The organism is Billgrantia sulfidoxydans (assembly GCF_017868775.1).
GTDB lineage: Bacteria > Pseudomonadota > Gammaproteobacteria > Pseudomonadales > Halomonadaceae > Halomonas > Halomonas sulfidoxydans.
Genome location: NZ_CP053381.1, coordinates 2,533,337 through 2,591,007 on the forward strand (window position 1 = coordinate 2,533,337; position 57,671 = coordinate 2,591,007).

Sequence of the window (57,671 nt, forward strand, 5' to 3'; positions counted from 1 at the left end):
TGCTTAAGATGAAGTATGGGCCAAGGCTTACAGCGCGATATTGGACCGTAGTACAGTGTGAGAGAAAAAGTTGAGGCCGATCAAGAGTTAGTGTGAGTGGTTATCAATAAAAAATGCCCGGCCTAGGCCGGGCGTCTATAGTCCTTGCGGTAAATCAGTCGATATTGAGGCTCGACTTCAGCGCCTCGAGATCCCCACTGAAGTTCTCCAGCACGATGACCTGGTCGGCCAGCGCATTGTCGAAGTTCCCCTCATCGGTTCCGAAGTTGCCTTCCGTGCTGATGTAGAGCTTGGTGGTGCCGCTCCCATCGGCTTCGAAGCGCAGGTGCTCGAGCCCATTGCCGTCGCTGAGCAATTCGCTCAGATCCAGGCTGTCACCCTGGGCCAACGAGAAGTCCTCGACAGTATCGACCGCGGCGCTGCCCTCTTCGCCCTGGTCACCGAGTTTCCAGGCGAAGGTATCTGCGCCAAGGCCGCCGAGAAGGGTGTCGTCACCAGCACCGCCGATCAGAGCGTCATCGCCCGCACCGCCGATCAGGACGTCATCCCCCGCACCGCCGATCAGGACGTCATCCCCCGAGCCTCCGTCGAGGAAATCATTGCCGCCATCGGCTCGCTGAGTATCTACCAGCTCCTCCCAGCGTGACTTCACATAGGCGATTATCTCAGCGTCGCTCGGGGCCTCACCTGGAGTGCCCTCCGCCCAGCGCAAGTATTCGACCAGCCCCGCATAGCCCAGTCCATCGTGGCTGCCATCGGAGAAGATCTCGCCAGTGTCGAGGTTCGTCCACTCGAGGTGGTCGGAATTGATGGCATCGCCGAAGATGATGTCATCACCGTCACCGCCGGTGAGCACGTCGTCTCCCAGCTCGGCCAACTCATCGCTGCTAGAGCCACCCTTGAGTGCGGCGTCGAGGTCCTCTGCTGTATTGACGATATCCACATAACCGAAGGGAGCCGTGACTGTCGTCGCTCCGTTGCTTGCTGTCAGGTACCCTTCACCAGCCACTTCGGAATTGTCAAAAAACTTCAAGATATGCTCGCTTACACCACTGCCGATACCAGTGGCATGCACGGCTGAGACCGCCGAGAGTTCTTCGAAAGCCTCCACCGAAGCATTGAAAGTATTTATATCAGTTGCATCACCTGGCCCACGCAAATTTCCGTCAGCGTCATAGTACTTTGTCGGATCTCCGTCGGTCAGAAAGTAGGTCAGGTTCTTGAAGCCATCACTAACTGATGCATCGTTTCCATGCTGGGCATTGAACCAGGCAACAGCCTGCTCGAACGCCGATTCATAGTTCGTTCCCCCACCAGCCGAGACCGCATCAATAGCTAGCAAGAGATCGTTTACGTTGTCAGCGTTAAGATTCTGGATGCTGGCCAAGGTGCTAGCGTGATAGGAGAAGACCATCAGCTGTACATTGACGGTGCCGTCGTGCTCCTTGAGCTGATTGGCCAAGTTCACCAGCGCCTGCTTGGTCAAGTCCATGCGACTCAGGTAGCCAGTACCCGAGTAGTCATTCATGCTGCCGGAAGCATCGACGATCAGCGAGATATTGTAGTTCTGACCGGGCTCGACGATGGTGAACTTGCCTCCCGCATCGCCTATCAATACATCACTGCCACTGGTGCTGTCGTGATTATTCTCGCTGTTGTTGCCGACGTAGAGCGCATCAGGGGCTGGCGAAGACAACGTAATGCTGCTGTCGACGGTATCCCCATCAGCATCCTGGCCTTCGATCTTCAGTTCGATATCGAAGTCAGAGGCAGTTCCGCCCGTCTGGAACGAAAGGTCACCAAGTTTGAAGTTGTCTCCGTTGGCACCAGTGACCTCGATGGCTTCAAAGGGCTCCTCAGTCTCGACTCGATAGCTCCAGCCATCCTTCACTCCGTCGATGCGGATGCCATCCCCAACCTGGGTCAATGTGACTTCAGAGGTAACGTCGACGCCATTGCCATCGAGAACGACGATGTCGTCTGGCGACAGTGTCAGATATTGATCCGTGACGTCTGAGGGGTGGCCACTGCTGGCCTCGGCATCGGCCACTGCCTTGACGATGAACGAGGCAGTGCTATTTTTCCCGCCGGTCAGGTAAACGTCCTGAGTGAACTGCGTGGCTTGCTGGCGAGCTTCCCATTCGGGAGAACCAGATACGCCTGTGAAACTCAGCCCCTGCAGGAAATCGAAGCGGATGAATTCACCGTTCGTAATACTCTGGCCTTCGCTGACACCCAACCGCCCTGAGCTGGTATTGATCGTGTCATTTGTGGTGGATGAGATCAGCACGTCATTAGCGATATCGCCATCCTCGGAGTTCAGCGCATAGTAGCCAGAGTTGCCGCCGCTGATGCCCGCCGCGATGTTGCCTTCGACCAGTGTGCCGTTCAGAACCTGGTCATTCACCTGGATAGTGAATCCGTCGCCATTCGGCTTGAGCGTCACGACGAAGGCTTCTTCGCCACTCTCGGTCATAGCCGTCAGTTGCTGCCCATCGCTACTCAACGCATAGAAGAGCGGCTGGCCCTCGAACGAGAGTGCATTGCCATCCGTGTCGACGGCCGGCTGACCCTCCAGGCTGGCCTTGAACACAACGTTGCCCAAGCCATCGGCCCCAACCGCATCGGCGAAGTTGAGCTTTCCTGCCGCACCATCGACAAGCGCCGCGGCATCCGGCGTGAACTCGCTGGGAATGTCGTCGACGATATCGATGGTCAAGCTGGCATTGGCGCTGTCACCGTCGCTGTCGGTGACCACCAGTGCGAAGCTATCCTTCACGCCATCAATGTTAGGCCCTTGGGTACTGTGCTCGTCGGTGGCGCCGTCGAGGGTGTAGGTCCAACTGTAGCTGCCGTTGACGAGCGTGACGACCAAGGTGCCGTGCGTGCCCTGCACCGTGCCACCACCGGTGACGTTCTCGCCGTTGATCACCAGCGACTGCAGCCCGTCGTTGCCGGTATCGATGGCCAAGGTGCCGCTGGTGACGTGCGAGCCGTCATTGGCACTGCCGCCCGGCAGGCCGGCCTCGTCGACGCTGGCTTGGCCGTCGTTGACGTCGGGGCCACCGACCTCGATCGTCGGCTCGGAGTCGTCCTGCAAGGTCAGGGTGACCGTGGCGGTGCTCTCGTCGCCATCGGCGTCGGTGATGGTGTAGTCGAAGCTCACCCCCCCTTCCTCACCCGCCGCCGGGGTGTAGGTGAAGGTGCCGTCTTCGTTGTACACCAGCGTGCCGCTGCCGGTGAGGCTGCCGGCCACCAGGGCCACGCCGTTGGTCAGGTCGATGCCATCGGCGCCGCCCGTGTCGTTGCCGAACACGTTGATAGTGACCGGGGCGTTTTCGGTTTCCTGAGTCGCCGCGTCGTCCACCGCCTGCGGCACGTCGTCGATGATGGCGATGGTCAGGCTGTCGTTGGCCTCGTCGCCGTCGCTGTCGGTGACGACCAGGGTGAAGCTGTCGCTGGTCGTGTCACCGTCGGTGGCACCGTCGAGGGTGTAGGTCCAGCTGTAGCTGCCGTTGGCGAGCGTGACGACCAAGGTGCCGTGCGTACCGTTGACCGTGCCGCCACCGGTGACGTTCTCGCCGTTGATCACCAGCGACTGCAGCCCGTCGTTGCCGGTATCGATGGCCAGGGTGCCGCTGGTGACGTGCGAGCCGTCATTGGCACTGCCACTCGGCAGGCCGGCCTCGTCGACGCTGGCTTGGCCGTCGTTGACGTCGGGGCCACCAACCTCGATCGTCGGCTCGGAGTCGTCCGCCACGGTCACGGTCAGCGTGGCGCTGGAGGTATCGCCGTCGGCGTCGGTGATGGTGTAGTCGATCACCGCATCGCCTTCGAAGCCCGCCGCCGGGGTGAAGGTGACCGCGCCATTGGCATCGAAGCTCAGGCTGCCCTGGCTCGGGTTGCGCAGGCTCGCCGCCGTCAGCGTGGCGCCATCGGCACCGGCCGTATCGTTGTCCATCACGTTATAAGTGATAGGGGTATCTTCCGCGGTCCCGGCGGTGTCATCCACCGCCTGCGGCACGTCGTCGATGATGGCGATGGTCAGGCTGTCGTTGGCCTCGTCGCCGTCGCTGTCGGTGACGACCAGGGTGAAGCTGTCGCTGGTCGTGTCACCGTCGGTGGCGTCGTCGAGGGTGTAGGTCCAGCTGTAGCTGCCGTTGGCGAGCGTGACGACCAAGGTGCCGTGCGTACCGTTGACCGTGCCGCCGCCGGTGACGTTCTCGCCGTTGATCACCAGCGACTGCAGCCCGTCGTTGCCGGTATCGATGGCCAGGGTGCCGCTGGTAGCGTGGGAGCCGTCATTGGCACTGCCGCTCGGCAGGCCGGCCTCGTCGACGCTGGCTTGGCCGTCGTTGACATCGGGTCCGCTGACCTTGATGGTCGGCTCGGAGTCGTCCTGCAAGGTCAGGGTGACCGTGGCGGTGCTCTCGTCGCCATCGGCGTCGGTGATGGTGTACTCGAAGCTCACCCCCCCTTCCTCACCCGCCGCCGGGGTGTAAGTGAAGGTGCCGTCTTCGTTGTACACCAGCGTGCCGCTGCCGGTGAGGCTGCCGGCCACCAGGGCCACGCCGTTGGTCAGGTCGATGCCATCGGCACCGCCCGTGTCGTTGCCGAACACGTTGATAGTGACCGGGGCGTTTTCGGTTTCCTGAGTCGCCGCGTCGTCCACCGCCTGCGGCACGTCGTCGATGATGGCGATGGTCAGGCTGTCGCTGGCCTCGTCGCCGTCGCTGTCGGTGACGACCAGGGTGAAGCTGTCGCTGGTCGTGTCACCGTCGGTGGCGCCGTCGAGGGTGTAGGTCCAGCTGTAGCTGCCGTTGGCGAGCGTGACGACCAAGGTGCCGTGCGTACCGTTGACCGTGCCGCCACCGGTGACGTTCTCGCCGTTGATCACCAGCGACTGCAGTCCGTCGTTGCCGGTATCGATGGCCAGGGTGCCGCTGGTGACGTGCGAGCCGTCATTGGCACTGCCGCTCGGCAGGCCGGCCTCGTCGACGCTGGCTTGGCCGTCGTTGACGTCGGGGCCACCAACCTCGATCGTCGGCTCGGAGTCGTCCGCCACGGTCACGGTCAGCGTGGCGCTGGAGGTATCGCCGTCGGCGTCGGTGATGGTGTAGTCGATCACCGCATCGCCTTCGAAGCCCGCCGCCGGGGTGAAGGTGACCGCGCCATTGGCATCGAAGCTCAGGCTGCCCTGGCTCGGGTTGCGCAGGCTCGCCGCCGTCAGCGTGGCGCCATCGGCACCGGCCGTATCGTTGTCCATCACGTTATAAGTGATAGGGGTATCTTCCGCGGTCCCGGCGGTGTCATCCACCGCCTGCGGCACGTCGTCGATGATGGCGATGGTCAGGCTGTCGTTGGCCTCGTCGCCGTCGCTGTCGGTGACGACCAGGGTGAAGCTGTCGCTGGTCGTGTCACCGTCGGTGGCGCCGTCGAGGGTGTAGGTCCAGCTGTAGCTGCCGTTGGCGAGCGTGACGACCAAGGTGCCGTGCGTACCGTTGACCGTGCCGCCACCGGTGACGTTCTCGCCGTTGATCACCAGCGACTGCAGTCCGTCGTTGCCGGTATCGATGGCCAGGGTGCCGCTGGTAGCGTGGGAGCCGTCATTGGCACTGCCACTCGGCAGGCCGGCCTCGTCGACGCTGGCTTGGCCGTCGTTGACATCGGGTCCGCTGACCTTGATGGTCGGCTCGGAGTCGTCCTGCAAGGTCAGGGTGACCGTGGCGGTGCTCTCGTCGCCATCGGCGTCGGTGATGGTGTACTCGAAGCTCACCACCCCTTCCTCACCCGCCGTCGGGGTGTAGGTGAAGGTGCCGTCTTCGTTGTACACCAGCGTGCCGCTGCCGGTGAGGCTGCCGGCCACCAGGGCCACGCCGTTGGTCAGGTCGATGCCATCGGCACCGCCCGTGTCGTTGCCGAACACGTTGATAGTGACCGGGGCGTTTTCGGTTTCCTGAGTCGCCGCGTCGTCCACCGCCTGCGGCACGTCGTCGATGATGGCGATGGTCAGGCTGTCACTGGCCTCGTCGCCGTCGCTGTCGGTGACGACCAGGGTGAAGCTGTCGCTGGTCGTGTCACCGTCGGTGGCGCCGTCGAGGGTGTAGGTCCAGCTGTAGCTGCCGTTGGCGAGTGTGACGACCAAGGTGCCGTGCGTACCGTTGACCGTGCCACCGCCGGTGACATTCTCACCATTGATCACCAGCGACTGCAGCCCGTCGTTGCCGGTGTCGATAGCAAAAGTGCCGCTGGTGGTGTGCGAGCCGTCACCCACGCTGCCGGTCGGCAGGCCGGCCTCGTCGACGCTGCTGCTGTCGGACATGATTGTAATGGTCGGCTCGGAGTCGTCTGGAGCGTTCTCGTCCGGCTCAGCCAAGGCGAAAGCCAGCCCGTCCTCTTCCGGCGAGCCACGCAGATCATTCATGCCGAAGTTGAACGTCAATGGGTCGACGTTCTCGGCAATGCGCGCCAGGCGCACGAAGCTGTGACCGCCATCGGCGCCACCACCGGGGCCGGCGCCAGCTGCAGTGGCATCGAGCACCTCCAGCAGGTCGACGCTGTCGTCGTCCAGCGCCGTCAGCAGGGCTTCGAGATCCTCGTCCAAGGCAGAGAATTCAGAAGCGTCGGTCGCTTCGGCGGCATCCAGCTCCGCTGTCATGACCACTTGCTCGCCGCCTTCTACCAGCACCGGACCGATTCCATCAGCGAAGTCGAGTTGGACGCTGCCGTTGTCGGAGGTGATCAGCACCTCACCTTCCTGAAGGGTATCGCCCACGCGCAATTCGCGCAGGTTGCCCTCGGCGTCGCGCGCCCAAGCTTGGCCGGTAATCGAGATAACTGTGGAAATGGCCATGACATGGCTCCTGTATCGTCTGTATCTCTTACATTAACCTCACAAACGACACATTAAGTAACATACCGAAACATTGATATTGGACCGATGGACAAGTAGCAAAGCGAATGGACGCGAACGAAAAAAGGCTTAACAATAACTAGTTAAGCCTTTGTTTTATAAAACATAAGCTGCCTAGACGACGTTCGCGTCCTGTCTGGACAGACTGAGCACCAGCTGCATGCGGTCGCGTACGCCGAGCTTGCGAAATACCGCGCCGAGATGTGCCTTGACCGTGCGCTCGGTGATGTCGAGCTGGCGGGCCACCTCCTTGTTGCTGCGTCCTTCTGCTACCGCCAGTGCCACGGCTCGCTCGCGCTCCGTCAGCACGGACAGGTTCTCCTGCGGCAGGCCGTCACGCCCACCTAGGGTGGCGAATGCGCCTCCAACCACCTTGCTGAGCAATTCGGCCGGCACCCATACCCCCTGATGGCCGGTGACCAGAGCCACCTGCCGCAGTAGCTCGGGGGGTGATAGCGCGTGGACATAGCCACGCGCCCCCACCTGTAGCGCCATGAGCGCTTCCACTTCGCTCGGCGTCAGGGACATGACGACAACAATAGCGCCATGGCCAGCCAGCGCTCCCGCCAGCCCGGGCCATTCCGGATGATCCGTCAACAGCCAGATCCGGTCGCCATCGTCCACCATGACGCGCGCCTGGTCCGGGTTGATTCGCCGTATATCGCGAAAGGCGCTGTGCAGCCGTGGAATGTCTGCGCGCCTCTGACTCACGAACAGAACTGCCATCATCGTTCCCCCATGGAGTTGCTCCATGCCCGCAGTACGGGTTTGAGCAGATACTGCATCACGGTGCGCTTGCCGGTCATGATGTCGACCTGAGCCGTCATGCCGGGAATGACCTGGATGTCACTGCCCAGGTTTTCCCCTTCGACCGTTTTCACACGCACCAGATAGAAGGTGTTGTCGTCGTCGTCAGTGATGGTGTCGGCACTGATGTGGTCCAGCTCGGCTTCGAGACCGCCGTAGATGGCGAAGTCGTACGCCGTCAGCTTGATGGTGGCCGGCTGGCCGGGTCGCAGGAAAGCAATGTCCTGCGGTGCGATACGCGCCTCGACCAGCAGCTGATCGTCGCTGGGTATGATGTCCACCACTTCCTGCCCTGGCTGTACCACGCCGCCCAGGGTATTGATCCCCAGGCGCTGCACGATGCCATCCACAGGGGATCGGACCTCGGCGAGGCGCACCCGATCCTGCAGGCCGGCACTGGACTCATCGAGTGCCCCCAGATCCCCAATGGTCTGAGCCAGGTCGTTGCGCCATTCGCTGCGCCGTTCGGCGCCAATCTCGCGTAGCTGGGTACGCGCCTCTTCTACGGCGGCCTCGAGGCGCGCGACAGCAGCCGCGGCCTGGTTGCGCTCGCCGGTGGCACGCGAAACCTCACGTTCGAGGCGCAGGATGTCGACCTCCGAGACCGCCCCCGAGGCCAACAGTGGTCGTGTCAGGTTCAACTCCTGGCTCGCCATGTTCGCCTCACGCTGGGCGGTATCGCGCCGCGCCTTGGCTTCGTTGAGCTCCTCTTCACGCTGACGAATGCGATCGCGCAAAATGCTCTCCTGCTCGCGAAGCTCCTCACGCCGGCTCTCGTAGACCTCGCGCTCTTGCGCGACGATTTCCGGCGCCCCGCTGCGCAATTCGTCGTCGGGGTTGAAGGGCGTATCGGTCACCAGAGCGCGCAGCCGTTCGGCGCGGGCACGAAGGGCCAATGCCTGGGCACGGTTCTCACGGAAGTTGGCAACGAAGCGCGTGGGGTCGATGCGCATCAGCACTTGCCCCGCTTCGACCATCTCCCCTTCACGCACCATGATCTGCTGCACCACACCGCCATCGAAGGACTGCACCTTCTGCAACTGGCTGGAGGGAATCACTCTCCCGGTCCCGCGTGTCACCTCGTCGATCGAAGCAAAATAGGCCCATGCGATCAGCGCGCCGAAGGCAAGCAGTATGGTGTAGAGGAAGAGCCGTGCCCGGATCGGGTCCTGCTGCATGCGCGCCCAGTCGGCATCGCTGGCCCAGTCGCGATTGAGGTGGGCGGAAGTCACCCGCTTGGAGAACAGACGGTCCATGAACGGACGAAACGGCTTGCCGCCGACATCGGTGAAACGCCCGATCGCCTCGAAGCCTTGCTGCTCGGCACTCTTGCCCTTGGCCTTGGGAGACGTGGCGGTCATCAGTTGGCCCTCCCGATCTGGCCCTTGCGCAGGGCTTCCACGACCTTGTCACGCGGGCCGTCGGCAACGACCTTGCCGGCGTCGATGACGATGATGCGATCGACCAGCGACAGCAATGAGGTACGGTGAGTCACCACGATCAGCGTCTTGCCCTGCCCGTAACTTGCTAGATTGGCCTTGAAGGCCTCCTCACTGGCGTGATCCATGGAGCTGGTCGGTTCGTCGAGCAACAGGATCTTCGGGTCATGAACCAGTGCTCGCGCAATGGCCACTGCCTGGCGCTGGCCCCCGGAGAGCATCTGGCCACGTTCGCCCACCTGAAGCTCGACGCCTTGGGGGTGGCCATTGACCAGGCTTTCCAGGCCGCTGAGCTTGATCGCATGCAGCAGCGCCTCGTCGTCGACACCATCGCTGCCGCCACCGGCCACGATATTGTCACGCAGCGAACCGAAGAACAGGCTGACGTCCTGCGGCACGTAGCCGATGTGGCGCCGCAGCTCCACCGGATCGAACTGTCGCAGGTCCACCCCGTCGAGCATTACCGAACCCGCCGTGGGCGCATACAACCCCAGCAACAGCTTGTTGAGCGAGGTCTTGCCACAACCGACACGCCCCAGCAAGGCCACCTTCTCGCCAGGCTCGATCTTGAGCGAGATGTCGCGTAGCGCATCGCGCTCCTCGTCCGGGTAGCGTAACGACGCCTTGTCGAAACGAATCTCACCATGAACGACCGGGCGCGAGATGAAGGACTTGCCTTCGGGCCGCTCCACCGGGCGCTGCATGACGTCGTCGAGAGACTTCAAGGCGGTGGACGACTGATGGTACTGGGCCAGCAACGCGGCTGCCTGGCTCACCGGCGCCATGGCACGGGACGAGAGCATATAGGCAGCAATGAGCCCACCCTGACTGAGATTGCCGTCGATGATCAGGTAGACGCCAATCAGGATCACGCAGACCGCCACGGTATGCTGGGCCCACATCGCCACGTTGGAAACCGAGGTGCTGACCAGGCGCAGTTGGGCCGAGGTACGCGACAGAAAGGCCGTCGACTTCTCCCAGATTCCCTGGAGCCGGCTCTCGGCGCGCAGGGTCTTGACCGTTTCCAGGTGCGACAGCGACTCCACCAGCGTGGCATTGCGTTGGGCACTGACTCGCCAGGTGGTATCGGAAAGCTCGTGCAGCTTGCCCTGGGCCGCCATGGCGTAGAGCAGCACGACAACGATGCCGGCAAGTACCGGCAGCGCCAGCGGCGCCCCGATCAAGGCAATGATGGCGGCGAAGAACAGCACGAAAGGCAGGTCGACCAATGCCACCACCGTGGCCGAGCCGATGAAGGCGCGCACCGACTCGAAGGATTGCAGGGTGGAGGCGAACGAGCCGGTCGAGGCGGGCCGGGCTTCCATGCGCAGGCCCAGTACCTGGGACATGATCTTCGCGGAGAGCTTGACGTCGGCCCGACTCGCCGCCAGGTCGATGAAGGCGCTGCGCATCAGACGCAGTGCCAAGTCGAAGCAGAGCACGATGAAGATGCCGGCGGCCAGCACCCATAGCGTCTCCGTGGCATGGTTGGGCACCACGCGGTCATACACGTTCAGGACGAACAGCGGCATGGCCACGGCAAACAGGTTGATGACGATGGAGCCGGCGATCACGTCGCGATAAAGCCGTCGGTTCTCGCGGATGACGCCCCAGAACCAGTGGCGCGAGCGCTGCTTGCCGACCTCGGGACCGCGCGCATCGAAACGAAAGCGCGGACGCACGTAGATGGCCTGGCCGCTGTAGCTCTCGCTCAGGCCTTCGAGATCGACCTCGCTCACGGCATCGCCAAGCTCGGGGAAGATCACCCTGGCACGGCGCGCCTTGAAGTCCAGTGCCATGAGCACGCAGGCACGCCCCGGCTCCAGTAGCAGTACGGCGGGAAAGAGTGCCGGATTGAGCTGCGCCAGCCGGCTCTTGACGATTCGCGCCGTCATGCCGGCCCGGGTGGCGGCCCGGGGAAAGACACCGGGAGTGAGCCGCCCCTCTTCCAGCGGCAGGCCCGCCGTCAATGCATCGGGCGTCACCGCATGGTCATGGGCCAGGGCGATGGTTTGCAGGCACTCGAGCAGCTCGTCGCGAACGGCCGAGCGGGCTGCACCCAGGGAGGAATCCAGTACTTCTTGCTGTGTCACGGGGACCTCGGGCATGAGGCCCGTCCGACCATACCGGACGGGTGGCGCTATAAACGATTGCTGCTTGCTGCTTGCGCCGAGCGAACTCGGCACAAGCAGCCTTTACCCAGGTCGCTCAGCCTTGTACGACGTAACTGTCGGCGTAACCGAGACGCTTCAGTTCGGCACGCAGGGCCGCCAGCTCGCCAGGGTCGCCGATGGGGCCGAGCTGCACGCGGTGCAGGTCGGCGCTGCTGACCAGCCGCATCGGCTGGGCCAGCGTGGCGCTGAGCTGATGACCTATGCCCTGTGCACGCTCGGAGCTGCTCAGTGCGACGACTTGCAGGTAAGCGCCCTGTTCCACGACCATCTCTTGCCGCTCGACCTGCTCTGCAATTCTCGCTTCTCCGTAGAGGCTGACCACGGGCTGGGTTTCGCCCCAGACGCTGGCGACATCCAACGTCTCTGCGGCTTCAGTTGCCTGGCTCACCTCTCCGGGCCACTGCTGGGTGGAAGACAGGTCGAGATTTTCCCCCACGCGCTCGAGAGTCACCTCCACGCGACGGTTCTGACGTCGTCCTTCTGCCGTGTCGTTGGAGGCGACCGGCTGTCGCGAGCCATAGCCGCGGGTCTGGACCAGGCCACGATCGACGCCTTGGCTGACCAGGTAATCCGCCACGCTGTCGGCCCGCCGCTGTGAAAGCGGATCGTTGATGGCATCGCTGCCGGTGCTGTCGGCATGGCCGGCAACGAAGATCCGCGCCAGATCGGTACGATTGCGGATCTGGCCCGCCAGCTCGGTGAGTTCCTGACGCGCATCGGGACCCAGCTCGGCGCTGTTGACGGCAAACAGCGCATCGGCGGAAAGCGTGATGTCGGGAGCGCGCGTCGGTGCCGGCGCGCTGATGCCACGGGTAAAGTCGGCCAGGGTGTAGCCGCCGGGACCTTCGACCGGACAGAGGATGCTGGGGTCGAGTGCCACACCGTCGCTGCCCAGCTCGGCCAGGGTCGGCATGTCGTCGCGCATCACGCCCAGAGCCTGCATCAGTTGCCCCATGGCGGCCAGCGTACGCGCATCGGCAAGGGCAATGTCGTACTGAGCGTTGGTATAGGCCCGGCTTGCCTCGAAGTATTCGTTCTCGCTGTCGAGCACGTCGAGCAGGGTGCGCTGGCCGATGTCGAACTGCTGCTGATAGGCACCACGGACACGGTCAATCGACTGACGGTGCTCGTTGAGATAACGAATCTGTTCACGCAGGCGCTGGGTGTCGTTGTAGGCGATCTGAGTGGTCTGCCTCACGTTGGTGCATGCCAGGTCGCGCTGATCGATCGCCTGTTCGACGCGGTCGCTGGCCGCCCGGTACGAGGCCAGATCACTCCCGCCACGGTACAGGTTCATGCTGGCCACCAGCTCGATGCTGTGGCGATCGCGCCGACCGAAGCCATCGAAACCGTTCTCGTTGTTGTTGGTACCTGTGCGTCCCCGCAGGTCCAGGCGCGGCTGGAACCCAGCCTTGCTGCCCGCCTGCTCCGCTCTCGCCGCCTCGATGTTCTCGATGGCGGCGTGGAAGTCCGGATTGCCCTGGAAGGCGAGGTCGACGGCTTCTCTCACCGAGGGCGGCAAGCGCTCGTCGAGCGGCGGCGGCGGGGTGAGGTTTTCGGCCGGCAGCCCCCCGACGATGCGCTGATAACGGGCCGTGACGTCATGCAGGTTGGACGCCTCGGTCATCAGGTTCGACTCGGCCAGCGCCAGGCGGCCGCTGATCTGCTCGAGGTCGACCCCGCGCCCGGCGCCGGAGCGTACGCGCTCTTCGATCTGGTTGTAGACACGCAGGTGGTCGGCGTAGTTGCTCTGGGCCAGCCGGACGAGCTCACGATAGCGGCTGACGTCGAGATAGGCCTGCGTGGCTTCGAGCGCCACATTCTCGCTGGCCCCCAGCAGTTCGTAGTAGCGCACCAGCTCGGCACGGTCGAGACGCTCGACCTCGCTGCGAGTAGCGAAACCGTCGTAGAGCATCTGCGTCAGGCGCAGCTCGGCGAAGTCGGTGTCGTAGCTCCCGCGCCCGTCGCCTTCCCGTTCCTCTATCCCGATGCCAGCCGCCAGGTCGATGCTCGGGAGGTAGTTGCCCCGCGCCACGCCGACGTCATGTCCGGCAGCACTCAAGGCGTTCATGGCGGCCTTGACTTCGGGATTGCTGGTGAGCGCCTGGCGCACCACCTGCTGAATATCGGCGGCACCCGGCGCCGCCAGGCCTGGGGGGCAACGCCTGGGCTACCGCAGCGGTCACCGGCAGAAGCGCAAGCGACGTGCCCATCATCGCAGCCTTGGCCAGTCGATGCGCACGGGAGAGGTCAATCGCGTATTTCATGGGTGTTCCCTTTTCATGATTCGGATGCCCCGTCTGCACAGGCAATCCGTCGAGTTGTGAAGATATGTTCTTGTTATGGCGGGGCTCATCCGGCGTGACCGGATGGTGCATCCATTCCCGATTCCCTTGGAAAACCGACTGCACCCGATCGACCTGGCTTAATGTAAATGAAGCGTAACTCCCACGGAGGGGCTTCTAACTACACTTCACTACTAAAGTCATTTACTTATAAGGCCATCAGGCATAGTTGCTGCACTTTTGTAAGTTAGCGTAACCGAGGCACTAAAAAAGTCCAATAGTTTCTAACCACGAGGCTTCGACTTTTAGCATGGGTCTGATCTATATCAAGCATTAGGCCTCCAACCCCGATCCGATCAGGCCCGTACCCTTCAGCGGCGCTCTCCCGGTGCCCCTCAAACATGCTATCGTCAGCGCATTGACCGAATGGGCCATCAGCACAAGGAGAGACCTCATGTCTGCCTCATCCGAGATCCAGAAAGCGCGGGTCATCAATGAACTGCGCGGTTTCATCAAGAAGCTGCTCCAGGAGCCGCAAATCCTGGAGCGTTCCCTGGAGATCGCCCGCCGCCACTATGGCGAGGGCAATGCGGAAGGTGCCCAGGCTCGCATCGCCAACGAGATTTCCGACACCACCAGCGTGCACATTCCCGAGGACCCGCAGGAGCACTCGGAAGCCGACAAGCTGTTCCTCGAACTGCTCAAGGAGGTGATCAGCGAGGAGAAAGCCCTCTACTGAGCGGGTTGGCATGCCGAATGGGCGCCTCGTGCCCGTTCGGCGCCTCCACGAACCGGGCGCACGCCTGACCTACGCTCTGATATAATGGCAAGCAATTGTTTTCCAAAACCTTTACAAGTACTTGCCAATGTATTACCTGCTGAAGCTGTTTCCCGAGATCACCATCAAGTCACGCTCCGTGCGTCGCCAGATGACGCGCTGCCTGGTCGGCAACATCCGCAACGTGCTGCGCCCACTGGGCGATTCGCTTCGCGTTCAGGGCGGCTGGGATGCCTTGAAGGTTCTGGTGCCTGACGATGCCTCTCCGGATTGGCTGCGTCAGCTGGAAGGCCTGTTGTGTCGTATCCCCGGCATTCACGAGGTGCAATGCGTCGAGGAGGTGCCGTTCGTCTCCTTCGCCGACACGACCGAGCGGCTACTGCCGGTCTGGCGGGATGCCATCACGGGCCGAACCTTTCGCATCACGGTGAAACGCCGGGGCCAGCACGCTTTCACTTCGGAGGATCTCGAGCGCCACCTCGGAAGGGAGCTGCTCGATGCCGCGCCAGGCTCCAGGGTTCAGCTCAAGTCGCCGGACGTGGACGTGCGGGTGGACGTGGTCGAGAGCCGCCTGCGCCTGGTGCGCCAGCGCTGGCCGGGGCTGGGGGGGTATCCCCTGGGCCTGCAGGGGCAGGCCCTGGCGCTGATCTCGGGTGGCTACGACTCACCGGTCGCCGCGTGGAAGATGATGCGGCGCGGCATCAAGACCCATTTCCTGTTCTTCGAGCTCGGTGGCGCCGGCCACGAAGCCGCCGTGCGCGAGGTCTCCGCGCACTTGTGGGAGACCTATGGCCGTTCGCACCGGGTGAAGTTCTTCTCGGTGCCGTTCGAGGGCGTGGTGGCGGAGCTCCAGCGCAGCATACCCGACGGACTCATCGGCGTGGTGCTCAAGCGCATGATGGTGCGGGCAGCGAGCCGCATCGCTACGCGCGCGCGCATCCCCATGCTGGTGACCGGAGATGCCATTGCCCAGGTCTCGAGCCAGAGCCTGACCAACCTGGTGCTCATCGATGACGCCTGCGAGATCCCGATCCTGCGGCCGCTGATTGCCGAGGACAAGCAGTCGATCATCGATACCGCCCGCCAGATCGGCACCGCCCCCTTTGCCGAAGGCATGCCGGAGGTGTGCGGCGCCGTCTCCCAGCGACCCAATACCCAGGCCCGTCACGACAAGGTCGTCGCCGCCGAAGCAGATTTCGATTTCAGCGTGCTGGAGGCCGCGGTGGAGCTGGCCGTATTGACTCGCTCCGACCAACTCCTGGAGCCGCTGCCCGACAGTGAGCCCCGGTTGGAGGTGGTAACCGACCTGCAGGACATGGCTGGCGCATCCGATGTCAGTGTGATCGACATTCGCGCACCGGCGGAGCGTGAAGCGGCACCGCTCAAGCTCGATCAGGTCGAGTGCCTGGAGATTCCCTTCTTCGAGCTTCAGTCACGCGCCGCGGCCCTGCCCGACGACCGCCGCTACCTGCTCTACTGCGACCAGGGCGTGATGAGCCGCATGCAGGCCATGCACCTGCATGATCGTGGGCTGTGGCACTTCGGGGTCTATCGCGCTCGATGAGCCCTACATGAAAGGCTTGAGCCGGCGAATTTCAGCGCTGGCCGGCCTGTTACAAATTCTTTTTTAGCAACCACTTTATTGCCCCGCTGGACTGCGCTAAAACGAAATTAACAGGTCGCGGTCGGTGGGAGTGGCGCATGGGTGCACGCAGGTCTTCGTCACGCCGGGATTCGTCTACCGTGGCGTGGCTAGACAACGGCGAGTCGCTCGAGAAGCGCTCGCCCTTCATTCAGGAACCGAAGCTCGCTCCGGCCCCGCAGGAAGCGCCGTCCCATCGGTATCTCTACCTGGTGCTGGGGATCTTGCTGCTGCTGTTCGGCGTGTCGCTCGCCACGCTGCTGGTCGCCGAGGCCAAGACGTCGCATTTCCAGGCCCAGGAGTTCTCGCGCTATGCCGCGACCCTGCGCTATACGCTCGAACAAGGTAGCAGCAGCCGAATCCAGTTTCCCGAGCATGGCCCCTTTGACCAGCGCCTGGGCTATACCCAGCTACCGGCGCTGGAAGCGCGCCTGCTATCGCGCGGTTATGAGATCACCGAGCAGGCACACTTCTCGCATGCGCTGCTCGACTATACCCGCCGCGGCTTTTTCCCGCCCTACACGGAAAAGACCCAAGCGGGCCTGACCATCGAGGAGTGCCGGGGCGACACCCTCTATCACTTCCGCCACCCGCAGCGTCAGTACGCCAGTTTCGACACCATTCCCGCGGTCGTGCTACAGACGTTGCTGTTCATCGAGAACCGGGAGCTGCTGGACGAGAGCACGCCTTACGCCAACCCCGCCGTCGATTGGCCGCGCTTCACCAAGGCGGCCCTGTCCCAGGTCGGCCGGGCCCTGGACCTGCCCGGTCAGGCGGCAGGAGGCAGCACCCTGGCCACTCAGCTCGAGAAGTATCGCCACTCTCCCCAGGGCCGGACCTATTCGTCGAGGGAAAAGCTGCGCCAGATGGTGTCAGCCAGCGTGCGCAGCTACCAGCATGGCCCCCAGACCTTGACGGCTCGCCAGGATGTGGCGCTCGACTATCTCAATACCGTGCCGCTCTCGGCCGCCCCCGGCTACGGCGAGGTACATGGCATCGGTGATGGCCTGTGGGCGTGGTTCGGTACCGATTTCGATACGTTCAATCGACTCCTCACTACGGATGACGGAGGCGGCCATGCGCAGCAAGGGCTGGCGCTGCGCCAGGTCGTGGCACTGATGATCGCGCAGCGGCGCCCCTCCTGGTATCTGAATGGCGGTCGCCAGGCGCTGGAGGAACTGACCGACAGCTACCTGCGATTGCTGCGACAGGAGGGGGTGATGTCGGATGCCCTCGCTCGAGCGGCGCTGGAACAGCGCCTGACCTTTCGCGATGACAGCGTGACGCCCTTCAACCTGCGCATCGAGCCGGACAAGGGGATCCAGGTGGCGCGTCAACGCCTCGGGAGCATGTTGGGCATGTCCTTGTACGACCTCGACCGCCTCGACCTCAGCGCCCGCACGACGCTCGACGCCAGCCTCCAGCGCGACGTTACCGCCTACCTGCATCGCCTGGCAGACCCTGAGTACGCCGGCGAGATCGGCCTGCTGGGAGAGCGCCTGCTCTCGCCCGGACGTACCCAGGACGTACGCTACAGCTTCACCCTGTTCGAGCGCAGTGAAGACGGCTTCCTGGTGCGTGTGCAGACCGACAACACCGACCAGCCCTTCGACATCAACCAGGGCAGCAAGCTCGAGCTCGGCTCCACCGCCAAGCTGAGGGTCCTGGCCACTTACCTGGAGGTGATTGCCGAGCTGCACCAGCGTCATGGCAGCAAGAGCCCCGAGATGCTGCGCGCGGTCGAGACCGACCGCCAGGACGTGCTCAGCCGCTGGGTACTGGATCGCCTCATCGAGACCCCCGGACTGACTCTCGACGAGCTGCTGGCCATGGCCATGGAGCGGCGTTACTCGGCAAGCCCCGCGGAAGCGTTCTTCACCGGCGGGGGACGGCATACGTTCAGCAATTTCCGCCGTGAGGACAACGGCCGCAACCCGACGCTGACCGAAGCCATGCGCGAGTCGCTCAACCTGCCCTTCATACGCCTGATGCGCGACCTGGTACGCTACAGCACACACCTCAACGAGCATCGGACCCAGTTGCTGGAGGACGATAGCGATCCGCGGCGCCTGGAGTATCTGCGCCTGTTTGCCGACCGCGAGGGGCAGACCTTCCTGCAGCGTTTCTGGCGCAAGTACCGTCAGCAGACCAGCGACGAGCGCCTCGTCACCTTCCTCGAGGGGCTCAATGCCTCGGCGCCACGCCTCGCCGCGGTGCACCGCTACCTGTTCCCGGAGGCCGGTCGCGAGGAGTTCGCCGCCTTCCTTGGGGTCTGGCTGGCCGATGCCGCCCGCCCGAGCGAGCGTGAGATCGATACGCTCTATGAGCGCTACTCGCCCGGCAACTATTCACTTACCGATCAGGGTTATGTGGCTCGGGTGCATCCCCTGGAGCTGTGGCTGCTGGGCTACCTGCTCGATTATCCCGACGCGAGCTTCGCCGAGGCAGCCGCGGCCAGCGCCGACGAGCGTCAGGAAGTCTATGGCTGGCTGTTCCGTACGCGACACCGCAGTGCTCGCGACGTGCGCATTCGCACCATGCTCGAAGTCGAAGCCTTCCTCGACATCCATGAGCGCTGGCAACGCCTGGGCTATCCGTTCGATCATCTGGTACCTTCGCTGGCCACCGCCGTGGGATCGTCGGGCGACCGCCCAGCCGCACTGGCCGAGCTGATGGGCATCATCCTCAACGATGGCGTCAGGCAACCCACGCTGCGCATCGATGAGCTGCACTTCGCCGCCGATACCCCTTACGAGACCCGCTTCCTGCCCGCTCCCGACCGTGCCCAGCGGGTCATGGCCCCCGAGGTGGCAGCCGTGCTGCGCGAGACGCTATCGCAGGTCGTCGAGGGCGGCACCGCCAGGCGCCTGCACGGCAGCTTCACGCTGGAAGATGGCACGCCGCTGGTGCTGGGCGGCAAGACCGGCACCGGCAACAATCGTATCGAAACGGTGGGCCGCGGCGGCCAGGTTACCAGTTCACGGGCGCGCAACCGTACCGCCACCTTCGTCTTCTACCTCGGCGAGAACCACTTCGGCACCCTCACCGCCTACGTAGCGGGCAGCGCCTCGGACGACTTCCGCTTCACCTCCGCGCTGCCGGTTCAGGTACTCAAGGGGATGGAGCCGATACTGCGCCCCCACCTTGAGCCCGGCACGGGCAGCTGTCCTCCCATACCACGCGACGAGTACCATTTTGCCGATGACGGCGAAGCGGATCCGACGCCCGACGATGCCGGCGGCGACTCCTCCTCGTCGCCGGACCTCGCCCTGCGATAGCCCGGGTGATGTCCTCGGCGTTGCCATGCACTCCCATTCGGCTCAGAACAGTCCCAACTGGCGATCGGTCAGACTGGCAAAGTCATCGCCGAGGAAAGGCAGGATGGCGTCGGCCACCGGCTGTAGCTGGCGGGTGAGATAGTGCTGGTAGTCGATGGTGGAGCGCCGCGCCTCGAGCGGCTCCGGCCCCGCCACGGTGATGACGTAGCGAATCCAGCCACCGTGCTGGTACTGCCGAGGGCGCCCCAGGCGGTCGTTGAGCTCGTCGGCCATGCGCGCGGCGCGCACGTGGGGCGGCACGTTGCGACGGTATTCGTCGAGCCGCCGACGCAGGCGCCTGCGATAGACCAGCCGCTCGTCGAACTCACCGGCCAGTGTGCGGCTCACGTAGTCGCGCAGATAGTCACGATAGGGTTCGCCGACGAAGATGCGCCGGTATAGCTCCTGCTGGAAAGCCTTGGCCAGCGGTGTCCAGTCGGCGCGCACCGTCTCCAGTCCCTTGAACACGACGTGTTCGGCGCCCTTTGCATCACGCACCAGCCCCGCATAGCGCTTCTTGCTGCCCTCCTCCGCGCCGCGGATGGTGGGCATCAGGAAGCGTCGAAAGTGGGTCTCGAACTGCAGTTCCAACGCGCTGACAAGGCCGTATTCCGTTTCGAGATGCTGCGTCCACCAGCAGTTGACCCGCTCAGCCAGGCGTTGACCGATGGCCCGGGCCTCTGCCTCCTCATGGGCACTCCCCAGCCAGACGAAGGTGGAGTCAGTATCGCCGTAGATCACCCGGTAGCCCTCGGCTTCGATCAGCTCCCGGGTACGGCGCATGATCTCGTGGCCGCGCAGGGTGATCGATGAGGCCAGCCGCGGGTCGAAGAAACGGCAGCCTCGCGAGCCGAGCACGCCGTAGAAGGCGTTCATGATGATCTTGAGGGCCTGGGAGAGAGGCGCATTGCCCTCGCGCTTGGCCGCCTCGCGCCCCTGCCATACCCGCGCCACCATCTCGGGCAGCGCATGCCGGGTGCGCGAGAAGCGGGCCCCGCGGAAGCCGGGTACCGTCTCGGGCTCGGGCGCCTCCAGCCCCGCCACCAGGCCGACCGGGTCGATCAGGAAGGTACGGATGATCGAGGGGTAGAGGCTCTTGTAGTCCAGCACCAGCACCGAATCGTAGAGCCCCGGCCGCGAGTCCATGACGAAGCCGCCGGGGCTGTCCTGGCCGGCCTCGCGGCCGTGGGACAGACTGGGCGCCACGTAGCCCAGGCGATGCATGCGCGGCAGGTAGAGATGCGAGAAGGCCGCCACCGAGCCACCGCTGCGATCGGCCGGCAGCCCGGTGATGCTGGCCCGTTCGAGCAGGAAGTCGATGAGCTCGGTCCGCGCGAAGATGCGCGTCACCAGTTCGCAATCCTTGAGGTTGTAGCGCGCCAGCGCCGGCTTGTCCTCGGCGAACATGCGGTCGATCGCTTCCATGCGCTGGTAGGGGTTGTCGATCGCCTTGCCCTCGCCGAGCAGCTCCTGGGCGACGTTCTCGAGGCTGAACGAGGCAAAGCGCCAGGTGGCCTGGCGCAGCGCCTCGATGCCGTCGACGATCAGGCGCCCGGTGGCGGCGGCAAAGAAGTGATTGGGGTTGCTGCCGTGGGCACGCCAGCCGAGGGGTTCGCCACCGCGCCCGAGCCGCAGCGGCACCCCGAGTCGCTCGGCGTGCCGCTGCAGGATGCGCAGGTCGAACTGCACCAGGTTCCAGCCGATGATCGCATCCGGATCATGCCGGGCCATCCAGCCGTTGAGACTCTCCAGCAGCGCCTCGCGACTTTTGCAATAAGTGAGGGTGAAGTCGCGCTGCCGTTCGGCCTCACCGCCCTGCCCGTTGGCGGGCCCCAGCATGTAGACCTGGCGCTCGCCGCAGCCCTCGAGGGCAATGGAGTAGAGCTCGCCGCTGGCGTTCGTCTCGATATCCAGCGAGGCCAGTGCCAGCCGGGGGCGGTATCGCGCTGCTGGCCTGAGCTGGGCTTCGCCAAGTGTGCCGTCGGCATCCGCCCTTCCCGAGAACCACACCGGCGCGGTGATGAAGCGCTCCATCAGGTAGCGTTCCGGCGGTCGCACGTCGGCTTCGTAGACCTCGATGCCGGCCTCGTCCAGGCGCCTGGCGAGGTGCATCAACTGGCGATGCTGGCGACAGTAAAGGCCGAACACGGGCCGGTGCTGGAAGTCGCACAGCGCCAGCGGGCGCAGCTCGACGTCGCGCTCGCCGCGCAGCAACGCCTCGGCCCGGTCGCGCTGCTCGGCGGGCACGAAGGCCACCGAGGGCTGCAGCGGCAGGCGCACATGGCGTGGCCCGGCGTCGGTGGCCAGCCAGAACGAGACCTCAGTGCCGGCAGCCGACTCCCGCCAATGCCGAGTCAGCACGAACCCCTGCTGTTCCACCGTCGCCTCTCGCCCTGTCCGCTCGTGCCGTCATGGTACCTCTGCAGGCTCCTTTCTGTCGCGGATCAGGCTCCGCCTGGGTTCGTCAACGATTCAGCACGGCACGACACGCAGGCGGCAGGGTACAACTCGGCAGAGGATAGGCTTCCGGGCGAGGCGTCGGAGCCAAGGCCTGACAGCCGTCTCCGGGAGGCGGCGGAGGCTGGTCGGCGCACTCCGTCTGGCCCGGTGGGCAGCGCAGGCGTACGTGGAGATGCTCATCGTGAGAGTGCCAGGGGCGGATCACACGCAGCCATGAGCGGTCGTCCCATTCCCGCTCGCACAGGTCGCGCTTCACCGCGGAGTCGACGAAGATCCGCATCACCCGCGGGTCGTCAGCTGCCTGGCGAATGAGCTCGGCATGCTGGTCCGTCCAACGCTCGTCCAGGCGTTGGCTGCGTGGATCCACCAGAATTGGCTGCTCGAGCTCATCGCGCTCGCTGCGCTCGAGGAACGGCAGGTCGAGGCGAAACCAGATGTCGACGTCGAGTCCGGTCTGGTGGCTGACATGGCCGTAGGGCATCGGCCCACCGCGCGGCTGGGCCATGTCACCCACCAGGATCGGGCCGAAGCCGGCTTTGCTGATGCGCTCGCCCAGGCGCTCGATGTAATCGACGAGAGAGGGGTGTCCATAGTGGCGGTTACGCTTGAGATCCACCGCCTGGTAACCCTCCCCCTCTTCGGGCAGCCGTTCCGCACCGGCGATGCAACCGCCATCGTAGGGGCCGATGACACGCGGCGGGCCGGACAGTGGTTCGTTGACGTCGGCCCAGTCCGCCGGCGTGGTAGGCGACGAGGCGGGGGATTGGGCAATGGCGCTCGACATGCCCCCGGCGATGAGGGTAGCCGACAACATGACGCCCACGAAACGTGGGCGTCGGCTGAGGTAGCGTAACAACATCGGAGGTTCATCCTTGCCAGACGGTAAATTTCCTCATTCGCGTTCTTGCAGGGCTAGCCATTCAAGGCCGGGGCGATAGAGCATGTCGTGTTCGCCATCGAACAGCGCCAGCTCGGTCGGCCCCGACTGCAGATGCAGCAGGACCGGTGCCTCGGCGTCGTCGAAGCGCTGGTAGTCCCGCTGCTGGTGCAGCGACACCTCGAGCAAGGCGTCGGGTATCTCCCCGCTCTCCATGATCGCATCGATATCCTCCCGGGACAGGCGCGCCTCCTCTTCGACCAGGTCATTGTAGGCGTGCAGCGCCTGTTCGACCGGCACGGTCTCGTCGTCGATACCATGCGCGATCAGCACACGGATCTTGCCGGCCACGTCAGGCACATGCGCCTTGGGGCTCCGCTGTCGGCACTCTTCATGGGCCTCGCCGCCCTCCTCCGGCACGCCACCGCAGGCCTCGGCAATCTCCTCGGCATACTTCTCGCCCTGCCGCTCGTTCCATTCATACCAGCTGACGAGATCGTAGACCGGCACCCAGGCGGCCACGCCGGCGAACGTATCGGGATGCCGGCTGGCCAGGTGCAGCGCGTTCATGGCGCCACCTGAGTAACCCAGCAAATAGATACGCGACTCGTCCACGCGGGCGTTCTCGCGGGCGTACTCCAGTGCATCTTCCATGTCGGAAATGACCAGGTCGGAGGCCGTTGATTCAGGGTGACCATCGTTGGGGCCACGAAAATCGGGGTGCATGAAGGCCCAATCGTTGGCCACGGCGAACTGCGCCAGGGGAATATCAATGTTCTGAAGGTAATCGGTACTCCAGCTGTGCAGCACCAGGAGCAGCGGCCGCTTCTCCCCGCCGTCCGGCGCGTAGAACAGTGCCGGCTGCTCGTATTCGTCCGCCGAGGCGGGAATGGTGACGTCTTCCACCTCGGGAACGTATTCCTGCCAGGTGTCAAGTTCGGCATCGATCAGCTCGCCGGGGAAGTCCGTTACCACGAGATGTTCGCTGGGATGCTCCAGCCCGGCCTCGTCTCCCGCCTCGGTTCCCAGTAGGCGGTTCGATTCCGGCTCCCGTGGCTGCGCTTCGCCAACGCTGGCCTGGAGAACGACGAAGAGCATCGCCAACAACAGGATCACGCCGCCCACCCGCGCGCCGGGAGCCGACTCATGGGAAGAAGCGCCTGCCAACGGACGTAGGGTGCGAAGCAATGGATGTAGTGGAGTGAGGGCTTTTCGTTCCATGGCATGCCTCCTGACAGCGACAGGTTCCTTGACGTTGTCTCCCCCAGTCTAGGCGGTGAGGCGGGCGGTGCCAGGTGCCCATAACGAACCGGCCCATGCCGAGGCATGGGCCGGTAGTGCCGTTGCTTTACCCTGGCAGGGGCTCAATCACACGGCACGACGGCGCGGCGCGTATCCTTGGCCCACAGGGTCTGGCCATTCGGCGTTTCGCCGTGAGCGTTCCAGGTCTCGGTGATTTCCACACAGTAGGAGCCGAGATCTTCGACGGTCTTCTCGGGATTGGCGGGTTGCTCTTCGCTGATGCGCATGATGTCGGGATTCGAGCTGGTATAGCGCGGGGCGACGGCGTTGGTGCCACAGCCAACCAGCAGGGCGGCTGCCATCAGCAGCGGAAGAACGTTGCGCAGTTTCATCGTATCATCCTCAGTCGGTCGTTCGGCGATCGGATGATGCGTAACCTGCGGTGCATGAGGCGTACCTGGAGCCCATCCTTGGGTTCACTCGTCTGCATTGTAACGAAGCACATGGCCGATCGCACCCTTTAGCCACTTCGCTCGGGAGGTCCGCTGCGCTCGGGTCCGCTTGACCGGGTTCCCGGCTCCTTCACCCCTGCGAGGCTTGGTAGTGTTGCGCCGTCCGCCCCATTCACCACGCTGAAGGAGCCGTCGGTCTCCAGGATGACGGCACCGACATCGGCTAGTTCGGCCTTGCCGGCGGCACGTACCGCCGCGCGCACTTCATCCTCGGTGACACGCGCCTGCCGCATGGCCTCAGGCAGATAGCCGCCGCGAAAGAACAGCAGCGCCGGCTCGCCGGTCACCAGTTGGCGCACCCAGCGATAGCGGACACTTGCCCAAGTCACCAGGTATTGCATGCCGATGAGAAGACCGAACGCCAAGATGCCCTGGGCCAGGGTCACGTCCTTGCTGAGCATGACCGACGCCAGCACCGAGCCCAGCGCGACGGTCACGACCAGATCGAAGGCGTTCATCTTCGATAGCGTGCGCCGGCCGGATACACGCAGCAGGAATACCAGCCCCACATAACCCAGCACGCCAAGCACCGCCGTGCGCAGCAGCGCCTGCCATTGATCGAAGAAAATTGGATCCACACTTGCCTCCCTCGTAGCCGTATGGGATCAGCCTAGCGCACAGAATCCAGCCGCATGGTGCTGAACGCCCCTTCCCGCCACCGGATGCAGTGGCGCGCCAACAGGGATACAATCGAAAGCCTGTTTTTCTTGGGAATTCCAGAGCCGATATGTCGAACTCAACCAGCGCCCCGCGCAAGATCCTGGTCACCAGCGCCCTGCCCTACGCCAACGGCTCGATTCACCTTGGCCACCTGCTGGAGTACATCCAGACCGACATCTGGGTGCGTTTTCAGAAGAGCCGCGGCCATGAGTGCCACTACGTGTGCGCCGACGACGCCCACGGCACCGCGATCATGCTGCGCGCGGAGCAGGAAGGCATCTCCTCGGAAGCCCTGATCGAGCGCGTCTCCAGGGAGCACCAGGCCGACTTTGCCACCTTCGGGGTCGCCTTCGACAACTACCACTCGACGCACTCCGAGGAAAATCGGCATTACAGCGAGCTGATCTATACTCGCCTGCGCGAGCACGGCCATATCGCCACCCGCGATATCGAGCAGATGTACGATCCGGTCAAGGGGCTGTTCCTGGCCGACCGTTTCATCAAGGGGACCTGTCCCCGGTGCAAGACCGCGGATCAGTACGGCGACAACTGCGAGGCGTGTGGCGCCACCTACACCCCGGCGGAACTGATCGATCCCGTGTCGGCAATTTCCGGCGCCACGCCCGAGGTGCGCAGCTCCACCCACTACTTCTTCAAGCTTCCCGATTTCGCCGACTTCCTCAAGCAGTGGACCCGCGGCGGCCACGTGCAGACCCAGATCGGCAACAAGCTGCAGGAGTGGTTCGAGTCCGGCCTCAACGAGTGGGACATCTCCCGCGACGCGCCGTACTTCGGCTTCGAGATCCCCGACGCCCCGGGCAAGTACTTCTACGTCTGGCTGGATGCGCCGATCGGCTACCTGGCCAGCTTCAAGAACCTGTGCGAGCGCACCGGCATCGACTTCGATGCCTTCTGGAAGAAGGACAGCGAGGCCGAGGTGTATCACTTCATCGGCAAGGACATCGTCTACTTCCATGCGCTGTTCTGGCCGGCCATGCTGCACGGCGCCGGCTTCCGCACCCCCACCGCCGTGAACTGCCATGGCTTCGTCACCGTCAACGGGGCCAAGATGTCGAAGTCGCGTGGCACCTTCATCAAGGCAGCCACCTATGCCGAGCACCTGAATCCCGAGTACCTGCGCTACTATTTCGCCGCCAAGCTCACCTCGCGGGTCGACGACCTGGACCTCAACCTCGAGGACTTCGCCGCCCGGGTGAATGCCGACCTCGTCGGCAAGGTGGTCAACATCGCCAGCCGCTGCGCCGGGTTCGTCAAGAAGCTGGGCGACGGCCGGCTCTCGGCCCACTGCGCCGAGCCGGAGCTGGTCGCTCGCTTCATCGCCGCGGGTGATGGCATCGCCGAGGATTTCGAGGCTCGCGAATTCGGACGCGCCGTGCGCAAGATCATGGAGCTGGCCGATGAAGCCAACACCTACATTGCCGACAAGGAACCGTGGGTGCTGGCCAAGCAGGAGGGCCGCGAACAGGAGGTGCTCGACATCTGCTCGGTGGGCATCAACCTGTTCCGCCAGCTGATGGTCTACCTGGCGCCGGTGGTGCCGGCCATGGCCCAGCAATCGCGCCAGTTCCTGCAGTTGGAATCGCTCGACTGGGAGAGCCGTCACGAGGTGTTGCTCGACCACGGAATTGCCAAGTTCAAACCGTTGATGACCCGCGTCGAGCGGGAGAAGATCGATGCCATGATCGAGGCATCGAAGGAGGATCTGGTGGAAGAACAGAAGCTCAAGGAAGCGGCCAAGGGGCCGCTGGCCGACGACCCCATCGCCGAGCAGATCGCCTTCGACGACTTCGCCAAGGTCGACCTGCGCATCGCCCGTATCGCCAAGGCCGAGTACGTCGAGGGTGCCGACAAGCTGCTGCAGCTCACACTCGACCTGGGCGGCGAGTCGCGCAACGTCTTCGCCGGCATTCGCTCGGCCTATGCCCCCGAGGCCCTGGAGGGTCGCCTGACCGTCATGGTGGCCAACCTGGCGCCGCGCAAGATGCGCTTCGGCGTCTCCGAAGGCATGGTCCTGGCTGCGGGAGACGACGACGGTATCTACCTGCTGTCGCCGGATTCCGGCGCCGAGCCCGGCCAGCGCGTCAGGTAGATCGCCTTCGCCCATGAAACTGCGCGGCCTCGGTCGCGCTTTTCATTACTGAAGGAGCACATAGAGCCAAGCTTCGACGCAGCGTGGGCAAGCACAGGCACTTTTCGGTCACAGCCTAAGTTCCACTAAAGTTTTGTAATCCAGAGCCGAAATATCTTGTAAGCAATCACCTACACCGGTGCCAATACCTCTGACACCCGGGGTGGCGGCACATGAAACAGGCATGCCTCATGACGACAGTGCTCACTTCGTTGCGTAATCGTTTCCTGCTGTCGTTGTGTGGCGTGCTGTGCCTGGCCCTGCTGGCCCTGGTGCTGATTGCACGCTACCAGATCATGCCGATCCTGCTGGAAGACGAGGAAACCTTTGCCAGCGCCGAGCTCGACCGGGCCGAACGCGCCCTGGGCAGTGAGCTCAACCACATGCGTCGCCTGGTCGAAGATTGGGCCTACTGGGACGATTCCTTCGACTTCGTCAGCGGGAAGCGGCCCGAGTACGTCGACTCGAACCTCTACGAGGATACGCTCGAGACGCTCGATCTCGAGCTAATGCTCTTTCTCGACGCCGACCGGGAAGCCTTCTGGGTGGTCGGCTACGACGAAGAGGGAGAATTCACCTCCTGCCCGGGCGTGGCGCCCCCCTGCGATTGGGCCGAACCGGCCAGGGACTTTCTCGTCCGCCACATCGAGCAAAAGGCGGACGATGCCACCGACACCTGGCTGCTGGCGCAATCCGAGCTCGCCATGGCGGCCCTGTCACCGATCCACCAGAGCCGGGAAGCGTCGCCGGCGGCCGGCTGGCTTGCCATGGTGCGCCCGTTCAATGCCCCCTGGATCGAACAGCTGCGCGATACCACCGGCATCCAGATGGAGCTGAGCCCCGTGCCGCAGCAGGAGGGCCCTATCCAATACCTGGAGCGCGTCTCGCCGACGCACATGGCGGCACAGCGCCTAATCCCGGCGCTGCCGCCGAACCGCGCCGTACGCATCGACGCCCTGCTGCCCCGCCAGCGTTATCAGGCAAGCCTCGAGACCTTCCGCTTCGCGCTCTACTGGACCGGCGGCGTGCTGATCGTCACCCTGCTGATCGTGCTGTGGCTGCTCGAACGCATGGTGCTGCTGCCGCTGCGCCAGTTCACCCACTACACCCAGCGTGTCCACCGGGAGGTCGTACTCCCGGCCATGCCCGACAGTCTCGCGGCGCGCCACGACGAGATCGGCACCCTGGCGCGGGAATTCCGCCACCTGCTCGACCATCAGCGCAAGCAATCCGAACAGCTGCTGGAGCTGAGCCAGCATGACCCCCTGACGGGCGTGGCCAACCGCCGGTTGTTCGATGAGCGCTTCGCCGAGGCGCTGAGCCTGCGCAGCGCCCGCCACCGCACCTCGGCCATGATGATCGACATCGACCATTTCAAGCTCTACAACGATCATTACGGCCACCAGGCCGGCGATATCTGCTTAATGACCCTGGCGCAGTGCATGGAAGACTGTCTCAAGCCCCATGGGTTCCTCGTGGCCCGCACCGGCGGCGAGGAATTCAGCGTCCTGCTTCCCGGCACCTCGCTCGATATCGCGTTAGCCCACGCCCGCGAGCTGCTGAAAGCCATCAATGCACTGGAGATGCCGCACGAATTCTCCCCCACCAGCACCAGCGTGACCGTCAGCATTGGCGTCGCCGCCCACCAAGCGGACATGACGACCCCGTCCGACATCATGCGGGCCGCCGATCAGGCCATGTACCAGGCCAAGACGGGCGGGCGTAACCGGGTCGAAGCCTATCGCACCAGCGACCAGCTCAGCCCGGTCGAGCGTTAGAAGCGCCAGGGGGAGCAGGACGGTATGCCCGTGCCGGGCCGCCGCGTATAATGTCCGGCCGTCAGCCTCCGCTGGCACCCCACCTGCGCCCTATCAGGAGACGACGTGACGGGCCACAGCACCTTGATCGATGCCATCGATGCGCTGCTGCCGCAGACCCAGTGCGGCAAGTGCGGTCATCCTGGCTGCCGCCCCTACGCCGAGGCCATCGCCGCAGGCGAACCGATCAACCGTTGCCCTCCCGGCGGCGAGGACACCGTCGAACGCCTGGCCGAGCTGACAGGCCGTCCACCCCAGGCCTTGGAGCAGCCAGCCCAGTCACCGCTCGCAGCGGTCATACGCGAAGCGGAATGCATCGGCTGCACCAAGTGCATCCAGGCGTGCCCGGTGGATGCCATCCTGGGCGCCAGCAAACGCATGCACAGCGTGATCACCGCCGAGTGCACCGGCTGCGAGCTGTGCGTGGCGCCCTGCCCCGTCGACTGCATCGACCTGGTTCCCCACCCCGAGTGGCAGGCCGCCGCCGATGAGGCCGAGCGCCAGGCATACCTGGCGCGGCGGGCGGAGCTGGGACGACGGCGCTATCAGGCCCGCCAGCAGCGCCAGGCACGCCTGGCGCGGGAGAAGCGCCTGGAGCGGCAGCGCCGCCTGATTCGACAAGGGACGCGCGACACTCGCAGCGGCCCGGTTCCACAGCAGCGCCAGCGCCAAATGGCGGTTAAAGCCGCCGAACAGGCAGTGCGCCGGGCTCGCCAGCAGTTCGAGAGCGCCCAGCGACGGCATGATAGCGAAGCCTGTCGCCAAGCCGAGGCGCAGCTCGCACGCGCCACCGCCCTGCTCGAGGAGGCCCGCGCCTCCCTCGCGTCCGATTCACCGTGAGCGTGCCATCGAACGAGAACCCCGCATGAACGCCCAGAAACGCTACGAGATCTTCGCCCGCCTGCGCGCGCACAACCCCGAGCCGACCACGGAGCTCGACTGGAGCACGCCGTTCGAGTTGCTCACCGCCGTGCTGCTCTCCGCCCAGGCCACCGACGTCGGGGTCAACAAGGCCACCGCACGGCTGTTCCCGGTAGCCAACACGCCTCAGGCCGTCATCGACCTCGGCCTCGAGGCGCTCAAGGAGCACATCAAGACCATCGGGCTCTACAACACCAAGGCCGAAAACCTGATCAAGACCTGCCGCATCCTGGTGGAGCGGCATGGCGGCGAGGTACCTCGCACCCGCGCCGAGCTCGAGGCGCTACCCGGCGTAGGACGCAAGACCGCCAACGTGATTCTCAACACCGCTTTCGGCGAGCCGACCATTGCCGTGGACACGCACATCTTCCGTGTCTCCAACCGCACCCGGCTGGCCCCGGGCAAGAACGTCGACGAGGTCGAGCAGAAACTGCTGCGCCACGTGCCCCGTGAGTTTCGCCGCGACGCGCATCACTGGCTGATCCTGCACGGGCGTTACACCTGCGTGGCCCGCCGGCCGCGCTGCGGTAGCTGCGTGATCGAGGATCTCTGCGAGTACAAGGAGAAGGTGGATATCGCATAAACCGGTATCGGTTAAGCAAATTTCGAACTGAAAATGCGACTAATGGGGGTTTTGCATATAACGGCACAGTCATGGACGATGCCGGATAGATAACAATAACCAGAGCCGCAAGCATGCCACTGCACGACCGCCCCATCGGTGAGCGCATCGAAGCGCTGCTCGCCCTTTCCCGCGAACACGCCGACACTTTCTGCAGCTCCTCGGCCTGGCTGGCCCGTGAGCGCTACCTGGCCAACCATCCCACGCGAATTCTGGTCATGAAATGCATGGATGGACGCATCCACCTGCCCCATGCCACCCGCACGCCGCTGGGCATCATCACTCCGTTCCGCAACCTCGGCGGCATCTTCCACCTTGGCTGGCCTTACCTCGGCGAGATGCTCACCGATGCCGTCGACGACGCCATTCAGGCCGGCAGCGGTGTGCTGCTGAACATCAGCTACCATTTCTCCCGCGGCGAGCGGCTGCGTGGCTGCGCCGGTTTCGCCTGCGACACGGATGCCGCCCTGGCACAGGCTCACGAGATACGTCGCCAGGCTGAACGCATCTTCGGCCGCGATCATCGCCACGTCTACCCGCTGGTCTGCGGGTTCGAAACCGACACCGATGCGCTCATCGTGCACGGCACCGGCGACTCCCTCCTCGACATCAGCGCACTCGCACCCGATGCCGAAGGCGAGCTGGAACCTCGCCTCGCCGGCCTATGCCCCGACATGCCTGGCGATATCCGTCGCGACCTGCTGCCACTGCTGAAGGGCAACCTGCAACACGTCGACTCGCTGCGTGGCACCGCCCGCGAGCTCGACATCGAGCATCGCGAGTGGGTGATCTGCGTCGGTCGCGGCTTCGACTTCCTGCACCTGCCCAACACTGCGCTGATCGTCGGCCCCTACAGTCCCGACCTGTCCGAACCCATCGGCACCGCGGCGGCAATCATCGACGGCAACATGAAGGCAGGCCGCATTCCGGACGACGGTTTCCTGCTGCTGGCCTCGACGCCCTATGAGGCGGTCGGCGTGGACCGCGCCCGCGCCGAATTGAAGTCGTGCTTCCTTGCCGAGTTCGCCGCCCAGGTCATCGCCAGGGAACACCCCGGGCTGGCGAACCGCATGACGTCGCGCACCGCTGTCGTGCATTGGCCCAGCCGCAGGCTGGAACTCCTCGATCACGCTTGACCGGAGCGCAACGATGACGCTGCTGAAGAGCTTGCTGCTACCACCCGCGCTCAACGTGCTGCTGGTACTGCTGGGGCTATGGCTCAGCCCCAAGCGTTTCCTCGGCGCCCTGCTGATCATGCTGGGGCTGTTCGGCCTAGTGCTGCTCGCCACGCCGATGGCCAGCCATACGCTGCGCCAGGGGTTGGAACCCTACGCATCTCCCGCACGCTCCCAACTGGAGCGCGCCGAGGCGATCGTCATCCTGGGTGGCGGGCGAGACTACCAGGCTCCCGAGTTCGGCTGGGGCGACGCGCCGGCGAATCCCACCTGGCGCCGCCTGGCCTATGGTGCGCACCTGCATCGCCAGAGCGAGTTGCCGATCCTGGTGAGCGGCGGTCGTGTCCATGGCGAGGAGTTTGCAGAGGCGAGCCTGATGGCCGCTGCGCTGCGCGACGTCTTCGTCGTGCCAGTTCGCTGGCTGGAAGGCGAGAGCCGCAGCACCGCCGAGAATGCCCGCTTCAGCGCCGAAATGCTGCGTGCCGATGGCATAGAACGGATAGCCCTGGTCTCGCAGGCCTGGCACCTGCCGCGAGCCGTGGCGGAGTTCGAGGCCCAGGGCATGGAGGTGATCCCCGCGCCCACCGAGTTCACCAGCCCACCGCCCGAGGGGCTGTCGGCCTGGCTGCCACGCGCCTACCACCTCAACCAGAGCACGCGTGCCCTGAACGAGTGGCTGGGGCGTGCCGGCCAGTCGCTTCACCAACTGCTGCCATAGCTGCTGCCTGCCGCACGGGACGCAAGCGGAGGTCGCGTCAAGCCGGCGCTGTCTCGCACTGTGGTGCCCCGGCGTCCGGCTCCCCGGCCCAGTGCTGCAACCTGGCGACGAGCTGCTGCGGCCAATCGCGGTCGTTGTCCACCTGAGCGTGTACGCGACTGAGTTCCAGCCTGGCCACGTCGACGTCATGGCAGGCCCACAGCGCATCGCCTTGGGTAGCGGCGAGTATCCCATCCGCAGGAAAGCCATGATCCATCGGCGCGTAGAGGGTCGCCTCGCCGGTGTTGACGTCGAGCGCCGGGCTCCATGGCGCCTCACCGGCGGTCACCGCCTGGGCCACGAAGAAGCGATTCTCGAGCGCGCGTGCCAGGCAGCCAATTCTCACCCGAGTCGCGCCGGCAGCGGTATCGGTACAGCTGGGCACCAGCAACAGGCGGATGCCCGCCTCGAACTGGGCACGTACCGGCAGCGGGAACTCCACGTCATAGCAGACCGCGATGCCGACCCGGTGGCCATCGCAGTCGAAACCCGACAGCGCATTGCCCGGTTCGATGATGCCGCTCTGCTTCTCGTAGCCGGTCAGTTGCAGCTTGTCCTGCCAGCCATGAACGCCGTCCGGGGCGAACCAGTCGGCCCGGTTGCGGTAGCGGCCACCGCCCACGTCGAGCAGGAAGGTCCCGGGCACCAGGTACATGTCGAGTTCCCGCGCCAGGCCTCCGTAGAGTTCACTCCAGGCACCACGCCATGCCTGGAGCCCGGCCAGCGACGCCTTCAGGTCGCCGCGCGCTTCGGCGGAGAAACTGGCCGCAAGCTCCAGGCTGAGGTATTCGGGCAACACCGCGATTCGGGCGCCCAGCTCACGCGCCTGCCTCAGACAGGTTTCCTGGCGCCGGGCGAAATCATCGAAGCTTGCCGGCATGCCGATGGGATATTTGGCCACGGCCACGCGCATCGCTATTCCTCCTCCCCCTGTTTCCGGACCTGGTTGGCCTACGCCTGGGCCACCTGACGCAGCCACTCCTCCAGGTTGTAGTAGTTGGTCACGCGGGTGATCCGGCCATTTGCCACTTCGAAGAAGGCGCCGCCGGGCAGCACGTAGCGCTGCCCCTTGGCCGGCGGCAGCCCCTCGTCGGTGGCACGGTACTCGCCGTGAACGACGTATTCCGCGGCGACTCGTCGTCCGTCGGCGGCTGGCATGAGCACGACGTCTTCCAGTCGCTCCACGTAGCTGCGATCCATGCGTGCCAGAAACTGACGAAAGGCGTCACGCCCCGTCTCCCGCGGCCCCTGGTTCAGGTCGTGGGCCACTTCGGGATCGAGACAAGCGAGCATGGCGTCCCAGTCGCCACGGTTGAAGGCATCGTAGTACCGCTGGATCAGTTGCACGCTACCGGACATGAACAGGCTCTCCTGACTGGGTTCGAGGGGCGAAAGTGTAAACGCCCCGGCCCGACAGCGTTAGCCTGTCACCCTGCATTTGACCATTGCTGTACAGCAATGGCCGGTTGGCGCGTGAGCCGCTTCAGAATCCCAGCTGCTCGAGACGATCGGCGAGCGCTTCGAGGGCCGGAAGACCCAGCACGTCGCTCGGCAGCAGCGGCAGTCGCAGCCGTGGCAGGTGCGCGAGCTGCTCGTCGATGCGCGCCAGGTAGCTGGCTTCCTGCTCACGCCTGGCACGCAGGAACTCACCGTCGGCATCGGCGGGAATCACCCGGTTGACCACGGCGCCGGCCACCGGCACCTTGGCCGCTTCGAGCGCCTGCACGGCCCGCACCGTCTCGAGAATCGGCAGCCGCTCGGGGGTCATCACGAACAGGAAGCCGGTTTCTTCGGCGTTCTCGATGCGGCGCCGGGCACGGTGGAACAGCCGGCGGCGCTCGATCAGCGTCCGTGCCACGCCGCGAGTACGCTCGTCGAGATCGCTCAGCGGATCCTCGCGGGGATCGTCGAAGGGCGTGGCCACGTCGCGGCCGCGCCTGGGCGTCAGGTGCGAGAGCACCTTGCCCAGTTCCTCGGACTTGCGATTGTGCGCCAGCAGGCCATCGGTCCAGGCCGCCATGGCTTCGGGCAGGGTCAGCAGGCGCAGGGTATGACCCGTCGGCGCGGTATCGAAGATCACCAGGTCATAGGGCGCGGCATCGTCAGTGACGATGCGCGACAGCCGCTCCAGCAGGGCGGCTTCCTGGGTACCCGGCGACTGTCGCGTCAGGTGCATCTGGCGCTCCAGCTCGGCCATCATCTCCGGCGCGGCATAGCGGCGCATCTGCTCGGTCACCCGGGTCAGGTGCGCCTCGACCTCGGCGTCCGGGTCGATCTCCATGGCGTCCAGGTTGGGCAGCAGACGCCGCGGTGCATCGTTCAGCACACGGTCGAACGCGTCACCGAGGCTGTGGGCCGGGTCGGTGGAGACGACCAGTACGCGGCTGTCGCGGCGCGCGGCCAGCACGGCCAGCGAGGCGGCCACCGTGGTCTTGCCCACGCCGCCCTTGCCGCCCACCCAGACCAGGCGTTTGTCGAGTAACTCTTTCATATTACTTCCAAGGCATCGAGAGTTGGCGGCAGCTCAGGAGAGCTCCCTCGCAGCTCACTGGAGCGCAGCACTTTGTCCGTGTCACTAACAGCATCGGAAATGGTCCAGCGGCGAGCGCTCCATGCCCATGCGCCGGTGCCAGTCGTGGAAGCGCTCCAGCAGTAGCGGCTGAAGCTCCAGGGTGTAGTACGCAGCCGGGTTGGGCACGCCCATCATCTCGGAGAACACCAGCAGCATGAACAGGTCGTCCTCGTCGCGCCGGGCACGGGCGATAGCGCCGCGATAGCGGGCGCTGTAGAACTCTTCGGCGACGAACCGGGCCTGGCTCAGCCAGGCCCGAAGCCGCTCGCGACGAGAATCCGGAGTGTCACTGTCGTCGCTCATGGGCTGCCTCCTCGTTTCACTCCTGCCTGGCCACTTCCGCCCGCGAACGCTTCAGCGCCGAGGCGCACTCCATGGCCACGAGGATCGCGGCGATCAACACCACGATATCCACCAACAGCAGGAAGTAGTTGCCCTCGTTGAAGAAGGTGCGCAGTTGGATGAGCAGCGCTGCGATGGTCATCACCAGCAGGAAGCACAGCGGCGCCAGGGTGTACCACATCGGCCGGCGCAGGCGCACCAGCATCACCGTCACCACCAGCAGGGTCAGGCCTGCCAGCAGCTGGTTGGTCGTGCCGAACAGCGGCCAGATGATCATGCCGCCAGTACCGCTCGCACCACCGGCGCCAAAGGCGAGCAGCAGGCAACTGCCCACGGCCAGCAGGGTGGCGGGCACGTTCCTGTTCATCCACTTGAGCTGATAGATTTCGCCCCACTCCTGGAAGATGTAGCGCTGCAGGCGCAGGCCGGTATCCATTGTCGTACCGGCGAACAGGGCCGCCATCACGGTAAGCAGCGTCGCCGCGGTGGCCTCGGGCAAGCCCAGGCCGTTATGGATGATGAACGCACCGCCCTCGACGAAGGCATTGACGCCGCCGGCACCGAACGCTGTATAGACCGCCTGCCAGTCGGCGAAGGTGGCAAAGCCGGCCGTGGCGGCCAGGATGGCCGCGAGTGCCAGCATGCCCTCGCCCACCGCGCCGAAATAGCCGACGAAGCGGGCGTCGGTCTCCTTGTTCAGCTGCTTCGAGGTCGTGCCGGACGAGACCAGGCCGTGGAAACCGGAAATCGCGCCGCAGGCGATGGTGACGAACAGCAGCGGCAGCATCGACGGCGTGCCGGCCGGCAGCTCGCCGTTGACCATCGGCGCCACCACGGTGGGGTTGAGCAGCAGGACGGCGCCGTAGAGCACGATCAGGCCGATGAACAGCTGCAGGCCGTTGATGTAGTCGCGCGGCTGCAGCAACACCCAGACCGGCAGCATGGAGGCGATCGCCGCATAGCCGAAAAGGATCAGGATCCACACCGCGTTGCCGGAGAAGCCAGCCACCTCGGCCGGCATCTGGATCGGCACCGAGGGGCCGACAAGGATCAGCGCATAGAGCGCGATGACGCCGAGGATCGACACCACCGGCAGGCTGAGGATGCGCCGATAGATCAGCTGGCCGATGATCAGTGCCACGAGGATAGCGCCCCACACCGGCACCACGGCGCTGGAGAAGTTCATCATCAATCCTGCGATGACCACGGCGAACACGGCGTTGACCATCAGCAGGACGAGGAAGATGACGATCATGAAGATGCTGCGGGCACGCGCTCCGACCACATCGCCGGTCAAGGCGCCGACCGACTTGGCCTTGTTGCGCACGCTGGCCCAGATGGCGCCGGAGTCGTGCACGCCGGCAAAGAACACGGTGCCGAGCACGACCCACAGGAAGGCCGGCAGCCAGCCCCAGATGACCGCGATGGCCGGCCCGACGATGGGCGCGGCGCCGGCCACCGAGGTGAAGTGATGTCCCCACAGGACATAGCGGTTGGTCGGCACGAAGTCGACGCCATCCTCGTATTCGTGGGCGGGCGTCTGGAAGTCGGGGTCGAGGCGGTAGATCCTGGTGGCGATGAAACGCGAGTAGAGGAAGTATCCCGCGGCCATCCCCGCAAGACCGAGAACCAGCAGGACGATAGCACTCATTCTGGTCAGCTCCTTTGTGAGGAAGGTTCCTTTTCTTTCCTGACGCTTCGCCCGTGATGCGAAGCGAGAGTTCCGGCAGCGCGCGTGGCCCTGCCCGGCAAGGATGAGCAGAGGATAGTGACAAGTCCACTTTTCGGCCTGACCGGCCGGCCTTTTGCCGCTAAAGTCGTAGCCACTGCCTCGGGACCGGTGATCGACGGCCGGCTTGTTCCAAGGTCTTACAGCCCCCGGGGGAGAGGGCGCGTTACGCTGCGGTAGAAGCCAGCCCAGGACGACGAGACCTTCCATGCCAGAGACTCTGCTGCAACTCGCCATGGCCGGCGCCTTCGGTGCCTTCGTCGGCCTGCTGTTTCGCGTGACGCGCCGGCCAGGCCAGGCGCGCGCCTTCACCTTCACCCTGGTGGGCCTGGCTGCCGGCATCACCGCCTACCTGATCTTCTATCTTCTGACCCGCACCACCGGCGCCCCTGCCTGGCTGCTGCCCCTGCTGGTGCTGCTGCAGGTGTGGCTGTGGCTCGGCCCGCTGGGGCCGAAGTGGCGGCGACTCGGGAAGAACGGCGACGAGCCGCGCTGATTGCCGGTTGTCGCCTCCCTTTCCCCAGGCGGCCACCCTGCGCTGCGGGCGCCTTCTGCCAAGGTCGTCTTTGCCGCCCCTGTCAGGCGCACTAGACTGACAATCAACAAGATACAACGACGCTTCAAGGAGTCATGCATGGCCAAGGTGCTGGTGGTGGACGATGAGCCCAACATCGTCCTGTCGCTGGAGTTCCTGATGCAGCAGGCCGGATTCGAGGTGGAGACGGCCGAGGATGGCGAAGGTGCCCTGGCCAAGGTCGAGCAGTACGCCCCCGACCTGATCCTGCTCGACATCAGCCTGCCCGACATCAGCGGCTTCGACGTGCTGGAGCAACTGCGCCAGGACGACCGCCATTCCCGCTTGCCCATCATCATGCTCACCGCTCACGGTCGCGAGGTGGAACGGGAAAAGGGCCTGGCCCTGGGCGCCGACGACTACGTGACCAAGCCCTTCTCGACCCAGGCTCTGGTCGAGAAAGTGAAGGCCCTGCTGGCCGAGGATGCCAGATGAAGGGAGGCAAGCTGCCCAAGCGCCAGCGCCTGATCGGCTTGTGGCTGTTGCTCAGCGGCATCAGCCTGCTGGGTGGCGCCATCTTCGCCGCCTGGCTCGACAGCCTGTTCCAGCCCCAGGGGGTCGCCCGCCTGATGCTGTGGCTCGGCTGCTTCTCCGGGGGCGGAACCATCTTCCTGCTCGGCCTGCTGCTAGAGCGCATGCTGTTCACCCCGCTGCGCCATCTGCAGGTGCAACTGGCCCGCCTGGTGGCCAACCCCGATGCCCGCGAGGACTATCCACCCGAGGGCTGGCTGCGCGGCCTGGGTCCGGACCTGGTGCGAGTACGGGAGGCCTGGCGCAGCGACCGCCAGCGCCTGGCTACCGCCCATGCCGAGGGTGCACGCAGTGCGGCACGCATTCGCCAGGAGCTCGAGACGCTGCTGCAGGTTCTCGACATGCCACTGCTGCTGTGCGATCACCATCGGCGGCTGCTGCTGTTCAACCAGGCCGCCGAGAAGCTGTTCGAGAAGCATACCGGGCTTGGGCTCGGCAAACGCCTGGATGCCCTGCTGCCGATATCGAGCCTGCAGGATGCACTGAGCCAGCTGCCGCAGGACGGCTCCCCGCGCGAGCTGCTGATCCCCTGCGACGAGCGCTGGCTGCACACCGTGATGCGCCGGGTGCCGCAGAGCAATGGCGAGACCCTGCTGACCCTGACCGATGCCACCGCCGCCTGGACCAGCGAGATGGGGGCGCGTGCCGGCCTGGCGCAGCATATGGCGCCGCTGCGCCGGCATGGCGCCAGCCTGGCCAGCGCCGCCGAAGCGCTGGGTAGCGTACGCCACGCCAGGCACATCGACGACACGCTGCGCCGGCGCCTGGAGGCAGTGATCGACGAGGAGAGTCGCGCCCTGGGCAGCGAGATCGAGAATCTCGGTCGCCTGATCGAGGACATGCAGCAGCAGGGCGAGCGCCTGGTGCCACTGTGGTCCAACGACCTGTGGCAATCGCTTAACGAACGGCTCGGCGACAGCCCCATCGAGGTCCTGCCCATCGGCATGCCCGCCTGGTTCAAGGGCGATGCCCCGGCGCTGCTGGTCCTGCTCGTGACGCTGCTGGTGCGATTGAGCAAGCATGCCGACACCACGTACTTCGAAGGCGAGATCCTGCTCGGTAACCGCCGCGTCTACCTCGACTTGATCTGGCCCGGCAAGCCACTGCCGCAGCGGGAACTCGCGGCCTGGTGCGAGCAGCGACTCGACGCCTTGCCGCTCTCTCCGCGGGTCGGCGACCTGCTGCGTCAACATGCCAGCGACGCCTGGAGCCTGGCCGACAGCGATGGACGGCACGCTCGCCTGCGCCTGCCGTTGCCCGCCATGGATCGCGTCGGGGCGCCGCCCAGCCAGCTGCCGCCACGGCCCGAGTTCCATGACTTCGGCATCGCCGACTTGCCGCCACCGGATGCCGAGCTGGCCCGACGCCCACTGAAGGCGCTGGAGATCGTGGCCTTCGACACCGAGACCACCGGGCTCGAGCTGCGCCGCGGCGATACCGTCATCAGCATCGGCGCCTGCCGCATCGTCAACGGCCGGCTTTTGGCCAGCGACACCTTCGACGTACGGGTCGACCCCGGCAGGCCGATACCGCCGGCCAGCACCGCGATTCATGGCATCACCGACAGCGAGGTGGCCGGCGCCCCGCCGCTGCCGGTCATCCTGCCGCGCTTCCGCGACTACATCGGCGATGCCGTGATCCTGGCCCACAACGCCGCCTTCGACCTGCTGGCCCTGCAGCCCACCGACAGCGGCACGACCCTGGACATGCCGGTACTCGATACGCTGCTGCTCTCCCGAGCTCTCGACGAGAGCCTGGACGGGCACGACCTGGATACCCTCGCCGAGCGCTACGATCTCAGCTTCCCCCCGGGCACCCGTCATACGGCGATCGGGGATGCGCGGGTCACCGCGGAGCTGTGGCTGGCACTGCTGCCGCGCCTCGAGGCCCGCGGCATCGAGACCCTGGAGCAGGCACTGGCGCTGCAGGCCACCGCCTTGGACCGAGAGGACGCCTGCACATGAACGCCTCCGGCCCCCAGGCCCGGCTGGCCGGCTTGATCGGCCTGGCCGCCCTGCTCTTCTCGCCACCGCTGGTCCTGATCTTCGATCGACCGCCCGCCGCCGGGCTCTCCTGGCTGCCACTCTACCTGTTCGTGGCCTGGCTGCTGGTCATCGCGCTGGCCGCCTGGCTGATGGAGCATCGGCAGGAGGAAGGCTGACGCGATGAGAACCGATCCGGTGGTGCTGACGGTCGCCTTCGGCTACCTGGCGCTGCTGTTCGTGATCGCCGCCTGGGGCGACCGGCGTGCCGAACAGGGCCGCTCGGTGATCGGCTCGCCCACCGTCTACGCCTTGTCGATCGCCGTCTATTGCACCGCCTGGACCTTCTACGGCAGCGTGGGGCGGGCGGTGGTGTACGGCCCCAGCTTCCTGCTGATCTATCTGGGCCCGACGCTGGCCATGCTGATGGCCCCGCTGCTGATTCGCAAGATGGTGCGCATCGCCAGCACCCAGCGCATCACCTCCATTGCCGACTTCATCAGCGCTCGCTACGGCAAGAGTTCCAGCCTCGGCGCGCTGGTGGCGCTGATCGCGCTGATCGGCATCACGCCCTATATCGCCCTGCAGCTCAAGGCGATCACCCTCAGCCATGCGGTGCTGGTCAACTACCCGGAAGCGGCCGAGTTTCGCCTCGCCGAGGAGAGCTTCTGGACCGACAAGTCGTTCTGGGTGGCGCTGGTGCTGGCCGTGTTCATCATCCTGTTCGGCACGCGGCACCTGGATGCCAGCGAACGCCACGAGGGCATGGTGGCGGCCATCGCCTTCGAATCGCTGGTCAAGCTGGTGGCCTTTCTCACCGTTGGCGTCTTCGTCACCTTCGTGCTGTTCAACGGACCCGGGGACCTGTTTCGCCAGGTGGCCGACTCGCCCGAGCTGGCCGGCGCCCTGAGCCTCGACGCAGTGCCGGGCGGCGCCATCGGCTGGGTCGGTACCCTGGTGCTCGCCTTTCTCGCCTTCCTCACCCTGCCGCGCCAGTTCCAGGTACTGGTGGTGGAGAACGTCGACGAGCGTCACCTCAGGCGCGCCAGCTGGCTGTTCCCGCTCTATCTGGTGGCGATCAACCTGTTCGTGATCCCCATCGCCATGGCCGGCCTGCTGCTGCCGATGGGCAACGGCGACCCCGACAGCTTCGTGCTCACCCTGCCGCTCTCCGCCGGCACCGAAGGCATCCCGCTGCTGGTCTTCATCGGCGGGCTGTCGGCGGCCACCGGCATGGTGATCGTCGAGACCATCGCGCTCTCCACCATGGTCAGCAACCAGCTGATGATGCCGCTGCTGCTGCGCTCCAAGCGCTTGCACCTGAGCTCCCAAGGGGAGCTGGCCGGCTGGCTGCTGGGCATCCGCCGCGTGGCGATCGTGCTGATCCTGCTGCTGGGCTACCTCTACCACGCCCTGATCGGCGACTCCTACAGCCTGGTGACCATCGGCCTGGTATCGTTCGTCGGCGCGGCCCAGTTCGCCCCGGCCATGCTGATCGGCATGTACTGGCGCGGCGCGACCCGGGCCGGCGCGACCCTGGGCCTGCTGGCCGGCTTCCTCACCTGGTGCTACACGCTGCTGCTGCCGGGCTTCGCCCAGTCGGGTTGGCTCGACGCCACCTTCCTCCAGCAGGGCCCGCTGGGTCTGGCCTGGCTGCGCCCCTATGCGCTGTTCGGCCTCGAGGGGTTCGACATCTACAGCCACGCCCTGCTGTGGTGCCTGCTGGCCAATGTCGGGCTGCTGGTCGGGGTCTCGCTGTTCACCCGCCAGACCCCGGTGGAGCAGACCCAGGCGGCGCTGTTCACCGAAGCCATGAACCCAGGACTTCAGCACACCTCGCTATGGCGCGGCCAGACCACCCGCGGCGAGCTCAAGAGCCTGCTCAACCGCTACCTGGGCGCCGGCTCCACGGCGCGCATCCTGTCCACCCCTCAGGGCAGCCAGGACGACGAGGCCCCCGCCCCGCCGGCCTTGATCGCTCGCGCCGAGCAGGCGCTGTCGGGGGCGCTGGGCAGCGCCTCGGCGCGCGTGCTGATCAATTCGGTGGTACGCGGCGAAGCGCTGGACCTGGAGTCGATCCTCAGCATTCTCGACACCACTTCGCAGACGCTGGAGTACAACCGCCGCCTGGAGCAGAAATCCAACGAGCTGGCGCGCATCGGCGAGGAGCTGCGCGCGGCCAACGAACGCCTGCGCGAACTCGACCGGCTCAAGGACGAATTCGTCGCCATGGTCAGTCACGAACTGAGAACGCCGCTCACCTCGATCCGTGCCTTCGCTGAGATCCTGCGCGACAACCGCGAGCTGCCGGAGGAGAAGCGCATCCACTTCCTCGAGGTGGTGGTGCTCGAGAGCCAGCGGCTGTCGCGGCTGATCGAGGAGATCCTCGACCTCGCACGCCTGGAAAGTGGGCGCCTGACGCTCAACCCCCAGCGGCTCGACCTGGTGGCCCTGGTCCGCCACAGCGTGGATGCGGTGCACCGGCTACAGGAGGACCGCGGCGTCACGCTGGAGATCGACCTGGCGCTCGACGAGGCGCCGGTCGTCGGCGACCCCGATCGCCTGGAGCAGGTGATCATCAACCTGCTCGACAATGCCGGCAAGTTCGCCGCCGACGACGACCCGCGCGTGCGCCTTCACCTGGCCCGGCACAAGCAGAGCTTCAGGCTGAGCGTCGAGGACAACGGCCCGGGCATTGCGCCTGACGAGCGTGAGCGGGTCTTCGAGAAGTTCCACCAGGTCAAGCGCTATGGCGCCACCAGCGGCAAGGCGCGCGGCCGCCCCCGCGGCAGCGGTCTGGGCCTGCCGATCAGCCGCGGCATCGTCGCCCACCTGGGCGGGCGGCTGTGGGTCGACGAGGCGCCGACGCTGGAAGGGGCTTGCCTGGTGATGGAGCTGCCCGAGGCGTCGACGATGGCCGGGCCTACGGTGATTCGTACTGAAGCTCAATGATACCCGGGCCGCCTTGCAGCGAGCTCAGACGGTACCAACGTTTCGGGCCACCCTGACCAGGCCGCGAATTACCTGCATGTCGTGGCGCAGCAGCAGGCGCTGGTCGTCCTCGAGCCTGGCGACGTCGATCCAGCCATCGGCCGCCCCGCCCGCCTTCAGGCTGGCCAGCTGCGCCGTCAGAAGCCGCTCTTGCAGGCGATCCAGGGCCGCTATCCCCGCCCGGGCCTGACCCGCCGAGAGCGCCTCCTTGAGCACCAGCGCCGACAGCCGGCGGCGCGTATCGGGCACCCCCACGGCGTGGCGCAGCGCCAGCAGGCGGACGGCATTGACCAGTGGCAGCAGGCCCTGACGCTTGAGGTCGAGGGCGTTCACGTGCGGCGCCTCCTCGCTGCTGCCGGCGAGCCGGCCGAAACGATCCAGCGCCACCGGCAGCTCGTCGAGCAGTTGCGCCATCTCGTCCAGGAACAGCCCCGCGCGAGGCATGAGCCGTGCGACGTGATCGGCCAGCGCCTCGGCGAGACCGACGTCGCCGAAGACCGGGTAAAAGTCGAGCAGGATGTTGCTCTGCTGGACGCGCTTCACCCGGCGGTCGCGGGTCCACAGCGTGAGCTGCTCGCGCCATTCCGGTAGGCGTTTGCGCCACATCGGCCAGCGCGCCATGACATGGCCGTGGCACAGTGGAATGCCGGCCTCGTCGAGTCGCGTGGTGAAGCGCTCCCCCAGCGCCTGGAAGAAGCCGTCGATCTCGGTATGGCGAGCGTCCGGGTAGTCGGCCACGATCATGGCATTGTCCTGATCGGGACCGAGCAGGCTCTCGTGGCGACCGGCGGAACCCAGCGTCAGCACGCAGAAGGCCACCGGCGGCCTGCCCCAGCCCTGTGCCAGCATCTCGTCGAGGGAAAGCTGGATGGCGCGACGATAGAGCTGGTCGTTGTGGTCGCTGATCAGTTGGCTGATGCGCCAGGCCGGCAGGTCGAGCCGCTGCAGGGCCTCGACCAACCGCGGCTGCCAGGCATGGGCGGCCGCCAGGTCGGGATTCGGCCCCAGTTCGTCCACCGCCTCGTACAGCGGGGCCAGCAGGCCGTCCGGTGCCGGCAGGTCGTTGCCGGCGAAGAGCTCTCGCCAGGGCGAGGCCCGATGCAGCACGCGCATATCGTCTCCCATCGCACACACGTCAGGCAGTGTAGCGAGCGAGCGTCAGCATGGCACTTGGGCCAAGGGATGAGCCCTCCCTCGGCAGGCGTGGCAGCGGATTCAGCGCGGCTGGAACATGTCGTCGCCGACCTGGTCGATGTAGCGCTGCGCCTTGCTCACCATCAACTGATCACAGGCATCGCGGCCCGGCACCAGGTCGGAACGCTCGAAGCGGTGCTCCAGGGTCTCGCCATTCTCCCCCGGCTTGCGAATCCAACCGCTCACGCGGTACTGGCCGCCCTGCTCGGCCGGCTCGGAGACGATCTGGTAGCCGTGGTACTCGACCGGCTCGGCGGCCTTGGCATTCCCCGGCTTGGCGTCACCGCCGCTTCCGAACAACCCGCCCAATAGTTTCTTCAGCATTGTTCTCTCCTACAGCTCTTCCCTACGAATTCTTCCCCTGCGAGGGCTTTCAATGCGAACCCACCAAACGAGAACGCCGGCCACTGGCCGGCGCGTCTCGCAGAGAATCGACAGACGATCAGCTCTGCTGGCGACCCTTCCCCGCGGCAATCCGCAACCGCAGGGCGTTGAGCTTGATGAAGCCCTCGGCATCCTTCTGATTGTAGGCGCCGGCGTCGTCCTCGAAGGTGGCGATGGACTCGTCGAACAGCGACTGCTCCGACTTGCGGCCCACCACGGTGGCGCTGCCCTTGTAGAGCTTCATGCGCACCACCCCGGAGACGTTCTTCTGGGTCTCGTCGATGGCGGCCTGCAGCATGCGCCGCTCGGGGCTCCACCAGTAGCCGTTGTAGATCACCTTGGCGTACTTCGGCATCAGTTCGTCCTTGAGGTGCGCTTCCTCGCGGTCGAGGGTGATCGACTCGATGGCGCGGTGGGCGCGCAGCATGATGGTGCCCCCCGGGGTCTCGTAGCAGCCGCGGGACTTCATGCCGACGTAGCGGTTCTCGACGATGTCGAGACGGCCGATGCCGTTGTCGCCGCCCAGCTTGTTGAGGGTCTCGAGCACCTCGTGGGGCCTCATCGGCTTGCCATCGATGGCGACGATGTCGCCACGCTCATAGGTCAGCTCGACGTAGGTGGGCTGGTCGGGAGCGGCTTCCGGCGACACGCTCCAGCGCCACATGTCCTCCTCGGCCTCGGCCCAGGGATCCTCGAGAATGCCGCCCTCGTAGGAGATGTGCAGCAGGTTGGCGTCCATCGAGTACGGCGATTTTTTCTTGCTCTTGGAGAAGTCGACGGGGATGTCGTGCTGCTCGCAGTAGGCCATCAGCTTCTCGCGGGAGGTGAGGTCCCACTCGCGCCACGGCGCGATCACCTTGACCCCGGGTTTCAGCGCGTAGGCGCCCATCTCGAAGCGCACCTGGTCGTTGCCCTTCCCGGTGGCACCGTGGGAAATGGCGTCGGCGCCGGTCTCGTTGGCGATCTCGATCAGGCGCTTGGCGATCAGCGGGCGAGCAATGGAGGTGCCCAGCAGGTACTCGCCCTCGTAGATGGTATTGGCGCGGAACATCGGATAGACGTAGTCGCGCACGAACTCCTCGCGCAGGTCCTCGATGTAGATCTCTTTCACGCCCAGGGCCTGGGCCTTGGCGCGCGCGGGTTCGACTTCCTCGCCCTGACCGATGTCGGCGGTGAAGGTCACCACTTCGCAGCTGTAGGTCTCCTGCAACCACTTGACGATGACGGACGTGTCCAGGCCGCCGGAATAGGCAAGCACGACCTTCTTGACATCGGACATTCGGGGGCTCCTCTGAGGTAAACGACGCAAGGCGCCCAGTATAGCGTGGCTGCCGCCCGGCGAATACCGGCGGCGGGACGTATCGCGGCCAAGCTGTTAGACTTTTCGCCCATGAGAGTCGGCCTGGCCGCGGCGGTTGCCGCTGGCAAGGAGCCGTCCCCGACAACGACAGAGAGAGGCACGTGATGAGGAGAGGCGCATGAGCGAGGCGATCACTCGCGAGATGATGGCGCAGCGGTTTCGCAGTTTCCTGCCGGTGGTGGTCGATCTGGAAACCGGAGGGTTCAGCGCGGAGCGCGACGCCATTCTCGAAATCGCCGCCGTGACGCTGACCATGGACTCCGAAGGCAACCTGATGCCCGACGCGACCTACGCATACCATGTGCAACCCTTCACCGGGGCCAACGTCGAGCAGTCGGCGCTCGATTTCACCGGCATCAAGCTCGACGACCCGCTACGCCAGCGCGTAGCACTCTCCGAGGCAGAGGCGCTGGGCGAGATCTTTCGTCCGGTGCGCAAGGCGATCAAGGCCTATGGCTGCACCCGCGCCATACTGGTGGGCCACAACGCCGCCTTCGATCATGGTTTCCTCAATGCCGCGGTCAATCGCTGCGGTATCAAGCGCAATCCCTTCCACCCCTTTTCGAGCTTCGACACCGCCAGCCTGGCGGGCCTGGTCTACGGCCAGACGGTCCTCGCCCGCGCCTGCCGCGCGGCGGGCATCCCCTTCGACAATCAGGAAGCCCACTCGGCACGCTACGATACCGAACGTACCGCGGAGCTGTTCTGTGCCATCGTCAACCGCTACAAGGATCTGGGTGGCTGGGCGCTGGCGCAGCGCGAACAGGGCCTCGAAGACATCTAGTCGAGCACTGTCGAATGCCGGCGAGGCCCTGCCGGGCCCGGCTCAATGCCGGGTGCCGGTGTCCTGCTCCCAGCCGGCGGGCAGGTCGAGGTCGTCCTCGCCTGGCGCACCGCCAACCCCCGGCTTGTCGATGATCTGCACGGTGCTGGCGTGCAGCCCCTCCTCGCCCTCGTCGGGCTCGAAGCGCACCCGGGTGCCCACGGTCAGGCGCTTGAAGTCGTCGTGCAGCACCGAGTTCCTGTGAAAGTAGAACTCTTCGCCGCTGAGGCTCTTGAGAAAGCCGTAGCCATCCTTCTCGAACAGGCGCACCACCGTCGCCACCGGCGGAATCGGCTCGTCGTTGTGCTGCTTGACCTTGCCATCGCGCTTCGCCGTCTGCTTCTTGAGCTGCTTCTCCATCGCCTCGAAGGCGTTGCGAATGATCGGGCGCAGCTGGACCTGGGGGTCGGTGACCTTGTCGCTCTTTTCGGCCACGAGTTCGCCCTTGGCGGGTAGCGACACCTCGACCAGGGCGCGATACGGGTTGCCCGTCTTGTGGGGGTTCTGGGTCTGTTCGATGGTGACACGGCAGGAGACGATGTCGCGGCTGAATTGCTCGAGCTTGGCCACGCGCGACCTGACGTACTCGTCGATCCATGCGGAGCGTGATACGTGCTGGTAGGTGATCTCCAAGGGTGTCTGCATCTCTCCTCCCTGGCAGTGCATGCCTGAATCCGTTTCGGCCTTTCGGCTTCAGCGTGGTCATGCCCGCGGGGGATTTCAAACCCGTTGCTTCGTCATTTGGTTTCCCAACGTATCAGGCCCGTGGCGGCGGTCTGGAATCGACAAGGCCCGCGAAGCGGAGCTCGCGGGCCTTGTCGGGGCGTCGTGCGGAAGCGGATCAGGCTTCGCCGCCCTCCTCCTTGGCCTTGGCGCGTGCCGCCGCGTCCTTGATCAGCTTCTCCAGCTCACCGCTCTGGTACAGCTCGCCGACGATGTCGCAGCCGCCCACCAGCTCGCCTTCCACCCACAGCTGGGGAAACGTCGGCCAGTTGGCATACTTCGGCAGCTCGGCGCGAATGTCCGGGTTGTCGAGCACGTTGACGAAGGCGAAGCGCTCGCCGCAGGACATCAGGGCCTGAACGGTCTGGGCAGAGAAGCCACACTGGGGCAGCTGGGGCGTGCCCTTCATGTAGATCAGGATGGGATTTTCGCTGATCTGGCGCTGGATATTCTCGAGGGTAGTGCTCATGTGCGCTCCAGGTTGGATCGTGAATGCCGAGGCTGCCGGGCCAATACCCAAGCACCACGCTCGGCCTTTCTCTCTTTGCCCTCATTCTACTGATGACGGGCGAATTGCGCATCCCCCGCCGGCTGGATAGGATGGTGGTTTTTTCGCGCGGAGAGATCGCCATGGCGACACGCCACTTCCTGACCCTGCTGGACCTGAGCCCCGAAGAGCTGCACTACCTCGTCCAGCGCGCCATCACGATCAAGAACCGTCTGCGTGCCCAGGGGCCGAGCTACGCCCCGTTCGCCAACCGCACGCTGGCGATGATCTTCGAGAAATCCTCGACGCGCACCCGAGTCTCGTTCGAAACGGCCATGGCTCACTTCGGCGGCCATGCGCTGTTCCTTTCGCCCAGGGATACCCAGCTCGGCCGCGGCGAGCCGATCGAGGATACCGCCCGGGTGCTGGCGGAGATGGTCGACATCGTGATGATCCGCACCTTCTCCCACGCAGGCCTCGAGACCTACGCCGCCGCCAGCGCGGTGCCGGTGATCAATGCGCTCTCCGACGACTACCACCCCTGCCAGCTGCTGGCCGACGTGATGACCTGGACCGAGCTGCGCGGCAGCGTGCGCGGACGCACGGCGGTGTGGATCGGCGACGGCAACAACATGTGCCATTCGTGGATCAACGCCGCGCGCCAGTTCGACTTCCAGCTGCGCGTATGCTGCCCCGAGGGCTACGAGCCGCGCCAGGACATCCTCGCCGCCGCCGGCGATCGGGTCACGCTGCTGCGCGACCCGAACGAGGCCGTCGTCGGCGCCGACCTGGTGACGACCGATGTCTGGGCCTCGATGGGCCAGGAGGAGGAGCAGGCCAAGCGCGAAGCCGATTTCGCCGGCTTCCAGGTCAGCGAGGCCATGCTGGACCGTGCCAAGCCCGACGTGCTGTTCCTGCATTGCCTGCCCGCCCATCGCGGCGAGGAGATCAGCGAGACTCTGCTCGACGACCCGCGAGCCGTGGTCTGGCAGGAGGCCGGCAACCGCCTGCACGCCCAGAAGGCACTGATCGAGTTCCTGCTGCTGGGCCGGGTCGACCACTGAGGCCCGCCCAAGGCTCGTTCTAGCTGCCGCCCACCGCCTGCTGATGCAGCAACAGCTCGACGCGGCGGTTGGCGGCCCGCCCTTCGGGCGTCGCGTTGCTGACCAGGGGGCGCGTCTCGGCATAGCCCACCGCGCGCAGCCGCTCGGCCGGCAGGCCCTGGTCGGCCAGATAGCGCAACACGGCGATGGCGCGCCCCGAGGAGAGCTCCCAGTTCGACGGGAAGCGGGAGCTGGCGATGGGGATGCTGTCGGTGTGCCCCTCCACGGAGATCTCTCCCTCGAAGGAGACGAGGATGTCGCGCAGCCGGCTCAGCACCTCGCGCCCTTGCCCCGTAAGGACGGCCTGGCCGCTGTCGAACAGCAGATTGTCGTCGATGCGCAGGGTGATGCCCTGCTGCCCCTCGGTCACGCTCACCCCTTCGATCTCGAGCCCGGGGAAACGCGGCTCTAGGCCATCGTGGCGCGGCTTGAGCCCCGTCCCCGCCACCATGCGGGCGGCGGCTTCGGCCTGCGGCGTCACCCGTGCCGATGTCTCGCCGCCCTGGCGGCTGCCCTCGATGGCCTGGCCGTTGCCGGCCAGCGAGAGCAGCAGCACGAACAACGTGATCAGCAGCGTCAGCACGTCCAGATAGCTCACCAGCCAGCCCTCCCCCTCGCCGACTTCGACGGCGGGAGGATGCAGCACGTCGCGCGTGCTGCGATCAAGCATTCTGCGCCTCCCCATCGGGGGCTTCGCGCTTGGTCACTTCGGGGTCGCGGATCTCGTCGTGGTAGTTGGCGACGAAGGAGTTGAGTGTCTCTTCGATGAAGGACGGCAGACGACGCTTGGTGATCAGCGAGATGCCCTCGAGCACCATGTTCATGGCGATCAGGCGCTCCTCGGTGCGTCGCTCGAGCTTCACGGCGATCGGCTTGAACACCAGGTTGGCCAGCAGGATGCCATAGAAGGTCGTCAGCAACGCCACCGCCATGCGCGGGCCGATGACGTGCAGGTCGCCCGACTCCATCACCTCGAGCATATTGACCAGCCCGACCAGGGTGCCGATCATGCCGAAGGCCGGGGCATAGGTGGCCATGGTGCGGAAGATCTGCGCTTCGGCATGCTCGCGCGCCTTGAGCCGGGCGATGCGCCAGCGCAGCAGGTCGAAGATCTCCTCCTCCTTGGTATTGGCGATGACCAGCTGGATGCCGGTGCGCAGGAAAGGATTGCGCGCTTTCTCCAGTGCCGCCTCGACGGCCCGCACGTCGCCCTTGAACCACAGCCGCGAGATGTCCACCAGTTCCTTGATGTCGTCGCGCATGTAGGTGTTCTCCCGGCGGAACACCAGGCCCACCAGGCGCACTACCCGCAGGACTTCCCTCAGCGGATAGCTGATGAAGGTGGCCGCCATGGTCCCGGCCAGCACGATGGCCAGGCCCGGCAGGTTGATGAAGCTCTGCGGCGACTCGGCGGTAAAGAACAGCACGCTGACCAGCAGCACGATGCTGGCAAACATGCCGATGATGGTTGAAGGGTTCATGCAAGCTCCTGAAAAGGCGGGGCATCGAGCCTAGTGAAAAATATCGGCCATGGGCGTGGCCACTTTAGCCACGAAGGGGAAAGGCCGGCACCGGGTTGACCCAGGTCAAACTTTTCGCCCCCTGCTAAAGTTTCGGCAATCGCCGCCGATACGATAGCCATGAGATCCTTGTCGGCACCAGGCCCTTCGGTCGGGCCTGCCGAGGGCGGCACAGGGGGTTGGCCCTCGCCTGGCCAACGAGCGATTCCGGCGGCGGCCAGGACGCCTCCGTGAGCACCCCGTTGGCCAGCCGCGACCAGACAGGAGTAGCCATGCAACGATGCGCCGAGAGGGAAGGATGCTGCGAACGCTGTGAGGGGCCGCTGCCGTTCGCTTTTACCATGGCCTTCCAACCCATCGTCGACCTTGCCTCGGCCAGCATCACCACCTACGAGGCGCTGGTGAGAGGGCCGGCTGGCGAATCGGCGGCCAGCATCCTGGACCAGGTCACGCCTCGGCTGCTGTATCGCTTCGACCAGGCATGCCGAATCCGCGCCATCCAGCTCGCCAGCCGTCTCGGCATGCGCGAGAGCCTGTCGATCAACTTCCTGCCCAACGCGGTCTACGAGCCCACGGCCTGCATCCAGGCGACGCTGGCGATTTCCGAACAGGTCGGCTGGCCGGCCGAGCGGCTGGTCTTCGAGGTCACAGAGATCGAAAGGGTGCAGGGCCAGCATTTGCGCAACATCATCGAGGCCTATCGCAACATGGGCTTCAAGACCGCGCTGGATGACTTCGGCAACGGCTTCGCCAACCTCGACCTGCTGGTGGAACTCGAGCCCGACCGGCTCAAGATCGACCGCGCGCTGGTGATGCACTGCGACAGCGATACGCGCCGCCAGGCCATCCTGCGTGCCGTCGTCACGCTGGCGCGGGAACTGGATGTCGACCTGGTGGCTGAAGGCGTGGAGACCCGTGCCGAGGCCTTGTGGCTTGCACGAGGCGGCATTACCCAGCAGCAAGGCTTCTTCTATGCCCGCCCCGGCCTCGAGGCATTGACCCACGGCCTCGAGCCGACGCTCGCGACGTTGCAACGGGCCATCTAGAGTAAGCGGTTCGAACACGTTCATGTCAGCCTGAAACTTGAGAAATTTCCGAGTGCATCGCACTCAGCACGGAGCCAAGCAGCATGCCTGAGCCAAGGGACCCCGATCCTTTCACCGTCGCGCTTCAGCCAATTCACGATGCCAGCCATCATCACGTCGCGGATCGCCTGGTCTACACCCGGCACACCGACAGCGAAACCGAGGACGTCATGGCCGCCACCGCCAGGGCGCTGGCCAGCGCCGTCTATGAACTTGGCGATGGCGGCCTGCTGGGCGACAGGACACTGTTCGTCGACCTGCCGCTGGAGTGGCTCGAGCGCCCCGAACTGCTGCCTACGCCGGCCCCGCGCCTGGCGCTGGGCATGGCCGGGGCGCACACGGTCACCGCCGAACTGCTCGCACGCCTGGACGATATCCGCGAACGCGGCTACCGGGTCATCGTATCGTCCCGCCTGCTGAAGCAGGACCCCGAGGCCATGCTCGACCGCTGCGACATCATCGCGCTCACCTCGCCGCGGGACCTCGACGATGCGACCCTGGAGCGGCTCCCGGGGCGCAACGTCAAGCTGCTGGTCGAGAACCTCGACAGCCGCGAAGAGCTGGAGCGCTACCAGGCGATGGGCTGCGATTACTATCACGGCCACTACCTCGCTAAACCCAGCTTCATCGCCTCGGCTCCGCGGGGCCGCCATGGCAACCGTGCCGCCCAGATCCGCCTGATTCGTGCCCTCTACGAGGACAACCAGGACCTCAACCGCCTCCACGAACTGGTCGTGCAGGTACCCCACCTGCACGTGGCCATCCTGCGCCGGGCCAACTCGAGCTATTTCCACCGCGGCGGCAAGGAGGTCGACCTGCATCGCGCGGTCCAGCTCCTGGGGCTCATCGAGCTTCGCCGGTTGATCCTGACGCTGACGCTCGCCAGCCTGCAGCCCACGTCGCGCATCGTGTTGCGCATGGCGCTGATCCGCGCCTTCATGTGCCGCAACCTGGCGGCCCCCTTCCCCACCCTCGACTCCGAGGATGCCTTCACCACCGGCCTGTTCTCGATGATGGATGCCCTGCTGGAGGAGGACCGCAACACCCTGCTCGAACACCTGCCGCTCGGGCAGCCGATCATCGAGGCCCTCAAGCACCGGAGCGGCCCCCTCGGTGCCGTGCTGACCCTGTGCGAGAATCACGAGCGCCAGATCGAGGAAGCCATCGATGACGTGCCCGCCGACCAGCTTCATGCCTGCTACATGAATGCGCTGGAGAGCACCAAGGCGCTGATGGAAAATCTTTAATCGTGTTCTGCCAGGCGCGCCCGCAGACGGCTCACCGCCTGGCTGTGCAACTGGCAGACCCGAGATTCGGTCACGCCCAGCACGACGCCGATCTCCTTGAGGTTGAGCTCCTCCTGGTAGTACAGCGCCATCAGCAGCTTTTCGCGCTCGGGAAGCGCCTCGATGCCCTCGGCGAGTTGCCGGCGCTTCTCCTCGTCGATGAGCATGCGGTAGGGCGTGTCGATCGAGGCGTCCTCGATCCCGGGCTCGACCCCTTCGGCCATCAGCGCCTCGAAGGGAAGCAGGTGCCCGCTGTTGGTATCGCTGAGCAGTTGGCGATACTCCTCCAGCCCCATGTCGAGTTCACCGGCGATCTCGGTCTCCTCGGCGGGGCGTCCCAGCGACTGCTCCAGACGCCGCACCGCCTCGTCGACCGCCCGGGCGTTGCGCCTGACGCTGCGTGGCAGCCAGTCCCGGCTGCGCAGCTCATCGAGCATGGCGCCGCGAATGCGCTGGCTGGCGAAGGTGGCAAAGCTGGCCCCCTGGCTCGCATCGAAGCGGCCCATGGCCTCGAGCAGCCCCACCGTACCGGCCTGAATCAGGTCGTCGAGTTCGATGCTCGACGGTAGCCGAACCTGCATGGAAAGCGCCTGGCGCCTCACCAGCGGCAGGTACTCATCCAGCAGGTCCGCCTGTTCGATCTTGCCTCGTGCTGTGTACATGCGCTTGCTCTCACGGCTGACGATTCCCACGAGCGTCGACTCGCGCGCTCGACGGGTCAGGGGCGTGGCAGATGCTCATGGTTGACGATCACCTGCAGCCCCTGCAGGGTCGCGGCACGCTGCCGGCGATCCTGAAGGGAAAACTGAAAATAGAGTGGCGTATCCGCCGGCAGGCCCGCCAGGCCGTCGGTCTGTCCCCGTGGCCCCGGTAGACGCAGGCAGCTGCCCGGATGGCACAGCCAGGCATTCACCGCGCTGCCGACCGGCGGCTGGTAGTGCCAGCCGACCCGCCCCATCACTTGGCCACTGGCCAGCTCCGGCGAGGGCGGCAGCAAGGCAGCGGAAGCCATCGGACGGTCGGCAGTGGCCACCAGCAGCGAGGGGGCGGAGGCGACCCAGCTGCCGCTGGCCTGCGCGCCCCCCAGCCAGCCACCGAGCGCGATGGCCGCGAGCCAGTGACTCGCTCGAGGTATCATCGCGCCAATACCAGCAGTTCGATGTCGAAATAAGCCTCTGCCACATACTGCAGATTGGCCAATAGGCCCTGTCGCCCCACCCCGGGCGGATGCACGGCGAGCAGCCGCCGAGGCCCGCCCTGCTCGGCTATCTGCTTGAGCAGACGGTAGCCACGGCGAAATGCCTCGAGATCGTCATCCACCCACAGCGCCCAGTGCGACTGCTGGGTCGCCAGCACGGGCAGGTGTGGGCTGCTGATGGGCAGCGCCACGATGCGCCAGGCGCGGGGGTCACCCACCCATCGCCGCCCCTCGCGGGCCCAACTTTCCAGCAGCTCGGTCACCCTGGCAGTGTGCCGCTCGGCGGTCCCCGGCAGGCCCAGCACCATCAGCGTCACCCCCTGGACGCTGGCGGCCGGGCGTGACGGCGCGGTGGCGGCACGCCCGGGGGCTGGCTTGGCCGCCGCACGGGCCATGGCCGGCGGCGGTGTCGCGCCGCCGTCGCCCCTGGCCGCCAACTCGACCAGCATCTCGGCCACATGTGCCGGGCACTCCTGCGACTCACCGTTCGCCCACTGGCGCAGCCCTGCGGCCTGGTCCCATCCCATCTAGCCTGTCTCCCTTTCACCGAGACCCAGGTGGCGAATGGCATCGCGCACCAGGAAAAGTTGTACCAACGACTCGAGCAGCGCAACGTCACGGCGACGACGGCGCCCCCCGCCGAGCCCCAGCAGCTCCGCCCGCAGGTCCATCGCCGATTCGTCCTCGGCAAGGTCCAGGTGGGCGGCCACCGTCGCCAGGCCGCTGGCCATCAGCAGGCGCAGGTCGGCACGCAGTTCCCCGAGTTCGGCCGGGTCCAGCCGCTGCCAGGCGCGGCGGGTGAGCTGCGGCAGTACGTCGCCCTGCAGCAGCGCAAGCAACAGCGGCTCGGGCTCGCGCCCCAACCGCGCCGGCGCCAGCCAATAGCGCTTGCCAAGCACCTTGCCGCTCTCCTCGTCGCGAACCTCACCGAACCAGACCCGCGCTTCCAGCAGCTCCCGGTCGCGCCGATTGCCCTTGAACGCGACGTCGGCGGCCAGCGCGGCGAGGACGAGGCGGCCTGGCGCGCCGCGGAAGCGGCAGCGCACGTCACCCACGGCCTCGCCTACGCCATCCAGCGACACCAGGCTTCGCCGCTCACCGGCGTATACGACGCGCTGGCTGCCGCGTACCTGGCTGCACCAGCTCAAAGCCTGGCGTTCCAGCCACTCACCCGCCTCTGCATCGGGCAGGCCATTCAACAGATGCACACCGATTCCATGCCGAGCTCCCGCCGTCTCGAGGCGCGCCTGCTGGCCCGCCACCTGACGGTGCTGCAGCAGCGGCAGCGCCAGCCAGGTACCTTCGGGGCTGAGCGCCACGTCCGGCATCGACCAGCTCTCGCCCGGTACGCGACGACGTTCGCTCCACAGCATCCCCAACGCCTCGCCGGCACCAGGGTAATCCTGCAACAGCCGATCCAGACGCTGCTGCTGGACGGCGAACGGCAAGCCCAGCAGGTTCCACACCTCCTCGAGGCGTTCGAAGCCAGGCAGGCGCTGGCGCAGCAGCTGCAACACGGCGGCCAGGCGGCGCCCCTGCCCCAGCAGGCTGCCCGAGCTTCGCACGGCCGGTTCCGGGGCCAGACGCGTCACCGTGCCCGGCGTCGACGGGCAGTCGGCGAGTGCCTGGTCGATCAAGGCCTCCGGCTGGGCGAGTGCCATGTCTTCCGGTACCCGCTGGCCATGCGAGACGAACAGCAGGCGCAGACCATGACGCATGACGATGTCGAGCACGGGCGCCAGCCGCCCGGCCTCATCCTGCTTGGTGACGATGCAGTCACGCAGCTCGCCGCCGGCCGCCTGGGCCGCCTGCCGGTAGCGCACCACCACCTCCTCGAGGGTCTCGGGCTGGCTGGCGGCGTTGAGCAGCAGTACCAGGCGCACCGGCGAGTCGCCACCGTGCAGGTGGCTGACCTGCTCGATGACCCGATGGTCGCGCTGGCTCATGCCGACCGTGTCGATGATGATCCAGGACTTGCCCTTCATGCGCCCCAGCAGGTCCGATACCGGCTGATCGGCATTGAGCGCGTACATCGGCACGTCGAGCAGTCGTGAATAGATGCGCAGCTGCTCGTGCGCGCCGATCCGGAAGCTGTCGGTGGTCACCAGCGCCACCGGGCGGGTGCCGTGGCGCATGACGTAGCGCGCCGCCAGCTTGGCCGTGGTGGTGGTCTTGCCCACCCCGGTGGGTCCGATCAACGCCACGATGCCGGTACGGTCCATGAAGGCCGCTTCGTCGTCCAGGCCGCTCAGGCGCTGGGTCAACTGGCGCGCCAGCCATGCCAGGGCACGCTCCTCCAGGGTAGCGGCGGCCGACAGCTCCTCGGGCAGGGCCGAGACCACCTCGTCGGCCAGCACGCGGCTGAAACCGCTCGCCAGCATCGTCTGCACGAGCTGCTCGCCCAGCGTGGCGGTCGATGCCGGCTGGCCACGCTCACGCGTCAGCATGGCGCGCATGTCGCGCATCTCCTCGAGCAGCCTCGCGCTCATCGCCTCGAAGGCCTGGGCCGGGTCGGGGCCTGCCGGCGTGGCGGGCCCCGCTGCGGCCGGGGGTTGCGGTACTGCGGACGGTGGCACGCGCTTGCTGGCGCCGCCATCGTCCTGCGCCGCGGCCGACTCGGCCATTGCCAGGATCTCGACGCCCTGCTCGGTGTGTCGGTTGGCCAGGATCAGGGCTTCGTCGCCAAGGGCCGCGCGCACCTGGCGCATCGCCTCGCGACTGTTGACCCCCACGAAACGCATGACACTCATCGCTTATCGACCTCCCACCAGCGTCACGATACGCAGCGTCCGATCATCGGGTATTTCCGCCTGCGACATCACCACCAGGTGGCGCATGCGCCGGCGCAGGAAACGGGCCAGCAGCGGACGCAGGCTGTGCTGCACGACCAGCACCGGCGGTTCGCCGCTCGCCTCATGCCGCTCGACGGCCTGCTCGGTCTGGCTCATCAAGGTCTCGGCCAGCCCCGGCTCGAGCGCCCCGTTGCCATTCATCGCCTGCAACAGGACCTGTTCGAGCTGGGCCTCCAGGCCGATCACGTTCAGCGTATCGCGCCCGGGGAACCACTGCTGGGTGATTGCGCGCCCCAGCATGATCCGTACCAGCGCTGTCAGTTCGTTGGCATCCTGCTGCTGGGGCGCGTACTCCGCCAGGGTATCGAGGATGGTGCGCATGTCGCGAATGGAGACATCTTCGTCGAGCAGGTTCTGCAGGATGCGCTGCAGGACGGTCAGGCTGATC

General features: G+C 65.7%; 45 protein-coding genes (1 of these 45 cut by a window edge). 18 read left to right on the forward strand and 27 right to left on the reverse strand.

The features are described 5' to 3' along the window. Positions 1 to 154: 154 nt before the first annotated feature. The 5 genes from HNO51_RS11750 to HNO51_RS21160 form a co-directional block, all read right to left on the reverse strand. Positions 155 to 6,853, reverse strand: coding sequence for a retention module-containing protein (locus HNO51_RS11750; RefSeq protein ID WP_209537508.1), 6,699 nt, complete (start codon positions 6,851 to 6,853; stop codon positions 155 to 157). Positions 6,854 to 7,027: 174 nt separating this feature from the next. Continuing rightward, the gene (locus HNO51_RS11755; RefSeq protein WP_197447531.1) at positions 7,028 to 7,642 is read right to left on the reverse strand and encodes a response regulator transcription factor; all 615 of its coding nucleotides are present in this window, start codon (positions 7,640 to 7,642) and stop codon (positions 7,028 to 7,030) included. Further along, positions 7,639 to 9,081: an HlyD family type I secretion periplasmic adaptor subunit gene (locus HNO51_RS11760; protein WP_197447532.1), complete on the reverse strand. Its 1,443-nt coding sequence runs from the start codon at positions 9,079 to 9,081 to the stop codon at positions 7,639 to 7,641. Before HNO51_RS11760 ends, HNO51_RS11755 begins: the two co-directional genes overlap by 4 nt. Next, a complete protein-coding gene (locus tag HNO51_RS11765; RefSeq protein ID WP_209537509.1) occupies positions 9,081 to 11,252 on the reverse strand; it encodes a type I secretion system permease/ATPase in 2,172 nt (723 codons plus the stop codon). Before HNO51_RS11765 ends, HNO51_RS11760 begins: the two co-directional genes overlap by 1 nt. A gap of 115 nt (positions 11,253 to 11,367) precedes the next feature. Next, positions 11,368 to 13,446 (reverse strand): TolC family outer membrane protein, encoded by a 2,079-nt coding sequence (locus HNO51_RS21160; protein WP_276571200.1) that lies wholly within the window; start codon positions 13,444 to 13,446, stop codon positions 11,368 to 11,370. A gap of 626 nt (positions 13,447 to 14,072) precedes the next feature. Here HNO51_RS21160 and HNO51_RS11775 point away from each other — a divergent pair. The 3 genes from HNO51_RS11775 to HNO51_RS11785 all read left to right on the forward strand — a co-directional run bounded on the left by HNO51_RS11775 (position 14,073) and on the right by HNO51_RS11785 (position 19,316). After that, positions 14,073 to 14,357 (forward strand): hypothetical protein, encoded by a 285-nt coding sequence (locus HNO51_RS11775; RefSeq protein ID WP_209537510.1) that lies wholly within the window; start codon positions 14,073 to 14,075, stop codon positions 14,355 to 14,357. Positions 14,358 to 14,484: 127 nt separating this feature from the next. Then, the gene (thiI, locus tag HNO51_RS11780) at positions 14,485 to 15,960 is read left to right on the forward strand and encodes a tRNA uracil 4-sulfurtransferase ThiI (RefSeq protein WP_209537511.1); all 1,476 of its coding nucleotides are present in this window, start codon (positions 14,485 to 14,487) and stop codon (positions 15,958 to 15,960) included. 137 nt (positions 15,961 to 16,097) lie between these two features. Further along, the gene (locus HNO51_RS11785; protein WP_242597107.1) at positions 16,098 to 19,316 is read left to right on the forward strand and encodes a biosynthetic peptidoglycan transglycosylase; all 3,219 of its coding nucleotides are present in this window, start codon (positions 16,098 to 16,100) and stop codon (positions 19,314 to 19,316) included. A gap of 42 nt (positions 19,317 to 19,358) precedes the next feature. Here HNO51_RS11785 and HNO51_RS11790 read toward each other — a convergent pair whose 3' ends face one another. The 5 genes from HNO51_RS11790 to HNO51_RS11810 form a co-directional block, all read right to left on the reverse strand. Beyond that, positions 19,359 to 21,734, reverse strand: a complete 2,376-nt coding sequence (locus HNO51_RS11790; protein ID WP_209537512.1) for a DNA polymerase II — start codon at positions 21,732 to 21,734, stop codon at positions 19,359 to 19,361. An 85-nt stretch (positions 21,735 to 21,819) separates the two neighbouring features. After that, positions 21,820 to 22,674, reverse strand: a complete 855-nt coding sequence (gene mepA / locus HNO51_RS11795; protein WP_209537513.1) for a penicillin-insensitive murein endopeptidase — start codon at positions 22,672 to 22,674, stop codon at positions 21,820 to 21,822. A gap of 33 nt (positions 22,675 to 22,707) precedes the next feature. Next, positions 22,708 to 23,913, reverse strand: a complete 1,206-nt coding sequence (locus HNO51_RS11800) for an alpha/beta hydrolase family protein (protein WP_242597109.1) — start codon at positions 23,911 to 23,913, stop codon at positions 22,708 to 22,710. 143 nt (positions 23,914 to 24,056) lie between these two features. Beyond that, positions 24,057 to 24,326 (reverse strand): hypothetical protein, encoded by a 270-nt coding sequence (locus HNO51_RS11805; RefSeq protein WP_197447540.1) that lies wholly within the window; start codon positions 24,324 to 24,326, stop codon positions 24,057 to 24,059. Between the two features lie 128 nt (positions 24,327 to 24,454). Then, positions 24,455 to 25,024 (reverse strand): DUF421 domain-containing protein, encoded by a 570-nt coding sequence (locus HNO51_RS11810; protein WP_197447541.1) that lies wholly within the window; start codon positions 25,022 to 25,024, stop codon positions 24,455 to 24,457. A 149-nt stretch (positions 25,025 to 25,173) separates the two neighbouring features. Here HNO51_RS11810 and metG point away from each other — a divergent pair, with 149 nt between their 5' ends. From metG to HNO51_RS11840, 6 genes are all read left to right on the forward strand, one after another. After that, a complete protein-coding gene (gene metG / locus HNO51_RS11815; RefSeq protein WP_197447542.1) occupies positions 25,174 to 27,216 on the forward strand; it encodes a methionine--tRNA ligase in 2,043 nt (680 codons plus the stop codon). Between the two features lie 230 nt (positions 27,217 to 27,446). Next, on the forward strand, positions 27,447 to 29,033 hold the full coding sequence (locus tag HNO51_RS11820) for a sensor domain-containing diguanylate cyclase (protein ID WP_197447543.1): 1,587 nt from the start codon (positions 27,447 to 27,449) through the stop codon (positions 29,031 to 29,033). Between the two features lie 105 nt (positions 29,034 to 29,138). Beyond that, on the forward strand, positions 29,139 to 29,912 hold the full coding sequence (gene rsxB / locus HNO51_RS11825) for an electron transport complex subunit RsxB (RefSeq protein WP_209537514.1): 774 nt from the start codon (positions 29,139 to 29,141) through the stop codon (positions 29,910 to 29,912). A gap of 25 nt (positions 29,913 to 29,937) precedes the next feature. Next, the gene (gene nth, locus HNO51_RS11830) at positions 29,938 to 30,576 is read left to right on the forward strand and encodes an endonuclease III (RefSeq protein ID WP_197447545.1); all 639 of its coding nucleotides are present in this window, start codon (positions 29,938 to 29,940) and stop codon (positions 30,574 to 30,576) included. A 113-nt stretch (positions 30,577 to 30,689) separates the two neighbouring features. Next, positions 30,690 to 31,751 carry a hypothetical protein gene (locus HNO51_RS11835; protein ID WP_209537515.1) on the forward strand — a complete coding sequence of 354 codons (1,062 nt, stop codon included), beginning with the start codon at positions 30,690 to 30,692 and terminating at the stop codon, positions 31,749 to 31,751. 13 nt (positions 31,752 to 31,764) lie between these two features. Beyond that, complete coding sequence (locus tag HNO51_RS11840; protein WP_209537516.1) at positions 31,765 to 32,508, forward strand: YdcF family protein; 744 nt, start codon at positions 31,765 to 31,767, stop codon at positions 32,506 to 32,508. A gap of 37 nt (positions 32,509 to 32,545) precedes the next feature. Here the strand turns inward: HNO51_RS11840 and HNO51_RS11845 are convergent, their stop codons facing one another. The 5 genes from HNO51_RS11845 to HNO51_RS11865 all read right to left on the reverse strand — a co-directional run bounded on the left by HNO51_RS11845 (position 32,546) and on the right by HNO51_RS11865 (position 37,112). Continuing rightward, on the reverse strand, positions 32,546 to 33,460 hold the full coding sequence (locus tag HNO51_RS11845) for a carbon-nitrogen hydrolase family protein (RefSeq protein ID WP_209537517.1): 915 nt from the start codon (positions 33,458 to 33,460) through the stop codon (positions 32,546 to 32,548). Between the two features lie 38 nt (positions 33,461 to 33,498). After that, positions 33,499 to 33,906 (reverse strand): ketosteroid isomerase-related protein, encoded by a 408-nt coding sequence (locus tag HNO51_RS11850; RefSeq protein WP_197447549.1) that lies wholly within the window; start codon positions 33,904 to 33,906, stop codon positions 33,499 to 33,501. 124 nt (positions 33,907 to 34,030) lie between these two features. After that, the gene (locus HNO51_RS11855) at positions 34,031 to 35,038 is read right to left on the reverse strand and encodes an ArsA family ATPase (protein WP_197447550.1); all 1,008 of its coding nucleotides are present in this window, start codon (positions 35,036 to 35,038) and stop codon (positions 34,031 to 34,033) included. An 84-nt stretch (positions 35,039 to 35,122) separates the two neighbouring features. Beyond that, positions 35,123 to 35,422 carry a cory-CC-star protein gene (locus HNO51_RS11860; RefSeq protein WP_197447551.1) on the reverse strand — a complete coding sequence of 100 codons (300 nt, stop codon included), beginning with the start codon at positions 35,420 to 35,422 and terminating at the stop codon, positions 35,123 to 35,125. Between the two features lie 16 nt (positions 35,423 to 35,438). Next, positions 35,439 to 37,112, reverse strand: a complete 1,674-nt coding sequence (locus HNO51_RS11865) for a carbon starvation CstA family protein (protein WP_197447552.1) — start codon at positions 37,110 to 37,112, stop codon at positions 35,439 to 35,441. 286 nt (positions 37,113 to 37,398) lie between these two features. On the opposite strand from HNO51_RS11865, the gene HNO51_RS11870 reads away from it, so the two are divergent. The 5 genes from HNO51_RS11870 (at position 37,399) to HNO51_RS11890 (ending at position 43,229) form a co-directional block, all read left to right on the forward strand. Then, positions 37,399 to 37,686: a hypothetical protein gene (locus HNO51_RS11870; RefSeq protein ID WP_209537518.1), complete on the forward strand. Its 288-nt coding sequence runs from the start codon at positions 37,399 to 37,401 to the stop codon at positions 37,684 to 37,686. Between the two features lie 138 nt (positions 37,687 to 37,824). Continuing rightward, positions 37,825 to 38,199: a response regulator transcription factor gene (locus tag HNO51_RS11875; RefSeq protein ID WP_197447554.1), complete on the forward strand. Its 375-nt coding sequence runs from the start codon at positions 37,825 to 37,827 to the stop codon at positions 38,197 to 38,199. Then, positions 38,196 to 40,259: a 3'-5' exonuclease gene (locus HNO51_RS11880; RefSeq protein ID WP_197447555.1), complete on the forward strand. Its 2,064-nt coding sequence runs from the start codon at positions 38,196 to 38,198 to the stop codon at positions 40,257 to 40,259. Before HNO51_RS11875 ends, HNO51_RS11880 begins: the two co-directional genes overlap by 4 nt. Continuing rightward, positions 40,256 to 40,456 carry a hypothetical protein gene (locus tag HNO51_RS11885; RefSeq protein WP_197447556.1) on the forward strand — a complete coding sequence of 67 codons (201 nt, stop codon included), beginning with the start codon at positions 40,256 to 40,258 and terminating at the stop codon, positions 40,454 to 40,456. Before HNO51_RS11880 ends, HNO51_RS11885 begins: the two co-directional genes overlap by 4 nt. Before the next feature lie 4 nt (positions 40,457 to 40,460). Further along, entirely contained in the window at positions 40,461 to 43,229 is a 2,769-nt protein-coding gene (locus tag HNO51_RS11890; RefSeq protein WP_209537519.1) for an ATP-binding protein, read from the forward strand. 24 nt (positions 43,230 to 43,253) lie between these two features. Here HNO51_RS11890 and HNO51_RS11895 read toward each other — a convergent pair whose 3' ends face one another. From HNO51_RS11895 to HNO51_RS11905, 3 genes are all read right to left on the reverse strand, one after another. Beyond that, the gene (locus HNO51_RS11895; RefSeq protein WP_197447558.1) at positions 43,254 to 44,381 is read right to left on the reverse strand and encodes a DUF294 nucleotidyltransferase-like domain-containing protein; all 1,128 of its coding nucleotides are present in this window, start codon (positions 44,379 to 44,381) and stop codon (positions 43,254 to 43,256) included. A 102-nt stretch (positions 44,382 to 44,483) separates the two neighbouring features. Beyond that, complete coding sequence (locus HNO51_RS11900; protein WP_197447559.1) at positions 44,484 to 44,786, reverse strand: HlyU family transcriptional regulator; 303 nt, start codon at positions 44,784 to 44,786, stop codon at positions 44,484 to 44,486. 118 nt (positions 44,787 to 44,904) lie between these two features. Then, a complete protein-coding gene (locus tag HNO51_RS11905; RefSeq protein WP_197447560.1) occupies positions 44,905 to 46,125 on the reverse strand; it encodes an argininosuccinate synthase in 1,221 nt (406 codons plus the stop codon). Positions 46,126 to 46,324: 199 nt separating this feature from the next. Between HNO51_RS11905 and rnt the strand changes: the two genes are divergently transcribed. Beyond that, positions 46,325 to 46,990 (forward strand): ribonuclease T, encoded by a 666-nt coding sequence (gene rnt / locus HNO51_RS11910; protein ID WP_197447561.1) that lies wholly within the window; start codon positions 46,325 to 46,327, stop codon positions 46,988 to 46,990. Positions 46,991 to 47,032: 42 nt separating this feature from the next. Here rnt and HNO51_RS11915 read toward each other — a convergent pair whose 3' ends face one another. After that, positions 47,033 to 47,674, reverse strand: coding sequence for an HPF/RaiA family ribosome-associated protein (locus tag HNO51_RS11915; protein ID WP_197447562.1), 642 nt, complete (start codon positions 47,672 to 47,674; stop codon positions 47,033 to 47,035). 196 nt (positions 47,675 to 47,870) lie between these two features. Continuing rightward, positions 47,871 to 48,221: a Grx4 family monothiol glutaredoxin gene (locus HNO51_RS11920; protein ID WP_197447563.1), complete on the reverse strand. Its 351-nt coding sequence runs from the start codon at positions 48,219 to 48,221 to the stop codon at positions 47,871 to 47,873. 161 nt (positions 48,222 to 48,382) lie between these two features. Here HNO51_RS11920 and argF point away from each other — a divergent pair, with 161 nt between their 5' ends. Continuing rightward, on the forward strand, positions 48,383 to 49,303 hold the full coding sequence (gene argF / locus HNO51_RS11925; RefSeq protein ID WP_197447564.1) for an ornithine carbamoyltransferase: 921 nt from the start codon (positions 48,383 to 48,385) through the stop codon (positions 49,301 to 49,303). A gap of 19 nt (positions 49,304 to 49,322) precedes the next feature. Here the strand turns inward: argF and HNO51_RS11930 are convergent, their stop codons facing one another. Together HNO51_RS11930 and HNO51_RS11935 are read right to left on the reverse strand one after the other, a co-directional pair. After that, positions 49,323 to 50,012 (reverse strand): OmpA/MotB family protein, encoded by a 690-nt coding sequence (locus HNO51_RS11930; protein ID WP_209537520.1) that lies wholly within the window; start codon positions 50,010 to 50,012, stop codon positions 49,323 to 49,325. Then, positions 50,005 to 50,823, reverse strand: coding sequence for a motility protein A (locus HNO51_RS11935; protein ID WP_197447566.1), 819 nt, complete (start codon positions 50,821 to 50,823; stop codon positions 50,005 to 50,007). The genes HNO51_RS11930 and HNO51_RS11935 overlap by 8 nt, the downstream gene beginning before the upstream one ends. Before the next feature lie 311 nt (positions 50,824 to 51,134). Here HNO51_RS11935 and HNO51_RS11940 point away from each other — a divergent pair, with 311 nt between their 5' ends. Further along, a complete protein-coding gene (locus HNO51_RS11940) occupies positions 51,135 to 51,908 on the forward strand; it encodes an EAL domain-containing protein (protein WP_209537521.1) in 774 nt (257 codons plus the stop codon). A gap of 83 nt (positions 51,909 to 51,991) precedes the next feature. Further along, positions 51,992 to 53,194 (forward strand): EAL and HDOD domain-containing protein, encoded by a 1,203-nt coding sequence (locus tag HNO51_RS11945; RefSeq protein ID WP_197447568.1) that lies wholly within the window; start codon positions 51,992 to 51,994, stop codon positions 53,192 to 53,194. On the opposite strand, the gene HNO51_RS11950 is transcribed toward HNO51_RS11945, so the two are convergent. The 5 genes in view from HNO51_RS11950 to flhA are tightly spaced (at most 56 nt apart) and all read right to left on the reverse strand, a layout consistent with a single transcriptional unit that may run on beyond the window. Continuing rightward, entirely contained in the window at positions 53,191 to 53,895 is a 705-nt protein-coding gene (locus HNO51_RS11950) for an RNA polymerase sigma factor FliA (protein WP_197447569.1), read from the reverse strand. The two genes, HNO51_RS11945 and HNO51_RS11950, sit on opposite strands and share 4 nt — an antisense overlap. 56 nt (positions 53,896 to 53,951) lie before the next feature. Further along, positions 53,952 to 54,371 carry a flagellar protein FlhE gene (locus HNO51_RS11955; protein WP_209537522.1) on the reverse strand — a complete coding sequence of 140 codons (420 nt, stop codon included), beginning with the start codon at positions 54,369 to 54,371 and terminating at the stop codon, positions 53,952 to 53,954. After that, a complete protein-coding gene (locus tag HNO51_RS11960) occupies positions 54,368 to 54,958 on the reverse strand; it encodes a hypothetical protein (RefSeq protein ID WP_242597110.1) in 591 nt (196 codons plus the stop codon). Before HNO51_RS11960 ends, HNO51_RS11955 begins: the two co-directional genes overlap by 4 nt. Beyond that, positions 54,959 to 57,181, reverse strand: coding sequence for a flagellar biosynthesis GTPase FlhF (flhF, locus tag HNO51_RS11965; RefSeq protein WP_242597111.1), 2,223 nt, complete (start codon positions 57,179 to 57,181; stop codon positions 54,959 to 54,961). Positions 57,182 to 57,184: 3 nt separating this feature from the next. After that, positions 57,185 to 57,671, reverse strand: the 3' end of a protein-coding gene (gene flhA, locus HNO51_RS11970) for a flagellar biosynthesis protein FlhA (RefSeq protein WP_197447571.1). 1,595 nt of this gene lie beyond the right edge of the window; the window shows 487 of its 2,082 coding nt (coding positions 1,596–2,082); its start codon lies off the right edge, out of view — the gene reads right to left on this strand; the stop codon is at positions 57,185 to 57,187.

Excerpts from the sequence above, each read along its gene's own strand:
- HNO51_RS11750 (WP_209537508.1), bottom strand. The coding sequence starts at position 6,853 with ATGGCCATTTCCACAGTTATCTCGATTACCGGCCAAGCTTGGGCGCGC.
- HNO51_RS11755 (WP_197447531.1), bottom strand. The coding sequence starts at position 7,642 with ATGATGGCAGTTCTGTTCGTGAGTCAGAGGCGCGCAGACATTCCACGG.
- HNO51_RS11760 (WP_197447532.1), bottom strand. The coding sequence starts at position 9,081 with ATGACCGCCACGTCTCCCAAGGCCAAGGGCAAGAGTGCCGAGCAGCAA.
- HNO51_RS11775 (WP_209537510.1), top strand. The coding sequence starts at position 14,073 with ATGTCTGCCTCATCCGAGATCCAGAAAGCGCGGGTCATCAATGAACTG.
- thiI (WP_209537511.1), top strand. The coding sequence starts at position 14,485 with ATGTATTACCTGCTGAAGCTGTTTCCCGAGATCACCATCAAGTCACGC.
- HNO51_RS11785 (WP_242597107.1), top strand. The coding sequence starts at position 16,098 with ATGGGTGCACGCAGGTCTTCGTCACGCCGGGATTCGTCTACCGTGGCG.
- mepA (WP_209537513.1), bottom strand. The coding sequence starts at position 22,674 with ATGTTGTTACGCTACCTCAGCCGACGCCCACGTTTCGTGGGCGTCATG.
- HNO51_RS11800 (WP_242597109.1), bottom strand. The coding sequence starts at position 23,913 with ATGGAACGAAAAGCCCTCACTCCACTACATCCATTGCTTCGCACCCTA.
- HNO51_RS11805 (WP_197447540.1), bottom strand. The coding sequence starts at position 24,326 with ATGAAACTGCGCAACGTTCTTCCGCTGCTGATGGCAGCCGCCCTGCTG.
- metG (WP_197447542.1), top strand. The coding sequence starts at position 25,174 with ATGTCGAACTCAACCAGCGCCCCGCGCAAGATCCTGGTCACCAGCGCC.
- HNO51_RS11820 (WP_197447543.1), top strand. The coding sequence starts at position 27,447 with ATGACGACAGTGCTCACTTCGTTGCGTAATCGTTTCCTGCTGTCGTTG.
- nth (WP_197447545.1), top strand. The coding sequence starts at position 29,938 with ATGAACGCCCAGAAACGCTACGAGATCTTCGCCCGCCTGCGCGCGCAC.
- HNO51_RS11835 (WP_209537515.1), top strand. The coding sequence starts at position 30,690 with ATGCCACTGCACGACCGCCCCATCGGTGAGCGCATCGAAGCGCTGCTC.
- HNO51_RS11840 (WP_209537516.1), top strand. The coding sequence starts at position 31,765 with ATGACGCTGCTGAAGAGCTTGCTGCTACCACCCGCGCTCAACGTGCTG.
- HNO51_RS11845 (WP_209537517.1), bottom strand. The coding sequence starts at position 33,460 with ATGCGCGTGGCCGTGGCCAAATATCCCATCGGCATGCCGGCAAGCTTC.
- HNO51_RS11850 (WP_197447549.1), bottom strand. The coding sequence starts at position 33,906 with ATGTCCGGTAGCGTGCAACTGATCCAGCGGTACTACGATGCCTTCAAC.
- HNO51_RS11855 (WP_197447550.1), bottom strand. The coding sequence starts at position 35,038 with ATGAAAGAGTTACTCGACAAACGCCTGGTCTGGGTGGGCGGCAAGGGC.
- HNO51_RS11860 (WP_197447551.1), bottom strand. The coding sequence starts at position 35,422 with ATGAGCGACGACAGTGACACTCCGGATTCTCGTCGCGAGCGGCTTCGG.
- HNO51_RS11865 (WP_197447552.1), bottom strand. The coding sequence starts at position 37,112 with ATGAGTGCTATCGTCCTGCTGGTTCTCGGTCTTGCGGGGATGGCCGCG.
- HNO51_RS11870 (WP_209537518.1), top strand. The coding sequence starts at position 37,399 with ATGCCAGAGACTCTGCTGCAACTCGCCATGGCCGGCGCCTTCGGTGCC.
- HNO51_RS11875 (WP_197447554.1), top strand. The coding sequence starts at position 37,825 with ATGGCCAAGGTGCTGGTGGTGGACGATGAGCCCAACATCGTCCTGTCG.
- HNO51_RS11880 (WP_197447555.1), top strand. The coding sequence starts at position 38,196 with ATGAAGGGAGGCAAGCTGCCCAAGCGCCAGCGCCTGATCGGCTTGTGG.
- HNO51_RS11885 (WP_197447556.1), top strand. The coding sequence starts at position 40,256 with ATGAACGCCTCCGGCCCCCAGGCCCGGCTGGCCGGCTTGATCGGCCTG.
- HNO51_RS11890 (WP_209537519.1), top strand. The coding sequence starts at position 40,461 with ATGAGAACCGATCCGGTGGTGCTGACGGTCGCCTTCGGCTACCTGGCG.
- HNO51_RS11895 (WP_197447558.1), bottom strand. The coding sequence starts at position 44,381 with ATGCGCGTGCTGCATCGGGCCTCGCCCTGGCGAGAGCTCTTCGCCGGC.
- HNO51_RS11900 (WP_197447559.1), bottom strand. The coding sequence starts at position 44,786 with ATGCTGAAGAAACTATTGGGCGGGTTGTTCGGAAGCGGCGGTGACGCC.
- HNO51_RS11905 (WP_197447560.1), bottom strand. The coding sequence starts at position 46,125 with ATGTCCGATGTCAAGAAGGTCGTGCTTGCCTATTCCGGCGGCCTGGAC.
- rnt (WP_197447561.1), top strand. The coding sequence starts at position 46,325 with ATGAGCGAGGCGATCACTCGCGAGATGATGGCGCAGCGGTTTCGCAGT.
- HNO51_RS11915 (WP_197447562.1), bottom strand. The coding sequence starts at position 47,674 with ATGCAGACACCCTTGGAGATCACCTACCAGCACGTATCACGCTCCGCA.
- HNO51_RS11920 (WP_197447563.1), bottom strand. The coding sequence starts at position 48,221 with ATGAGCACTACCCTCGAGAATATCCAGCGCCAGATCAGCGAAAATCCC.
- argF (WP_197447564.1), top strand. The coding sequence starts at position 48,383 with ATGGCGACACGCCACTTCCTGACCCTGCTGGACCTGAGCCCCGAAGAG.
- HNO51_RS11930 (WP_209537520.1), bottom strand. The coding sequence starts at position 50,012 with ATGCTTGATCGCAGCACGCGCGACGTGCTGCATCCTCCCGCCGTCGAA.
- HNO51_RS11935 (WP_197447566.1), bottom strand. The coding sequence starts at position 50,823 with ATGAACCCTTCAACCATCATCGGCATGTTTGCCAGCATCGTGCTGCTG.
- HNO51_RS11940 (WP_209537521.1), top strand. The coding sequence starts at position 51,135 with ATGCAACGATGCGCCGAGAGGGAAGGATGCTGCGAACGCTGTGAGGGG.
- HNO51_RS11945 (WP_197447568.1), top strand. The coding sequence starts at position 51,992 with ATGCCTGAGCCAAGGGACCCCGATCCTTTCACCGTCGCGCTTCAGCCA.
- HNO51_RS11950 (WP_197447569.1), bottom strand. The coding sequence starts at position 53,895 with ATGTACACAGCACGAGGCAAGATCGAACAGGCGGACCTGCTGGATGAG.
- HNO51_RS11955 (WP_209537522.1), bottom strand. The coding sequence starts at position 54,371 with ATGATACCTCGAGCGAGTCACTGGCTCGCGGCCATCGCGCTCGGTGGC.
- HNO51_RS11960 (WP_242597110.1), bottom strand. The coding sequence starts at position 54,958 with ATGGGATGGGACCAGGCCGCAGGGCTGCGCCAGTGGGCGAACGGTGAG.
- flhF (WP_242597111.1), bottom strand. The coding sequence starts at position 57,181 with ATGAGTGTCATGCGTTTCGTGGGGGTCAACAGTCGCGAGGCGATGCGC.